The sequence below is a fragment of the Streptomyces sp. NPDC088812 genome, from assembly GCF_044750285.1.
GTDB lineage: Bacteria > Actinomycetota > Actinomycetes > Streptomycetales > Streptomycetaceae > Streptomyces.
Genome location: NZ_JBIVJP010000024.1, coordinates 56,803 through 111,017 on the forward strand (window position 1 = coordinate 56,803; position 54,215 = coordinate 111,017).

General features: G+C 70.8%; 63 protein-coding genes, 2 tRNA genes and 2 pseudogenes (2 of these 67 only partly in view). 24 read left to right on the forward strand and 43 right to left on the reverse strand.

What is annotated here, in order from left to right; all coding sequences use genetic code 11:
- The 12 genes and pseudogenes from ACIP67_RS34020 to ACIP67_RS34075 form a co-directional block, all read right to left on the reverse strand.
- Positions 1–322: pseudogene (locus tag ACIP67_RS34020) on the reverse strand (ComEC/Rec2 family competence protein) (its annotated part extends 458 nt beyond the left edge of the window); the annotation flags it as partial.
- A 50-nt stretch (positions 323–372) separates the two neighbouring features.
- A complete protein-coding gene (locus ACIP67_RS34025) occupies positions 373–1,581 on the reverse strand; it encodes a hypothetical protein (protein WP_401697027.1) in 1,209 nt (402 codons plus the stop codon).
- 107 nt (positions 1,582–1,688) lie between these two features.
- Entirely contained in the window at positions 1,689–2,228 is a 540-nt protein-coding gene (locus tag ACIP67_RS34030) for a hypothetical protein (protein WP_401697029.1), read from the reverse strand.
- Positions 2,225–2,704, reverse strand: coding sequence for an RNA polymerase sigma factor (locus tag ACIP67_RS34035; RefSeq protein ID WP_401697031.1), 480 nt, complete (start codon positions 2,702–2,704; stop codon positions 2,225–2,227). Before ACIP67_RS34035 ends, ACIP67_RS34030 begins: the two co-directional genes overlap by 4 nt.
- Before the next feature lie 45 nt (positions 2,705–2,749).
- Entirely contained in the window at positions 2,750–4,126 is a 1,377-nt protein-coding gene (locus ACIP67_RS34040) for an IS1380 family transposase (RefSeq protein ID WP_401697033.1), read from the reverse strand.
- Positions 4,127–4,211: 85 nt separating this feature from the next.
- Complete coding sequence (locus ACIP67_RS34045; protein ID WP_401697036.1) at positions 4,212–4,412, reverse strand: hypothetical protein; 201 nt, start codon at positions 4,410–4,412, stop codon at positions 4,212–4,214.
- Positions 4,413–4,417: 5 nt separating this feature from the next.
- Positions 4,418–4,801 carry a hypothetical protein gene (locus tag ACIP67_RS34050; protein WP_401697038.1) on the reverse strand — a complete coding sequence of 128 codons (384 nt, stop codon included), beginning with the start codon at positions 4,799–4,801 and terminating at the stop codon, positions 4,418–4,420.
- A 142-nt stretch (positions 4,802–4,943) separates the two neighbouring features.
- Positions 4,944–5,360, reverse strand: a complete 417-nt coding sequence (locus tag ACIP67_RS34055; protein ID WP_401697040.1) for a hypothetical protein — start codon at positions 5,358–5,360, stop codon at positions 4,944–4,946.
- A complete protein-coding gene (locus ACIP67_RS34060) occupies positions 5,357–7,459 on the reverse strand; it encodes an integrase (RefSeq protein ID WP_401697042.1) in 2,103 nt (700 codons plus the stop codon). Before ACIP67_RS34060 ends, ACIP67_RS34055 begins: the two co-directional genes overlap by 4 nt.
- The gene (locus tag ACIP67_RS34065) at positions 7,456–9,213 is read right to left on the reverse strand and encodes a hypothetical protein (protein ID WP_401697043.1); all 1,758 of its coding nucleotides are present in this window, start codon (positions 9,211–9,213) and stop codon (positions 7,456–7,458) included. Before ACIP67_RS34065 ends, ACIP67_RS34060 begins: the two co-directional genes overlap by 4 nt.
- The gene (locus ACIP67_RS34070) at positions 9,210–10,685 is read right to left on the reverse strand and encodes an integrase (RefSeq protein WP_401697044.1); all 1,476 of its coding nucleotides are present in this window, start codon (positions 10,683–10,685) and stop codon (positions 9,210–9,212) included. Before ACIP67_RS34070 ends, ACIP67_RS34065 begins: the two co-directional genes overlap by 4 nt.
- Before the next feature lie 119 nt (positions 10,686–10,804).
- Positions 10,805–12,727: pseudogene (locus tag ACIP67_RS34075) on the reverse strand (ComEC/Rec2 family competence protein); the annotation flags it as partial.
- Positions 12,728–12,976: 249 nt separating this feature from the next.
- Between ACIP67_RS34075 and ACIP67_RS34080 the strand changes: the two are divergent.
- The 15 genes from ACIP67_RS34080 (at position 12,977) to ACIP67_RS34150 (ending at position 20,901) form a co-directional block, all read left to right on the forward strand.
- The gene (locus tag ACIP67_RS34080; protein WP_401697046.1) at positions 12,977–13,372 is read left to right on the forward strand and encodes a hypothetical protein; all 396 of its coding nucleotides are present in this window, start codon (positions 12,977–12,979) and stop codon (positions 13,370–13,372) included.
- Entirely contained in the window at positions 13,369–13,800 is a 432-nt protein-coding gene (locus tag ACIP67_RS34085) for a hypothetical protein (protein WP_401697047.1), read from the forward strand. Before ACIP67_RS34080 ends, ACIP67_RS34085 begins: the two co-directional genes overlap by 4 nt.
- Positions 13,797–14,330, forward strand: coding sequence for a hypothetical protein (locus ACIP67_RS34090; RefSeq protein ID WP_401697049.1), 534 nt, complete (start codon positions 13,797–13,799; stop codon positions 14,328–14,330). The genes ACIP67_RS34085 and ACIP67_RS34090 overlap by 4 nt, the downstream gene beginning before the upstream one ends.
- The gene (locus tag ACIP67_RS34095; RefSeq protein ID WP_401697051.1) at positions 14,327–14,539 is read left to right on the forward strand and encodes a hypothetical protein; all 213 of its coding nucleotides are present in this window, start codon (positions 14,327–14,329) and stop codon (positions 14,537–14,539) included. The genes ACIP67_RS34090 and ACIP67_RS34095 overlap by 4 nt, the downstream gene beginning before the upstream one ends.
- Complete coding sequence (locus tag ACIP67_RS34100) at positions 14,536–14,910, forward strand: DUF6907 domain-containing protein (RefSeq protein ID WP_401697053.1); 375 nt, start codon at positions 14,536–14,538, stop codon at positions 14,908–14,910. Before ACIP67_RS34095 ends, ACIP67_RS34100 begins: the two co-directional genes overlap by 4 nt.
- Positions 14,907–15,107, forward strand: a complete 201-nt coding sequence (locus ACIP67_RS34105; RefSeq protein ID WP_401697055.1) for a hypothetical protein — start codon at positions 14,907–14,909, stop codon at positions 15,105–15,107. The genes ACIP67_RS34100 and ACIP67_RS34105 overlap by 4 nt, the downstream gene beginning before the upstream one ends.
- Positions 15,104–16,546 carry a hypothetical protein gene (locus tag ACIP67_RS34110; RefSeq protein ID WP_401697057.1) on the forward strand — a complete coding sequence of 481 codons (1,443 nt, stop codon included), beginning with the start codon at positions 15,104–15,106 and terminating at the stop codon, positions 16,544–16,546. Before ACIP67_RS34105 ends, ACIP67_RS34110 begins: the two co-directional genes overlap by 4 nt.
- Positions 16,543–16,716 (forward strand): hypothetical protein, encoded by a 174-nt coding sequence (locus ACIP67_RS34115; RefSeq protein WP_401697060.1) that lies wholly within the window; start codon positions 16,543–16,545, stop codon positions 16,714–16,716. Before ACIP67_RS34110 ends, ACIP67_RS34115 begins: the two co-directional genes overlap by 4 nt.
- Complete coding sequence (locus tag ACIP67_RS34120) at positions 16,713–17,033, forward strand: hypothetical protein (RefSeq protein ID WP_401697063.1); 321 nt, start codon at positions 16,713–16,715, stop codon at positions 17,031–17,033. Before ACIP67_RS34115 ends, ACIP67_RS34120 begins: the two co-directional genes overlap by 4 nt.
- Positions 17,033–17,245, forward strand: a complete 213-nt coding sequence (locus tag ACIP67_RS34125; RefSeq protein WP_401697064.1) for a hypothetical protein — start codon at positions 17,033–17,035, stop codon at positions 17,243–17,245. Before ACIP67_RS34120 ends, ACIP67_RS34125 begins: the two co-directional genes overlap by 1 nt.
- A gap of 29 nt (positions 17,246–17,274) precedes the next feature.
- On the forward strand, positions 17,275–17,478 hold the full coding sequence (locus tag ACIP67_RS34130; RefSeq protein WP_401697067.1) for a hypothetical protein: 204 nt from the start codon (positions 17,275–17,277) through the stop codon (positions 17,476–17,478).
- 94 nt (positions 17,479–17,572) lie between these two features.
- The gene (locus ACIP67_RS34135) at positions 17,573–17,812 is read left to right on the forward strand and encodes a hypothetical protein (RefSeq protein ID WP_401697069.1); all 240 of its coding nucleotides are present in this window, start codon (positions 17,573–17,575) and stop codon (positions 17,810–17,812) included.
- 23 nt (positions 17,813–17,835) lie between these two features.
- Positions 17,836–18,021, forward strand: coding sequence for a DUF6257 family protein (locus ACIP67_RS34140; RefSeq protein ID WP_401697072.1), 186 nt, complete (start codon positions 17,836–17,838; stop codon positions 18,019–18,021).
- Between the two features lie 83 nt (positions 18,022–18,104).
- Complete coding sequence (locus tag ACIP67_RS34145) at positions 18,105–20,192, forward strand: cell division protein FtsK (RefSeq protein ID WP_401697073.1); 2,088 nt, start codon at positions 18,105–18,107, stop codon at positions 20,190–20,192.
- A 481-nt stretch (positions 20,193–20,673) separates the two neighbouring features.
- Complete coding sequence (locus ACIP67_RS34150) at positions 20,674–20,901, forward strand: hypothetical protein (protein ID WP_401697076.1); 228 nt, start codon at positions 20,674–20,676, stop codon at positions 20,899–20,901.
- 54 nt (positions 20,902–20,955) lie between these two features.
- Here the strand turns inward: ACIP67_RS34150 and cyaB are convergent, their stop codons facing one another.
- Together cyaB and ACIP67_RS34160 are read right to left on the reverse strand one after the other, a co-directional pair.
- Positions 20,956–21,510: a class IV adenylate cyclase gene (cyaB, locus tag ACIP67_RS34155; RefSeq protein WP_401697077.1), complete on the reverse strand. Its 555-nt coding sequence runs from the start codon at positions 21,508–21,510 to the stop codon at positions 20,956–20,958.
- 18 nt (positions 21,511–21,528) lie between these two features.
- Positions 21,529–22,380 (reverse strand): helix-turn-helix domain-containing protein, encoded by an 852-nt coding sequence (locus ACIP67_RS34160; RefSeq protein ID WP_401697079.1) that lies wholly within the window; start codon positions 22,378–22,380, stop codon positions 21,529–21,531.
- Positions 22,381–22,480: 100 nt separating this feature from the next.
- Between ACIP67_RS34160 and ACIP67_RS34165 the strand changes: the two genes are divergently transcribed.
- The 3 genes from ACIP67_RS34165 (at position 22,481) to ACIP67_RS34175 (ending at position 24,194) form a co-directional block, all read left to right on the forward strand.
- Entirely contained in the window at positions 22,481–23,050 is a 570-nt protein-coding gene (locus ACIP67_RS34165; protein ID WP_401697080.1) for a hypothetical protein, read from the forward strand.
- A 50-nt stretch (positions 23,051–23,100) separates the two neighbouring features.
- Positions 23,101–23,511 carry a hypothetical protein gene (locus tag ACIP67_RS34170; RefSeq protein ID WP_401697081.1) on the forward strand — a complete coding sequence of 137 codons (411 nt, stop codon included), beginning with the start codon at positions 23,101–23,103 and terminating at the stop codon, positions 23,509–23,511.
- Between the two features lie 110 nt (positions 23,512–23,621).
- The gene (locus ACIP67_RS34175) at positions 23,622–24,194 is read left to right on the forward strand and encodes a hypothetical protein (protein WP_401697082.1); all 573 of its coding nucleotides are present in this window, start codon (positions 23,622–23,624) and stop codon (positions 24,192–24,194) included.
- Here ACIP67_RS34175 and ACIP67_RS34180 read toward each other — a convergent pair.
- From ACIP67_RS34180 to ACIP67_RS34195, 4 genes are all read right to left on the reverse strand, one after another.
- Positions 24,191–24,598 carry a hypothetical protein gene (locus ACIP67_RS34180; RefSeq protein WP_401697083.1) on the reverse strand — a complete coding sequence of 136 codons (408 nt, stop codon included), beginning with the start codon at positions 24,596–24,598 and terminating at the stop codon, positions 24,191–24,193. The two genes, ACIP67_RS34175 and ACIP67_RS34180, sit on opposite strands and share 4 nt — an antisense overlap.
- 95 nt (positions 24,599–24,693) lie before the next feature.
- Positions 24,694–24,984 (reverse strand): hypothetical protein, encoded by a 291-nt coding sequence (locus ACIP67_RS34185; protein WP_401697085.1) that lies wholly within the window; start codon positions 24,982–24,984, stop codon positions 24,694–24,696.
- Entirely contained in the window at positions 24,981–29,288 is a 4,308-nt protein-coding gene (locus ACIP67_RS34190; RefSeq protein WP_401697086.1) for a hypothetical protein, read from the reverse strand. Before ACIP67_RS34190 ends, ACIP67_RS34185 begins: the two co-directional genes overlap by 4 nt.
- 305 nt (positions 29,289–29,593) lie before the next feature.
- The gene (locus ACIP67_RS34195; protein WP_401697088.1) at positions 29,594–29,818 is read right to left on the reverse strand and encodes a helix-turn-helix domain-containing protein; all 225 of its coding nucleotides are present in this window, start codon (positions 29,816–29,818) and stop codon (positions 29,594–29,596) included.
- A 304-nt stretch (positions 29,819–30,122) separates the two neighbouring features.
- On the opposite strand from ACIP67_RS34195, the gene ACIP67_RS34200 reads away from it, so the two are divergent.
- Together ACIP67_RS34200 and ACIP67_RS34205 are read left to right on the forward strand one after the other, a co-directional pair.
- Positions 30,123–30,596 carry a helix-turn-helix domain-containing protein gene (locus ACIP67_RS34200; protein WP_401697090.1) on the forward strand — a complete coding sequence of 158 codons (474 nt, stop codon included), beginning with the start codon at positions 30,123–30,125 and terminating at the stop codon, positions 30,594–30,596.
- 5 nt (positions 30,597–30,601) lie between these two features.
- Positions 30,602–30,889, forward strand: a complete 288-nt coding sequence (locus ACIP67_RS34205) for a helix-turn-helix domain-containing protein (RefSeq protein WP_401697092.1) — start codon at positions 30,602–30,604, stop codon at positions 30,887–30,889.
- Between the two features lies 1 nt (position 30,890).
- On the opposite strand, the gene ACIP67_RS34210 is transcribed toward ACIP67_RS34205, so the two are convergent.
- Positions 30,891–31,973 (reverse strand): tyrosine-type recombinase/integrase, encoded by a 1,083-nt coding sequence (locus ACIP67_RS34210; protein ID WP_401697094.1) that lies wholly within the window; start codon positions 31,971–31,973, stop codon positions 30,891–30,893.
- Positions 31,974–32,109: 136 nt separating this feature from the next.
- Between ACIP67_RS34210 and ACIP67_RS34215 the strand changes: the two genes are divergently transcribed.
- Positions 32,110–32,604 carry a hypothetical protein gene (locus ACIP67_RS34215; protein ID WP_401697096.1) on the forward strand — a complete coding sequence of 165 codons (495 nt, stop codon included), beginning with the start codon at positions 32,110–32,112 and terminating at the stop codon, positions 32,602–32,604.
- Positions 32,605–32,667: 63 nt separating this feature from the next.
- Here the strand turns inward: ACIP67_RS34215 and ACIP67_RS34220 are convergent, their stop codons facing one another.
- The 12 genes from ACIP67_RS34220 to ACIP67_RS34275 form a co-directional block, all read right to left on the reverse strand.
- Entirely contained in the window at positions 32,668–33,021 is a 354-nt protein-coding gene (locus ACIP67_RS34220; RefSeq protein ID WP_401697098.1) for a hypothetical protein, read from the reverse strand.
- A gap of 55 nt (positions 33,022–33,076) precedes the next feature.
- Entirely contained in the window at positions 33,077–33,256 is a 180-nt protein-coding gene (locus ACIP67_RS34225) for a hypothetical protein (protein WP_401697100.1), read from the reverse strand.
- A complete protein-coding gene (locus tag ACIP67_RS34230) occupies positions 33,253–33,564 on the reverse strand; it encodes a hypothetical protein (protein WP_401697101.1) in 312 nt (103 codons plus the stop codon). Before ACIP67_RS34230 ends, ACIP67_RS34225 begins: the two co-directional genes overlap by 4 nt.
- Positions 33,561–33,785, reverse strand: coding sequence for a hypothetical protein (locus ACIP67_RS34235; protein ID WP_401697102.1), 225 nt, complete (start codon positions 33,783–33,785; stop codon positions 33,561–33,563). Before ACIP67_RS34235 ends, ACIP67_RS34230 begins: the two co-directional genes overlap by 4 nt.
- Positions 33,782–34,165, reverse strand: a complete 384-nt coding sequence (locus ACIP67_RS34240; protein ID WP_401697104.1) for a hypothetical protein — start codon at positions 34,163–34,165, stop codon at positions 33,782–33,784. The genes ACIP67_RS34235 and ACIP67_RS34240 overlap by 4 nt, the downstream gene beginning before the upstream one ends.
- A gap of 58 nt (positions 34,166–34,223) precedes the next feature.
- On the reverse strand, positions 34,224–34,427 hold the full coding sequence (locus ACIP67_RS34245; RefSeq protein WP_401697106.1) for a hypothetical protein: 204 nt from the start codon (positions 34,425–34,427) through the stop codon (positions 34,224–34,226).
- Positions 34,428–34,645: 218 nt separating this feature from the next.
- Complete coding sequence (locus ACIP67_RS34250; RefSeq protein ID WP_401697107.1) at positions 34,646–36,163, reverse strand: hypothetical protein; 1,518 nt, start codon at positions 36,161–36,163, stop codon at positions 34,646–34,648.
- Positions 36,160–36,576 (reverse strand): DUF2742 domain-containing protein, encoded by a 417-nt coding sequence (locus ACIP67_RS34255; RefSeq protein ID WP_401697109.1) that lies wholly within the window; start codon positions 36,574–36,576, stop codon positions 36,160–36,162. The genes ACIP67_RS34250 and ACIP67_RS34255 overlap by 4 nt, the downstream gene beginning before the upstream one ends.
- On the reverse strand, positions 36,573–36,806 hold the full coding sequence (locus ACIP67_RS34260) for a hypothetical protein (RefSeq protein WP_401697110.1): 234 nt from the start codon (positions 36,804–36,806) through the stop codon (positions 36,573–36,575). The genes ACIP67_RS34255 and ACIP67_RS34260 overlap by 4 nt, the downstream gene beginning before the upstream one ends.
- Before the next feature lie 160 nt (positions 36,807–36,966).
- A complete protein-coding gene (locus ACIP67_RS34265; protein ID WP_401697111.1) occupies positions 36,967–37,653 on the reverse strand; it encodes a hypothetical protein in 687 nt (228 codons plus the stop codon).
- Positions 37,654–37,704: 51 nt separating this feature from the next.
- Positions 37,705–37,902 (reverse strand): hypothetical protein, encoded by a 198-nt coding sequence (locus ACIP67_RS34270; RefSeq protein ID WP_401697112.1) that lies wholly within the window; start codon positions 37,900–37,902, stop codon positions 37,705–37,707.
- Positions 37,899–38,141, reverse strand: a complete 243-nt coding sequence (locus tag ACIP67_RS34275; RefSeq protein WP_401697113.1) for a helix-turn-helix domain-containing protein — start codon at positions 38,139–38,141, stop codon at positions 37,899–37,901. The genes ACIP67_RS34270 and ACIP67_RS34275 overlap by 4 nt, the downstream gene beginning before the upstream one ends.
- A gap of 122 nt (positions 38,142–38,263) precedes the next feature.
- On the opposite strand from ACIP67_RS34275, the gene ACIP67_RS34280 reads away from it, so the two are divergent.
- The gene (locus ACIP67_RS34280; protein ID WP_401697115.1) at positions 38,264–38,839 is read left to right on the forward strand and encodes a hypothetical protein; all 576 of its coding nucleotides are present in this window, start codon (positions 38,264–38,266) and stop codon (positions 38,837–38,839) included.
- 54 nt (positions 38,840–38,893) lie between these two features.
- On the opposite strand, the gene ACIP67_RS34285 is transcribed toward ACIP67_RS34280, so the two are convergent.
- From ACIP67_RS34285 to leuS, 5 genes are all read right to left on the reverse strand, one after another.
- The gene (locus tag ACIP67_RS34285) at positions 38,894–40,444 is read right to left on the reverse strand and encodes a recombinase family protein (RefSeq protein ID WP_401697117.1); all 1,551 of its coding nucleotides are present in this window, start codon (positions 40,442–40,444) and stop codon (positions 38,894–38,896) included.
- Between the two features lie 9 nt (positions 40,445–40,453).
- The gene (locus ACIP67_RS34290; protein WP_401697118.1) at positions 40,454–41,557 is read right to left on the reverse strand and encodes a helix-hairpin-helix domain-containing protein; all 1,104 of its coding nucleotides are present in this window, start codon (positions 41,555–41,557) and stop codon (positions 40,454–40,456) included.
- 145 nt (positions 41,558–41,702) lie between these two features.
- Complete coding sequence (locus ACIP67_RS34295) at positions 41,703–42,548, reverse strand: DegV family protein (RefSeq protein WP_401697119.1); 846 nt, start codon at positions 42,546–42,548, stop codon at positions 41,703–41,705.
- A 94-nt stretch (positions 42,549–42,642) separates the two neighbouring features.
- On the reverse strand, positions 42,643–43,395 hold the full coding sequence (locus tag ACIP67_RS34300; RefSeq protein WP_401697121.1) for a hypothetical protein: 753 nt from the start codon (positions 43,393–43,395) through the stop codon (positions 42,643–42,645).
- Positions 43,396–43,542: 147 nt separating this feature from the next.
- Positions 43,543–46,425: a leucine--tRNA ligase gene (gene leuS, locus ACIP67_RS34305; protein ID WP_401697122.1), complete on the reverse strand. Its 2,883-nt coding sequence runs from the start codon at positions 46,423–46,425 to the stop codon at positions 43,543–43,545.
- A 507-nt stretch (positions 46,426–46,932) separates the two neighbouring features.
- On the opposite strand from leuS, the gene ACIP67_RS34310 reads away from it, so the two are divergent.
- Positions 46,933–48,255 (forward strand): cytochrome b/b6 domain-containing protein, encoded by a 1,323-nt coding sequence (locus ACIP67_RS34310; RefSeq protein ID WP_401697123.1) that lies wholly within the window; start codon positions 46,933–46,935, stop codon positions 48,253–48,255.
- A complete protein-coding gene (locus ACIP67_RS34315; protein WP_401697124.1) occupies positions 48,252–49,862 on the forward strand; it encodes an NADH-ubiquinone oxidoreductase-F iron-sulfur binding region domain-containing protein in 1,611 nt (536 codons plus the stop codon). The genes ACIP67_RS34310 and ACIP67_RS34315 overlap by 4 nt, the downstream gene beginning before the upstream one ends.
- Positions 49,863–50,188: 326 nt before the next feature.
- On the opposite strand, the gene ACIP67_RS34320 is transcribed toward ACIP67_RS34315, so the two are convergent.
- The 7 genes from ACIP67_RS34320 to ACIP67_RS34350 all read right to left on the reverse strand — a co-directional run.
- Positions 50,189–50,261 (reverse strand) — tRNA-Ala (locus ACIP67_RS34320).
- A 173-nt stretch (positions 50,262–50,434) separates the two neighbouring features.
- Positions 50,435–50,668: a hypothetical protein gene (locus ACIP67_RS34325; RefSeq protein WP_356572862.1), complete on the reverse strand. Its 234-nt coding sequence runs from the start codon at positions 50,666–50,668 to the stop codon at positions 50,435–50,437.
- A 3-nt stretch (positions 50,669–50,671) separates the two neighbouring features.
- Positions 50,672–50,845 carry a hypothetical protein gene (locus ACIP67_RS34330; protein ID WP_385065153.1) on the reverse strand — a complete coding sequence of 58 codons (174 nt, stop codon included), beginning with the start codon at positions 50,843–50,845 and terminating at the stop codon, positions 50,672–50,674.
- Between the two features lie 393 nt (positions 50,846–51,238).
- Positions 51,239–51,311: transfer RNA gene (locus ACIP67_RS34335), tRNA-Ala, on the reverse strand.
- 238 nt (positions 51,312–51,549) lie between these two features.
- The gene (locus tag ACIP67_RS34340) at positions 51,550–52,224 is read right to left on the reverse strand and encodes a histidine phosphatase family protein (RefSeq protein ID WP_401697125.1); all 675 of its coding nucleotides are present in this window, start codon (positions 52,222–52,224) and stop codon (positions 51,550–51,552) included.
- Positions 52,221–52,667: a ribosome silencing factor gene (gene rsfS / locus ACIP67_RS34345; protein ID WP_401697127.1), complete on the reverse strand. Its 447-nt coding sequence runs from the start codon at positions 52,665–52,667 to the stop codon at positions 52,221–52,223. The genes ACIP67_RS34340 and rsfS overlap by 4 nt, the downstream gene beginning before the upstream one ends.
- Before the next feature lie 120 nt (positions 52,668–52,787).
- A protein-coding gene (locus tag ACIP67_RS34350; RefSeq protein ID WP_401697129.1) for an LCP family protein crosses the window boundary here: on the reverse strand, positions 52,788–54,215 show its 3' portion. Its footprint extends 465 nt past the window's final position; 1,428 of the gene's 1,893 nt are visible here — the last part of the coding sequence; the start codon falls outside the window, past its right edge; its stop codon occupies positions 52,788–52,790.

Below are 54,215 nucleotides of genomic sequence, written 5' to 3' on the forward strand. Positions count from 1 at the left end.
CGCCGAGACGCCGGCGCTCCCCGGCCGCCGCGCGCGCCAGCGGAATCCGCCGTTCCCGTGCCTCCCGCCGCACGGACTCCACCTGGTCCACCGGTTCCTCGAACCCCGTCGTCTCGATCGCGCCCACCGACCGTCCCCGCAGCACGCCCGGCAGTCCCGCGACGTGGTCGGCGTGGAAGTGGGTGAGCACGACGAGGGGGATTCGGGTGATGCCGAGCGTGCGCAGGCACCGGTCGACCCGTGCCGGATCGGGTCCGGCGTCCACCACCACGCCGGTTCCGGCGCCCGCCGCGAGGACCGTCGCGTCGCCCTGGCCCACGTCTTCCCTGTCAAGTTCTGCGTGTAGATCCTCCTGAGCTCCAGGGGCCCAGATCAGGTGGGGAGCACGAAGGGCAGGAACGCAAGTTTGATCTCGCGTGCGGTGTCACCGCTGGTGTGAAAGACGAAGTCGTAGCGTTCTTCCTCCGCATGCTCGCCGTCCCGCTTGTAGTTCGGGTGCTCACGGAACTTGGCGACGGCCTTCGGAAGGATGTCCGAGACCTGTCCTGTGCGGATGAAGAGAAGCAGCGCCGCTTTGGTGTCGCGCCAGGTCAGATAGCCGAGGAGCTGATCAAGGGTGGTCGTGATCGTTTTCGGGCCTCTCCAGATCTTGCACTCCCCGATGAAGACGTGTCGGTCTCCTGAGCGGATCAGGATGTCGGTCTTCCCGGTGTTGTTGAAGACCTCACCTGCCGCCTCGCCTTCGAAATGGCTGTTGAGGTTCACCAGAAGAAGATCGCGGATGAACTCTTCCCCGAGCCGCGCGGCGGCAGACGGGCTGCGCTCTAGCTGGTTGCGGGAATTTCGCAGGATGCGCAGCGCCTCTTCGTATTGCGCCTCAGCGAGTGCAGGTTCGGGCTTGAACGGGCTGCTTGGTGGCGCAGTGCGGACGGGGATGATCTTTTTGCGAGCGACGGGGATCGCGTAGGTCGCAGCGTCCGCCCGTTTGCGAACGGGGAACCCCAGTGATCCCTCCAGGTTCCGGTTCGCCAGTAGGGATGCCTTTCGGGCCTGCACTTCCTTCGTGGCCTGCTGCTCCGCCTGTCCGTTGTAGGCCCTGATCTGGACCGCAGCCCAGCCGAGCCACCTTTCGATGTCCGTGATTTGCAGGTCCAACCCCTGGCGGACCTGTTGGGGCGTCTGTCCGGTCGGGCCCGTCCAGTGGATCCGCAGTTCGTTGTTCAGCACTTCCCCTCGGGGCGGATTGAAGTTGAACTGATTCGGGCGGAGCGAAAAGACGTCGCGTAGGCCGGTAAACGGAACAGAGATCGTTACCACTCGCTGGGTGACACGCACATGCTCACCGAACTGGTGCTCGGCGATCAGCCTGTCTTCCGATCTTTCAAGGGTGATGCCGTCGCGGTCGATGGCCGGCGCTTCGATCCGGAACTCTTCGAGAAGCTCCTCGATGACATCGCGGTCAGGGGTGGCCAGCAGACGATCTTCGTTCCACCCCATGACCGCATTGGCGATCTTGCCGAGTTGGTGACGAAGGCTGTCGTCGAGGTCGCCGTTGCTGAACAACGCGCTTGTGGTGTTCATCCGATCAGTCTGACGCAGGGCACTGACAGTCCGAGTGGCTGAAAGGCGGGGCCGACGAAAGGCCGGAGGGCCGCAGTTGAACACTGCGGCCCTGGCAGGAACGGCGGCTAGTGGCGGTTCAGTTCTCGCGCTCTGTCCCCTTTTCGCACTAGTGACCCGCGCAGAGACCCTTGTCGCCGATCACGGTCTGAACGGGTGAAGGCGAAGGACAGAGCCGCCGCCGTGATCGAGAAGACTACGGACATGGCGGCCGACACCCACCCGGACGAGCGTCCGTCCTGCATAGAGAACACGACGACGAAGGCCATCAGAACAAGGGGGAAGCTCGCGGCCGTCGAGGCCGCCGTGAGGAAGGACCTCTTGGGCTCGGTGCGGCGTTCGGAAGGAACCGAAACCCCAGGCTCGGCAGACTTCGGTTCGACGACCTGCTGGGGGGCGGTGAAGTTGAGACGGCCTTCGTTGTGGATGTGGAAGACAAGTGGTTGACCGTCTCCGACTTCACGGGCATCAGGGCTCGCCTCCGCCTCCTCGATGATCAGCTCAATGCGTGCGGCCTCAGCCGGATCCTCATGCATCCTCTGAAGGGCCTGCATGAACGACGCGACTCGCTCGTCCTCCGAGGGGAATCCCTCCTGGTTGGTGTTCACTGCTCCTCCTCCCCAGTCTTGGTGATCTGGCCGTCGGCTTTCGCTCTCAGCTTCCGCAGGGCATCTCGCGTGTAGCCCTTGACCGTCCCCTCTGACACGCCCATAGCGGCGGCGGCCTCCTTGACGCTCATCTGCTTGATGAAGCGGTGGTGGAGGGTCTCGCGTTCCTTGGGTGACAGCTCCTGGAGAACCTGACCGAGGTAGATCCGATTGATGATCTCCTGGTATTCGTCTCGGTCGTCGGGGACGTCGATGTCGCCGTGGTGGCGGTGTTGCTCGTGTTCCCCGTCCTGTCTCCACCACCGCTTGCACTCGTTGGCCGCCACCCTGTAGGCGTAGGCCATGTAGTTCTCGTTCCTAACCTCGAAGTTTCGTGACGGTCCGCCGACGGAGTCGGTGGACCGTTTTCGTGCCGTGGGCTGAGGCTGTGCAGGCGGAGGGCCCGAGTGTCGCCTCGGGATGGCGCCGGATTCCACTGCTCTGGGTGTTGAGGTGCTGTCGAAGGGTCGGGAATCTGCTGGTCAGCCGGGGTCGGGTAGTTGGGTGATCCGGTCGAGGGCTGCGGTGATGTGAGATGTCCAGGGCCGGTGCCGGGCCAGGCGGAGGATCCGCCGACGGCCGGTGGTCACGAGCTGTCCGGCCGCGGTGAACAGGCGGAGCCGCAGTCGGCGGGGCTCCCAGAGCCTGGCCTTGCCCGTCAGCGCGAGCATCGGCATCCAGGCCAACAGGTCCAGTGCGATCTGCACGATCTCCAGCCAGACCCGGTTCTGAGCCGTGCGGTGCAGAGGGAGATTGCGCAGGCCGGTGGCCCGGGCGGCACGGATGCGGTCCTCGGCCCGTGCCCGCAGCCGGTGACGGAGCTCGAGCTCGGCGATCGGCCGGCCCGAGGTGTTGGTGGCGAAACAGGTCAGCCGCATTCCGTCCGCGTCCGTAAGCCGCAACTGTGCCCCGGGGTGCGGACGTTCCTTCCTGACGATCAGCCGCAGGCCCTTAGGCCAGCCGTCCAGGACGTCGCCGGTGAGTTCGGCGACCCAGGCGCCGTCGCGGATCTCGCCGCCGGTCTCGACGGCTGGCGTCCAGGCCGAGGCCGGAATCTTCAGCACGTGCTGGTGGACCTGCTCGGTGATCACCATGCCGACCGAGTAGGACAGCCACCGTCCCCGCTGAGCGAGCCAGGCGACGAAGTCGTGGGTGCCGCCCGCGGAGTCGGTGCGGATCAGGGTCCGGCGCCCGCACCGGTACTTCTTCGGCAACTGGTCCAGGGCCAGTCGGGCGGCGGTGATGTGGTCGGCCGCCGTGTTCGATCCCGCGTTGCCTGGGCGGAGGAGAGCTGCGACGGGCTCTCCGGTCCCTCCGGGGCCGTGGTCGACGAACCCCATGAGCGGGTGGTGGCCGTAGGTCTTCTTCCAGGTCGGGGCGGCGTCCTGCTTGTCGGAGTGCGCGACGACCAGGACCCCGTCCAGGTCCACGATCACCTGCCCGCCGGCATCTGGAGCCTGCTCGCCGGCCAACTCCCAGACTCTTTTGCGAACTTCGGAACGTGCGGCGCGGATCGCGGTCAGTGCCTTCTCGCCCGAGGCGGCGAGGGCGTCGATCAGCCGGGAGACTGTCGGGTCGGAAGCCACCGGGCCGAACACGTCCGGTTCGGCTCGCAGCATGCCGATGTCGGCCAGGCAGTCGCCGCCGAGTGCGACGGCCAGGGCCACATCCAGCAGGACCTTGCCCGGATCGTGCACGGCCCGCGGCTTGCGCCACGGTGTGAGTCCCGCCGATATCGCCGCGTCCAGGCCGGACTTGCGGACCGTCTCGACCAGCAGCACCGACCCGGCCTGCGAGACCACCCCACGGCCGCCGCCCTCGACACGGACACGCGGGTACGACCCGCTACTCTTCTTCACCTGGAGAGTGCTTCTTTCCTTGCAGCTGACAGGACCCTCGACAAGTCCCATCGTTGCAGGTCAGCAGCACTCTCCATTTATTTGATCAAGACCCGGACAGACCCACTCGCGAAAGCGCGAGGCTAAGGCGATGCCAGCGGATACGAAGTGCGGCGAAGACGTCGTTAACGATCTCCTCAGCAACCTGGCGTGGGATGCCTCGGCGAATGAGGGAGCCCAGCATCACGTGCGAGTGCTCGCGGAACAGGTCGATGACCTCGTTGTCGTACTGTTCCCTCTCGTTCACTGGGGCTACTCACCCACCAGGTGGCCGTCCTGGCCCTGGTGATTCGGCAGCACCACGGGGCTGGCGCTGATGCCCGGGCCGAGAGCGGGCGGCGACGCCGGAGAGCTGGTGTGGTCACTGTCTCGCGGCAGCGAAGCTCCCGTCGGCGCCGCGCTGTTGGGGTCGCCGTTCTGCAGGAGCGGAGCAACGCGGATGACCCGGGTGCGGCCGCCCTCCTCGGATTCCATGAAGTCGACGCCCGGCTTCAGCATCGGAATCACGTTCGCGGTGGCCGCGTTGCGCTCGCGCTCCAGCTCGATGGCCGTGCGGCTCTTGGTCCGCTCGGTCATGTATCCCCAGAAGCCTCCGTCACGACGGAAGAGGCGCATGGCGAAGGTCAACAGTCCCATCTGGTTCTCTCGCTCTCGTGGCCGACGTTTCACCAGTCACAAGTCGAGTCCGAGCAGATTGGTGGGGGGCATCTCCCTGATTTTTTTTGTGACAGGTCCCACGAACAACTCTCAGCCGAGCAGTGTGTGACGAACCAGCAGGTCAGATGCCGGGTCGGGGCTGGGAGGGCAGGAGACGGAGAATGCCTGGCCGCTCGGCCAGTTGTTGGCGGAGCTGGCGGTTCTCCATGACGGCCTGGTGCAGGGCTCCGACGAGAGCCTGATTGTCCGACCGGATCTGTCGCAGTTCCTCGGCGTCCGCCTCCCGAAGTTCCTTGAGCTTTCTGACCTGTTCACGGAGACGCTTCTCGCTGTCGGGGGTCTGTCCGCGGGCGCGCACCTTGCCGTAGAACTCGTTCTTGAGGTCCGGGTGGCGCTGGGTGAGAGCGTTTCGGGGAACTTGGGCTTCGGCGGCGAGGGCGACGATGGTCAGGGCGCCGTTGGAGTGTTCGGGGGTGCCGGCGAAGATGCGGTGCATGGCCGCGCGGATGCGGTCGCGTTCGTCGGGTGCGGGGCTCATGCGGGTTTCTCCTGGAGCGTGATCCGGGTCTGGTCGTGCTGTTCGGCGAGGTGGCGCAGGCCGGCGGCTTTGTTCTGGAGGCGGTCAGCGAGCGGTGCGGGGACCATCGGGGACACGGCCTGTTTCTCCAGCTCTTCCGCCTGGACGATGAGTTGCTCGGCCTGGAGGTCGGTGCGGGCGATGTTGGCGCAGGCCGAGACGCACCGGTCGAGACGTGGTGTGTCGTGGGGGCCGATGCGGTGGCAGAGGGCCTTGTCCCGGTTGTAGACGCAGAGCAGAAGGGCGTGAGGGTTGTCGTGGACTGCGAGGGCGGGGTTGCGCAGGAGGTCACGGGCCTGGCGGACGGTGATGGCGGTGCCGGCGAAGGCCGGTGCCTGGGTCGCGGCGTGGAGGGCCCGGCGGGCGGCGGGTCCGGAGAGTCCGCTGCCAGTGGCGAGGTCTTCGTGGAGGTCGGCGAGGGTGTCCGCGGTGGCAAAGGCGGTCTCGATGTCGAGGAGTTCGTGGATGCCGTCGCGGCTGCGGGAGGCATAGCCGCCGCTGATGGTGGTGCGCATGTGGCCGTACTGGATGGCGAGGGCGACCAGTCCTCCGGGGCGGCGGGCTATGTGCCAGGCCAGGGTGCGTCTAAAGCGTAAGGACACGACGGCACCGTGCCGGTCCTCGGGGACGGCTTCGTGCGGCCGGCCCAGCTTCTTCGCGAGCTCGTTCACCCAGGAGACGAAGTCACCGATGCGCTGGCCGAAGGAGATGGCCGTCAGGGAGCCGTTCTTCTTGCGCTGGGTAGCGAAGTCGTGGGTCGTCGCATCGAAGAGCAGGGCCCCGTCGGGGACGATGCGTTCGAGGACGCGGATTGCTTTGACCACGGGGGTGATCGCGACCCAGGGGACCTCTCGTTCCATGCCGCTGGAGAGGTGGTTGCCATCTTCGCCGCGGGCGGTCTTGAAGACGTGCCCGTAGATCAGGTGGCGGCCGGAGGCCACCGGCGGGCAGCAGCCGGAGCGGAGCCCGAGCACCTCGCCGGTCCTCATCCCGGTGAGGTAGCCCAGGACGATGAACGCGGCCGTGCCCAGGTGGCGCATCAGCGTGTGGGTGTCGGAGTAGTTGATGTGTTCGGTCCAGGGCCGTCCGGCGACCGTGCCCGTGATCTGTGTCGGCAGGGGGCAGCGGATGTCCGGTGATCGGGCGAGGTGTTCCTTGCGTCCCGCGCGGCGCATGGCGTTTTGGACTTGCAGGGTCGCGGCTCCGGTAACTGCGGCGATGTAGGTGGTGGCCAGTGCGCGGCCGCGTGCGTGGTGGACGGTCGGGAAGGGGAGGCCGTGGGCCATGAGGCCGTCGAGGTAGGCCTTGGCGGCGGCCAGTCCCTCGGCGGTGGAGGGGTTGTTCTCGCCCGTCTCTTTCAGCTTCTGGTAGTCGCGCCAGGAGGCGAGGATGTCCTCGGAGAAGTCCTCGACCACGCGCAGGGCCCAGACGAGCAGCGGGCCCATGGTCGCTTCACTGATCGGCTCGGTGGCGTTCTCGCCGCCGCCGCTCGCTGCGGGCAGGTAGTCGTCGACGCCTTCCCGCAGCCAGGGCGGCTCTCCGATGCCGAGAGGATCGGGGCCGTCGGCATCGAAGGCCCAGAGCCGCAGCAGCGCGCTGAGCCGGTACTGGACTGAGGAGCGGCTCAGTTCTCCTCCATCAAGCAGGCCATGGCTGTAGTCGAGGAACGTCTCGGTCGTGCAGGCCGCGAGCGTCGTGATGCCCCGGCCGGTGAGCCAGGAGGCGAACTGCCGCCAGATGAGCACGGTCTGGTAGATGCCGGTCGGGGACTGGCGAGTGCGCCAGGCTCCGATCCGGCCGGTCACGAATGTCTCGGGGAGGCTCCTGTTGATCAGCTGCCAGGCCAGATGACGGAGTTCCTCCCGCAGAGCCGGCGGGAAGGGCTCCCAAAGGATCGTGTGGCGGTCCGCGCTGGGGTTGTCGATGAGCGGCAGCAGCGGCCAGCGGTCGTCGCCGAAGCGGGCGATGGGCCCGGGCTCGGCCGCGACCACCAGGTGGCCGGGGATGACCGACGTGTCCGGGCCGGGCAGCAGCACAAGGTCGTGGGCGGGGGAGGTCACAGGTCGAAGGTTCCGTTCAGGAGCTGGTCGATCATCTCGCGGTCCGTGTCGGTGGCGGCGGTCAGGGCCGCGTCCCAGACCGCGGGCCCGAGCCGGTGGCGGAGGTCTTCGAGCCGGGCGTGGGCTTCGGACCAGTCCGCCGTCCAGACATCGGTGTCCAGGACGCCCCGGAGGTTCTCCAGCGCGGCATGCAGGTGGGTGAGACGGGGGTGATGGGCCGGGGCGACCCGGGCGTTCGGGCAGGCGGTGCAGAGCAGGAACGAGGCCCGGCAGTTCGTTCCGCCCGGGGTGAAGGGGCTGCCGGTGTAGTCGTGGCAGCCGGCCGTCGCGGTCTCCTCATCGTCTGGGTGCGGAGCGTCCACCAGCTCGGCGCGGAAGACCGTGCGGCGGGCCGTTTCCACTGCGGCCTCGGCTCCGGCGGCGATCACCGGGATCGCGGCCTGGTGGGCCTGGGGGTCAGGGAGCACGTAGATGCTGTCGTGGGTGTCCTGGCTGTTCTGGGCGGGTCCGCGGCGGTGGACCACGTTGACTGTTTTGCGGCTGCGGCGCATCACCGAGCCCGGCAGGCCCAGGCGGGATGACCATTGCGACACGTTGTGCGTGCTCAGGCCCAGGGTGAATGGCCCGATCTTCGAACCTGCGAGGTCACCGAGCGGCCGGTGCTGGCCTGCGTGCTCGTGCCAGACGATCAGGCGGTCCCGACTCGCTCCGGCCTGCGTGGTGAATGCGCGCGCGTGCGTGGTGGCCTCCAGCGCTTCTGTGATCAGCCGGCCCGATGAGGCGGCGCCGAAGTCGGCGAGGTTGCGGGTCTCGTGGTGCAGGTTGCCACCGCGGCGTCGTTTCTCCAGCTCGACGCGATAGATCAGCGTCCCGTTCGCCTCCGAGTCCGGGGTCGCGCGGGGCGCGGGCATCTCGCAGACCGTCGTCGCGTTCACCCCGTACTCGGTCACCAGCAGCACGGCCAGCGCGCAGGCCTCCCCCCGGCCCAGATAGAGCCGCATCCAGGTATGCTCGGCGCCTTCGCCGCCCAGCACCCGTGCGACGCGGGTGACCGGGCGCCACCGACTGTGGCCTGAGGGGAAGTTCTCCTGCAACGGAACGTTGCCTGTGCGCGCCAGAGTGTCCAGTGCCTCGCCGGTCATCCATTCCGGGCTCCCGGGCGGCAAGCGGCCCTCGCGCCACCCGGTGAGCATGCGGGTGTTCTCGCGGATCCGCAGCAGCGCGGTCCGGAAGACCCTCCGTGCGGTGCGGCGGACCTCGTCGAACTCCTCCGGTGTGTAGGCCTTCTCCTGCGTCTTCACCCGGCGCATCCGCTTGGCCATAGCCTCGCGTGTGGCCGCGCTGAGCCGGGGATCGCCCCGCAGCAGGCTCGCGATCTCGCGATAGCTCTTGTAGCCGGTCACCGCGGCTGGGCGGCTCAGCCGCCAGGCGTTCCAATGGGCCGGTGTCAGATCAGGTATGTCGTCGGGCATGCGTTGCTCGCCGACGAGGAACTTGCTGAAGGCGCGGATGGAGTACCAGTTGCCGCGGCTGGTCTGGTAGGAGTCCCAGCCTCCGCCGGGAGCACAGCGCGCGGCGAACAGCGCGGCCAGCGAGCGCTGCATCGCCGCTGATACGGGCAGCTCGGCGAAGTCGAAGGTGGCGGTGTCCCCCTGGCGGTCGCGGTGGTGGACGACAAGTGTGGTGGGCGCCAGGACCGCGGGCCGGTGGTGGGGACCATCCGGCAGAGCGGCCTTGCGGCCGCGGCGGCTCATGCCGGCTCCAGGAGGGTGTCGACGTCCTGGATGCCTTCACTCTCCTGAGCGATGCGGGCCAGCAGCGAGGTCACCCAAGCGTCGGAGCGTGCCCCTCCCGAATGGTCGTCCGGCGGTGTGGGGTCCGCAAGCAAGGCCCGCAGCTGAAGGTCCGCGACCGGGGCGAGATAGATGTTCCGGGTCGTCTCGACCTGCGCGTGGCCCAGCAAATCCTGGACCATCCGCCAGGGATCGCCGTAGAGAAGCCGGAAGTCTCTGCGTTCCTCTGGTGTCAGGCCTAGGCGCTGGTCCATCACGAAGTGCAGCACCACGAGCATGTGCAGGGCCATGCTGTGCCGGCACATGTGCGGCGTGCAAAACGGCGGCTCGGCCATCACCTCGCCGAGGACCTCCCGGCAACGCTCCGACGCGGAGCGGAAGACGTTCTCCCACGACAGAGGGTGAAACGGCAGCCCCTGCTCGTTCAGCCACAACCACAAGGGCTCCGGCCCCTCCGGGCCCTCGGTAAACAGCGTCATCCGCTCCGCAACAGTCGCCTCCGTCAACGGCGTCTGGCCCGCCACCCCGTCCTGGTCGACCCAGTGCAGCAACCGCCGGGCGAAGCCCGTCTGGTGTGTGACGACCCGCCGGACGAGAAGGCCGTCGTACCGGCCCTTCTCTTGAGCGCGTCGCACCGCCGCCGCCCGCGTCGACTCCACGTAACCCTCCACCGCGCCGACCACGGGGGCCGCGACGTAGAAGGTCCGCGCCCGCTTCGACTTCGTGACGGTCCTGGCCAGCCTGCCCGTGTAGTAGCGGCCGCTGCCCAGCTCCGTGCGGGGCATCTCGAAGGTCAGCAACGACGCGGCCTCCGTCAGTCGCATCCCCGACGACATCAGCACCTCGGCGAAGCTTGTGTTGCGGTCCTCCAGACGCCCCCGCCAGCTCGGCGACGGCACCCCGGACGCGGTGTGCCCACGTAGCCCCACATCGGCCCACCTTCGAAAGGCCCGCGGCGTCAGCCAACGCACGTTGCTGGCCTTGGCGTTCTTCGCGCGCGCCTCAGGAATCGCGATCACCTCGCCGTGCCGGCCGACCGCCGATCGCATGACCACCGGACTCACCGCGATGTGCCCGTGTGCGGCCGCCCACCCGTAGAGGCGGGTGATCGCCGCAAGGCCCCGGTTCCACCGGTCCGGGCCCACCTTGTTCGGGTTCCTCGGAGACCGCGTCCGCCAGTCCTCGAAATCCCAGAGATCGTCTGCCGTGGCCTGGGTCCAGACCACGCCCCGGCTCCATAAGAAGTCGAAGAACACGCAGTAGTCCAAGGTGTAGTTGCGCTTCGTCTCCGGCTCCAGCCGCGCGAACGACGACCGGCACAAGTACGCGCCCAGCAACTCGTCGATCCGGCAGTCCGGCGACAACAGGATCGGGTCTCCCGGATGGATCCCTGTGCGCTCTTCCCGTTCCGACAGGTCCGTCCAGTCCGCCAACTCAGGTACACGATCGGGTACAACGACCCGCTTCTCCGGTACCCAGTACACACGCCAACCAGGCACGTACCACCCCCACAAGATCCGCTTCAACACGTAGATCCAACAGGGAAAAGGCAGCACAGCGCCAGCCGCCAGCCGGGAGGCGGCCACCCGGTGATCACCCGGGTCAGGGGTGGCGGCTGCGTCACCACGAGCAGGAGCAGCACCCCGCAGGCCGCGCACCACCCCGGATGCCGCAGCATCCGCCGGCCGAGTGGCACCGCGCCGGCCGTGACGAGGGCCAGCAGCAGCGCCCCGGCCCAGCCGTCCGGCCAGTCCACCCCCGCTCCGGGCAGTGCCGCCCCGGTCCGTGCGACGCCCGCGATCCACTCGGCGGGCCAGCTCGCGCACCAGGCCAGTGCCTCGGCCACCGGCAGGGCCACCGGTGCCGCCGCCAGTGCCGCGAATCCCAGCACGGTGGCCGGTGCCACCGCGAACTCCACGAGGAGGTTGCACGGCACCGCGACCAGGCTCACCCGTGCCGACAGCACCACCACGACCGGCGCGCACACGACGTGCGCGGCACCCGCGGCCGCCAGCGCCTCCGCGAGCCGTGGCGGAACCCGGCGCCGCCGCAGCGCGGCGCTCCAGCGCGGCGCCAGCGTCAGCAGCGCTCCGGTGGCCAGCACCGACAGCAGGAACCCGTAACTCCTGGCCAGCCACGGGTCGTACAGCACCAGCAGCAGTACCGCCGTCGCCAGCGCCGGGACCAGGGACCTGCGGCGGCCGGTCGCGAGGGCGAGCAGCACCACGGCTCCGCAGGCCGCCGCCCGCAGCACGCTCGGATCGGGCCGGCACACCACGACGAATCCGAGGGTGAGTGCTCCGCCGAGCAGCGCGGTCGTGCGCAGCGGGATCCCGAGCCGGGGCGCCAGGCCGCGGCGCTCGACGTGCTGGGCCAGGCCGGGCGGTCCGAGGAGCAGCGCCAGCATGATCGTGAGGTTGCTGCCGGACACGGCGAGCGTGTGGGCCAGGTCCGTCTCCTTGAACGCCTCGTCCAGTTCGGGGGTGATCCGTGAGGTGTCGCCGACGACCAGCCCCGGCAGCAGCGCCCGCGCGTCGGCCGGCAGTCCGTCGGTGGCCGATCGCAGGCCGGCCCGCAACCGTCCCGCGAACCGCTGCGCCGCGGTGGGCTCGCGCACGACCACCGGCCCGGCCCGGTCCCGTACCCGCAGCACGGCCGCGATCCGGTCCCCACCGGTCGGCGGCGCCAGCCGTCCGCCGACCCGCACCCGGGTGGACGGCAACAGTGCGAGCCACGACGCTCGCGTCGCTCCGGGCGGACGGTGTGCCGGAGCTCGCCGGCTGTCTCCGGCGCCGTCCCCGACGTCCACGACCATCAGCACCGGTGTCCGCGTCACCACCGCCGCTCCGGCCTGCTCCTCGACCCCGCGGACCTCCGCGTCGATGAGGACGGAGTCCGGGCTCATGCGATCTCCCCGCACCCGTGGCCGGGCGAGCCGTGGGTCGGAGGTGAGCTCCACCTCGGCGGTGACACCTGCGTACACCCGCGCCAGCGCCGGCACGGGTCCGCGGTGCAGATCGGCTCCGTGCAGACCGGCCGACGCGGCGGCCGCCGCCGCGCAGAGCAGCACCGCGGCCACGGTCGCCCGGGGTCGGCCGGCCCGTCCCTCCGGCGGTCGGCCGTCCCTCTCCCCTCGCCGTGTCTGCCGCTGCCTCCGTTCCTGCTTCCGTTTCGGTCGCCGCCCCGGCGTGAGGAGGACTCCGGCGGCGATCGCGCAGGCGAGCGCGACGCCGGTCACCGTCCACGGTGACGCGTCCAGCGTCGACGCCGCGGTCGCCCAGGCCGCGAGCGCGGGCGGCACGAGCCGCAGATCCACCGGTCCTTCCTGGCGCGGGTGAGCGGCCCCCAGCCGTTTCCCGGACGCGACGTGTACGGCCTTGCGAGAGCGAGGACCGTCCTCCGTGCGGCCTGCGCCGCTTGTGTCACCGGCGCCGCCCGTGTGGGCAGTGCCACCCGTGTGAGCCTTGTGGGCCATGTGATCCGTGTGGGCCTTGTGGGACATGTGATCCGTGTGGGCCGGTGGGACGTCGTGCTCTCCGCCGGGGGGCAGGCCCCCGGGTGGCCGGGCGTTCACGGCCGCACCAGGTCCCGCAGATCGGCGAAGCGCCGCTCTCCGAGAGTTAGATGGGTATCTAGCAAATCGCAAAGAAGCGGCCCCCGGCCGGTGTTAGCGCACCGATCCGAGGGCCTGACGGACCTACCTGACTCAACCAGGAGACCGCTGATGCAGAAGTCTGCCATCCGCCGTGCCCGACGGACCACCCGCCGTACCCTGCGCTCCGAGCTGCGCCGCCGCTCCGCGGCCACCCGCCTCGCCGCCTCGTGCCACCGCCGCCCCCGCTCCCTCGCCACCGTGGCCGTCGCCGCGGGCGTCGCGAAGGACACCGCCGCCGGCATCGCCAACGGCCTCCGCAGCGTGGCGAAGCGCCTCAGCCTCGCCCCCGCCGCGACCGCCCGTACGAAGCGGACCGTCGCCGGCGGCCGCGCCCGCCGCACCCACAACGTGACCCGCTGGACGCTCCGCCAGATCTGCACCCTGCTCGCCGCGTACAAGCCGCGGAAGCCGGAGTTCAAGGCCGCCGTCGTTCTGATCGCCGCGTTCGCCGGCGGTGCCCGGTGACCGAGTCCACCGAGGCGGCCCGCACCGAGCGGGCCGCCCCCGGCCCCCAGGCCACCGTGACCCACGCCTCCGGCCTGACCTTCAAGGTCATCAACGGCGACAGCCACCACGCCCGCACCGCCCGCGGCGTCCGCCGACTCACCATGGCCGACGGCACGGTGTGGACGGTCGGTACCCCGATCGGCTGGCGCGGCATGGATGCCGCCTGGCAGGACACCGAGACCCCGCAGGAACGCGAGGCCCGCCTCGCCGCCTACGGCGCCTCCCTCGCCCGCCGCGACCGGATCCAGCTCGGTCTGAGGATCGCCACCGGCCGGCGCCTGGTCGCCGCCGGATTCATCCGCCGGGCCACCGGCCGCACCCTCACCATCGACGCCACCGGAACCCGCGTGACCGCCCGCATCCACAAGACGGGAGCGAGCCGGTGAAGACCTGCCCCAGCATCAGCGCCCTCGCCGCCCAGAACTCCGAGCTTCAGGCCGCGGTCCGTACCGCGCGGAAGATGCTCGCCGCGTACGGCGACAGCAGCGGCTTCTCCGAGTTCGGCTACGCCCAGGCGCACGGCGCGCTCGCCGAGAGTCTGAGGATCCTGCTCCGCGCCCTCGACGCCGAGCCCGAGAGTGTCCCGGTCGTAACTTCCTCCAGATCTGGAGGAAGTGAGCGCTGCCCGGCCGCGCACCCCGAGGACCCCACCGGCTGCAACGGCCCGGCCGTCGTCACCGTCCTCGACGCCACCAACGCCGGCGCGAAGGGCTGCGAGCACCACGCCGCCCGGCTCCTCGCCTCCCTCACCGGCGGCCGCGTCTACCCGCTGCCCGACGCCCCGGGCGAGGCCGCGATCCGCGTCTTCAAGGCCGCCGACCGCACCCGCCCCTTCCCGTGGCTGACCGACGCCCCGCGTACCCGCGACGACCAGCTCAGCCGCGCCGAGGTCCGTGAGCGGGGTGAGCACCGGTGAGTACCAGCCCTCTGCACACCTACGACGGCGGCGCCCCGAACCCCCAGAGCGTGGCCGCCGAGCTGCGCATGACCGCCAGGGTCCTCGAAGAGACGGCCACCGCCAGCATCCACAACCACGAGGACACGATCAGGGCCGCCGTGGTCCTGCGGATCCGTCTGCGCGGGCTCGCCGCCGCCGTCCTTGACGAGCGGGGTGAGCGCCCGTGAGCAGCGAGCAGCCCCGCACGGTCACCCTCGCCACCTCCGACCACGGCCCGGTCACCCTCCCGGAACCGTCCTGGTGCCGCGGACACGCCGACCACTCGCCCACCGTGCACCGCGCGGACCTCTGCCACTACGGCACCGAGACCGTCCTCGCCTTCCAGGGTGCGGAGTTGTTCCGGGTCATGGTCACCGAGTCGCCGTTCGTCACCCGGCCCGAGCAGCGCGGCGTGGTCGCCTACCTCGAGCAGGCCGACTACACCGGCGACCTCACCCCGGCCGGCCTGTACGACCTGGCCGCCGCCCTCGAAGGGCACGCGGACCGGCTGCGGGACTTCGCCGACCAGCTCGACCGTCTCCTCGGAGGCGCCCGGTGAGCCGCCCCTCCTACATCCGCCGCCCGACCGAGGTGGCCGCCATCCGCGCGGCCGCCCGGTCGGCCCGGCCCCTCCCTCCCGTCCCCGCCTTGATGGCCGCGCTCCTCGTCGCACACGAGCGCGCCGACCGTGAAGGCGTAACCCTGTGCGCGCACCGTGTGGTGCGCGCCTCCGAGCCCGAGGTGGGCGAACCGTGAACTCCGTACTGACCTGGGCACAAGCCCACCCCCTGCCCGCTACGGCCGTCGTCGTGCTGCTGCTGGCCGCACTGGCGTGGCTGGCCCGCGGTATCGGCAAGGCCGCCGACTGGCCGCCGGCCGCCGTCGCCGTCGCCGCCCTCGCCGCCATGGCGTGCACCGCGTACAGCGCCGACACGTCCTGGCGGTTCGCCGAACACAACCTCGGCATGGCCTCCACCGGCGAGCGCGCGGCGATGTTCGCCGCGGCCGAGCTCGGCCTGTTCGCCTGCGCCCTGATGGCCCGGCAGAACCTCCGCACCCTGGGCGCGCCCGGCACCCCGGGCATGCTCGTCTGGGTCATCACCGGCGTGCAGGTCATCCCCGCCTACGCCGAGTCCGGGATCGTCGGCGGCACCGTCCGCGCCGTCGTCGGCCCGGTCCTCGCCGCCCTGCTCTGGCACCTCGCCATGGGCATCGAGCTCCGGCACGCCCAGCCAGACACCGAGTCGTCCAGCCTGCCCGCCCTCCTCGCCCGCGAACTGCGGGAGCGGCTGCTGTCCCGGCTCGGGCTCGCCGTCCGCGACCGCAGCGCCGAACAGATCACCCGCGACCGCGCCACGGTCAAGGCCGTCGCCCTGGCCGCCAAGCTCGCCGAGATGAAGCCCGGCGCCCGCGGCCGGGCCCGGATCGCCCGCCGCCTGTCCGTCGCCGTCGGCAAGGCACAGGCCGGAGCGAGCGAGGAACAGCGGGCCCGGCTCCTCGACCTGCTCGCCGCCCGCCGGCACGCCGCCTCCCTCGCCACGATCGACCTGCCGTCCCCGTGGCAGGACACCGAGGAGATCACGGTCGAACGAGTCGTCGAGGAGTTGCCGGCGCTCCCGCCTGCCCGCCCCCAGGTGGTCCCGGCCGGCGCCCGCTTGCTGCCGATCGTCGCCCGGCCCGAGCCTGTCGAGGAGCGGCCGCACATGCCGCCCGCGCCCCGCCCCGAAGTGGTCCCGGCTGGTGTCCGGCTGCTGCCGCTTGTGGCCCGCCCCGCCCCGCAGAAGACCTACGTGTTCGACCACTCTCGGCAGAGCTGGATGCCGTCCGGCAGTACCAACGGCTACATCGACTGGCCTGCTTTCGAGAACCCGGAGATGGTCACCGGGGCAGACGGGAAGCGGTCACCCGACGCCGAGCCGGAAGAGCAGACGCACGACCAGAATCGGGCTGCCGAGGTGACCACCGCAGTACCCGCTGACACCCCCCGTGAAGTGGTCACCGAGGTCATTGCCCTCACCCCGTCCGAGCTGCGCCGCAGGGCCTCCAAGCTGAACCGCGAGCTGGTCGCCTCGACGAACCGGCCGGTGACCATCGAACGACTCCGTGAGGAGTACGGCCTCAGCCGCCGCGAAGCGGCCGAGCTGCGCCGAGAAGTGGTCACCGTGGCCCTCGTGTCTGGGGAGGTCCGGCCGTGAAGCCGCTCATCCTCGGTGCCCTGCTCGCCCTGCTCTGGCTGACCATTGGCCTGCCGCTCACGGTGCCATCCACGGTCGTCATGGCCGTGGTTGCCCAGCCGGTCATCCTCGCGTTCGCCGCCGGCATCCTCGCCCGCCCGTACCTGCCCCGTCGGAGGTGGTCGAGGTGACCGAGGAGAACCCGCTCGCCAAGGCCGAGCAGGCGGTCCGCGCCGCCGAGACGGACACGGACATGGTCCGTATCGTCGCCGCCGTCCTCGCCGCCCAGCAGATCACCCAGCCCCAGCCGCAGGCGCCCGCGCCCCGCGTCCAGCGCCCGGTGGGCCTGTACGTCGCGGCCGGCATCGGCGGCGCGGTCGCCCTCTCGTTCCTCGCCATGGCCGCCGCGCTCCTCGCGGTCGCCGTCGCGGTCGGCGCGGTCTGCGCAACCGTCTGCGTCCTGGTCCTCCGCTCCGTGTGGCAGGACATGCAGAAGGGCCGCGGCTGATGGGCATCTTCCGGCGCCGTGAGACCGCGGCCGACGACCAAGCCCGTACCGGGCGTCTCCTCGACGGCGTCGACACCGCCTATGCCACCCGGACCGGCGACCCCGTCGACGGTGGCCCGCTCACCGCATTCGAGGAGACCGTCCTGGGCGCCGCCGCCCCCGAGCCCGGCGCCACCTACCCGCCGCCCGGCCACGGCTACCCCCGCCGCTGACCGGCCCTTCCGTCCCGCAGACCTTCACCGTGAGGGTCTGTCGGGCGGTGGGGCCGGACAGCCCGGCCCGCAACCCGAAGGAGACCCACATCGCCTCCGCCCGCGGCGCCCAGCGCGACCTCCAGCAGGCCGGCCAGTACGGCGTGGCCGCCCGCATGGGCGAGGCCGTCGACGAGCACCTCGACGAGCTCACCGACGCCAACCGCGGCACCTGGAAGCCCAAGCACGCCTGACCGGCTGACCGGCTGCCCGCCGGGCCCGTCTCGCACGGGCCCGGTCGAGGGGAACCGCGCCAGCGCTTCCATCCCGATCCGAGAGGACACCGCCATGGCATCCCTGAACGACCGCCTCACCCCCGGCGTCACGTACCGCTGGTGGATCACCGTCGACGGGCCGATCGGCGACGGCCGCAACGCCCAGGGGCGGCGCACCGGCACCTACCGCGTCCCCAACGGCAAGGCACCGACCAATGGCGACGTCATGGAGCGCCTGCGCCTGAAGTACGCCCGCGAGCTGGGCATCCCCGACCACGCCGCAGTCGTCCTCGACTTCCGCATCGCCAGGTGACCGACGCCCGAGAGGAGTCCCACATGGCCGACGACCTGACGTTCGCCGACTTCACCACCGTCGAGAAGGTGCGCATCGCCGCCCTCACCGCGCGCATCGCCAAGCGCGGCCTCGCCGACGACGGCACCGACCGCATCGACACCAGCGACCTGAAGCAGCGCATCGAGCGCATCGAGGACACGGCCCGCCGCCGCAAGCGCAAGAAGTAGCTCAACCCCGGGGACGGCGCACCACGACCAGGCAGGGCCGTCCCCGGGCCTCCGTACCCCAGCAAGAGGCAGGAAGCCACAGCATGACCGAGATCGCCGAGCGCCCGCTACCCGGCGCGCCCGCCGCACCGCCCGCCCCCGAACCGGCGGAAGCCCCGCCCGCGGCACCGGTCCCCGTCGACAACCCCAACTTGCCCGCCCCCGGCGTCACCAGCGAGAAGCGGCGCCCGATCATCGCCCCGTGGCTCCGTTCCCGCCGTGACCTGCGCGCCACCGCCCAGCGCGCCGCCGGGCACGCCGGATACGCCACGGCCTACCACGGGCTGCGTGCCCCCTGGTACGCCACCCAGCTCGGTCTCATGGCCCCCCGCGGCGCCGCCCGCCTGGTCGCCTCCACCGGCCGGTGGGTGTGGGACCGCGAGGCCGCGCCTCTGCGGGACTACGCCGTCCGCGCCGAGGACGTCGAGGAGTACATGCGCCTCTCCCGCCTGCGCGCGGGCCGCGTCCGGCTGCGCGGCCTGGTCACGGTTGTCGCCGCGGTGTTCGGCCTCGGCTTCGCCCTCTGGCTGTATGTCCTCGCCCCCGCCTACCTGTGGGCGTTCGCGGCCGGCGGCGTGCTGACGCTCGGCTACTTCGGGCAGCAGCCCGACGCCCCGGTCATCGGCCCCGCGGTGATGCGCACCGAGCTGCAGAAGCTCACCGGCACCATCGTCCTCCGGGCCCTCGACTCCATCGGCAACCCGAAGGTCTCCGCCGCCATCAAAAAGGGCGGCGACATGAACGGCATGCGCTTCACCAGCGAGATCACCCGCGACGGGCCCGGCTACCGCGCCGACCTCGACCTGCCGTATGGCGTGGTGCCCGAGGACATCATGGAGCAGCGGCAGGCCCTCGCCTCCGGCCTGCGCCGCAAGCTCGGCTGCGTGTGGCCGTCCGGTGACCCGGAGGAGCACGAGGGCCGGCTGATCCTGTGGGTGGGTGACAAACCAATGAACGAGACGACGAAGCCGGCGTGGCCGCTGCTCAAGGAGGGCGAGGTCGACCTTTTCAAGCCGGTCGTGTTCGGCAACGACCAGCGCATGCGGGACATCCGCGTCACCCTGATGTTCGCCTCGATCGTGATCGGCTCCATCCCCCGCATGGGCAAGACGTTCCTGCTCAGGCTGCTGCTGCTCATCGCCGCCCTCGACCCGCGCGCCGCGCTGTACGCGTTCGACTTCAAGGGCACCGGCGACCTCGGCCCCCTCGAACCGGTATGCCACCGCTACCGGTCCGGCGAGGACGACGAGGACCTGGAGTACGTCCTGCACGCCATGCGCGAGCTGAAGGAGGAGCTGCGCCGCCGCGCGAAGGTCATTCGCAGCCTGCCCAAGTCCCGCTGCCCGGAGTCGAAGGTCACCCCGGCCCTGGCCAGCGACAAGAGCCTCGGTCTGCACCCGATCGTTGTCGGCTTCGACGAGTGCCAGGTGCCGTTCGAGCACGAGAAGTACGGCGCCGAGCTGGAGTCCATCTGCACCGACGTCGCCAAGCGCGGCCCCGCGTTGGGCATCGTCGGCATGTTCGCCACCCAGCGGCCCGACGCGAAGTCCCTACCCCCGGGCATTTCCGCGAACGCGGTCCTGCGGTTCTGCCTGAAGGTGATGGGCCACACCGCCAATGACATGGTCCTCGGTACCGGCGCCTACAAGGCCGGCATCCGGGCGACGATGTTCTCCCGCTCCGACCGCGGTATCTGCTGGATGTCGGGCGAGGGTGACGACCCGCTCATCGTCGCTTCCGCGTTCGTCGACGGGCCGGCCGCCGAGGGCGTCGTCGCCCGCGCCCGCCAGCTGCGCGAGGATTACGGCAACGTCACCGGGCACGCCCTCGGTGAGGGCCCGGCCGCGACCGTCGGCATGGACATCCTCGGTGACGTCCTCAAGGTCGTCGCGGCCCGCGAGGAGCAGGTGTGGAACGAGCGTGTTGCCGCCCGGCTCGCCGAACTCCACCCGGACATGTACGGCGGCTGGACGGCCGCCAACGTTACCGCCGCGCTGAAGCCGTGGAGCGTCACCATCCGGGACGTGTGGGGTGAGACCGACGAAGGTGAGAAGGCCACCCGTCGCGGCTTCCGACGTGCGGACGTCGTCGCCGCAGTCACCCGCCGTGAGGCCGATCGGCTCGCCGCGTAGGGCCTGAACGGCTGCTAGGCCTAGCACCCCGCCCTGCTAGGCCTAGCAGCCCCGCTAGCAGCGAAACACGCCCCTGACCTGTTACCTAGCGTCTAGCAGCAGGGGCCTGGGAAACGGGAAACACCCAGGATCCGAAGGGGAGAGACACTCATGTGGGTTGCTATGGCCGGCCTGCTGCTCTGGCTCGGCGGCTACGCAGTGTTGTGCGCGGTGAAGCCGTTCGCGCCGTGCCGCCGATGCCGGGGAAGGGGTGAGATCCTGCGGTTCGGGAAGCTGCGGACGTGCCCGCGCTGCCGCGGAAAGCTGCTCCGGCTCCGAGTCGGCCGGCGGGCGCACAACGCGTGGCGGCGGACGCACGAGGCCGGGAGCCGGTGACTGGATAGACGCTCGTCCCTCGACTGGGGGACGTGTTCTGGAAACCCCTCACGTGTCGCCTGCGGTCGCGGCACACTCGCCCCTCACACCACGTCTGGGGAGATCCGTGCACCATCAGCCACCGCCGACCGTCGTCACCACCCGCCGCGGCGCCAACCACAGTTTCCACGTCATCATGAGCATCCTCACGTGCGGGATGTGGGCCATCTTCGTCTGGCCGATCGCCGCGATCATGGGCCGTAAGACGAAGGTCGTCACCCAGCCGCAGGCCTACTACCCGCCGCCCCCGCCGGGGCAGGGCCCGTACCCGCCCCAGCAGCCACCGCACCAGTAGAAGCACGAGCGCCCCGCCGCTCACAGAGGGAGGCGGGGCGCCGGCGTATGGGCGTCAGCGGCGTTGCGCGGCGACCGCCCCGGTGTACGTCTCGCGGGTCAGATCCTGCGGCCCGATACCGAGGTCGGCGAGGACCGCCCGCACGTCGTCCAGCGCTGCGGCGACCTCGTCCTCGTCGACGAGGGTCTCGACTTCCAGGAATGTCCCGTCCAGCTCGGGGACCCGTACGAGCGTTGCGAGGAACCGGCGGCCGCGGTCCTCGAAGTCGTAGTTCCGGCACCGCTTTTCGAACGCGATGGCCTCAATGTGTCCGAGGCCGCGCAGGATCGCGTGCGCCGCCTCCGTGTCCTCGACGGCCGTCTCATGCTCCGGCTTCGAACCGGACTCCTCGTCGACGGCCGCACCCTTGTAGGTCAGGACCGTGCGGGTGCCGTCCGCGCCGTGGACCGTGCGCACCCGCAGCTCCTCGCCCGCCTTCTCCAGCGATCCGTCCGGCCGGTCGTAGTACGTGTCCCGGTACACCTCGACCCGTGCCGTCGCACGCTCGTCGAGCATCCGCATCACGGCTTCTGGCGCGTGCACACGGGCTTTCAGCTCGGCCTCAATCACGGCCGTCTCCCCTCATCTTCAGACGGTGCGCTGCGCCCCGTCGATGACCGCCTCGAACATCCTCGTGAACCCGCGGAACAGCGGGCCGTGCGGCGTCTCCATGACCTTGTACAGGGCCGACTCGTGCCCCTCCCACCCCGCGTCGAAAGCGCCGACGAACATCGTTCCGTCGGTGCGGATGACACGCCAGGTGGGCACCATCCGATACCGCCACACCCCGACATCCCCGGCACCGGCCAACTCCCGCAGCCGCGCCTCCGCCAGCCGCACCCCGCCCGCGAGAGACTCGGTCGACTCGCCGATCTCGGCCGCGCGCTGCGCCAGGGCGTCGCTGTCGGGGTCGAGGAGAGCAACCCGGACACGAAGCCCCTTGCCGCCCTGATCGCGCGGCAGACAGGCACGCAGAAGGCTGTCGTTCAACCCGATCAGCCCGAGCCCCCGCACCGCCAGGACGTCCAGCTCCTGCGCCGCCCGCGCGTGCTGCTGGATCTCGGCGGCCGCAGAACTCTGCGCGGCGTACACCCGCACCACTTCGGGGAACGCGGCCAGGTCGAAGGCGGCGCCGCCCGTGCGCTTCTCACGGCTGGCAGCAAGCCCGAGGAGGTGACGGGCGTCGTCGGGCATGTGCAGGCCGTCCGCGATCCGCTCGTACACGTCGAGCCGGGCGACTTCCCGCCGCCCGTTGATGATCTCGTTGACGCGGGCCTGCGCCATCCCCGTGGCCACACCGATGCGGGCCTGACTCGCCCCGCCGTATTGCTGCACGTAGCGGAAGACAGCGCCGACGTCCCGCGCGCGTAGGGCCTGGCGGACTTCGGCACGCTCCCATGCCCAGTCGGGCAGGGTGATCGGGTCGAGTGCGGACGACACGTTACGGCCCCCGGTATCGCGTGCGGGTTCGCTGGCTATCTCACCGTGAGATTACCGATCGGGGATCGAATCAGCCCGGCTGTCACCCGATGGTGAAAGCATGGAATCCGCCTCCCTCACCGCTACGGGCCGCCCACTGCACTGGCTGCCCGCCGGCCGCACCGTGGCGATGCGCCCCGCAGGCCAGTGGTGGGACGCCGTGCGGGCCCCGCGCGCCATAGCGCTGGAAGCCCTCGGCAGGCTCGGCAACCGGACCGGAGCCGTCATCGAGGACCCCGGCGGCGCACTCCTGTACTGGCTCGTCCCGACCGGCCGCGCCGACGGCTGGAAGATGCCGGACGACGCCCGCATCCGCGTCCTCGGTCAGGCGTCCAGCGTCGCGGTGCCCGGCCCGCAGTGCACGGCCGGCCCGCACTGGCGCATCCCGCCCACCCGCGGCCGCGCTCTCACCAACCCGGTGCACCTTCACAACGCGCTCGCGCGGGCCGCCGCGGTCACGGCCGGGCATTCCGCATCCGATGCCTACAACGCCCTGTGCGCGCACTACTTCGACTGCTCCGGCTGCGCCCACGGCGGCCGCGTCTGCGGCGACTGGTGTGCCCACGACATCGAGCCGTGCGGCAAGGGCGACCGGCTACGGCAGGCATGGGTGGCGGTGCGCTGGACGTGATCGGCCCCAACCCCCGACAACGACCCGTTCCTGCCCTCGGAGACCCTTCCATGACGACAACCCACCCCGAAGCCGCCGCCACGTCCAGCGACGACCAGGACCTCGTCGAGCTCGCCGCCGGCCTCGTCCGCTCCTCGAAGCGCCCGCGGCACCGCGTCGCCGCGCAGGCCCTGGCCGACGAGGGAACCATCCTCGCCCTGCCGCAGGTACGCGCCGCCCTCGTCATCGACAGGCGCGGCCGCCCGGTGGCGCACTGGGAGGGGCTGATGGGGAAGCTGTACACCCTGCCGCTCGACTCGCAGCAACGGGCGTTCCTGGGTCTGGTGCTGTCCATGGTCAGCATCGGCAGCACACCTCTCGCCGCGGCCGCCGACCTGGACGAGGCGCGGCTGCGCATCCTCACGCAGGCGATCCTGCGGCTGGCCGGCGACGACAGCATCGCGATCGGCACCCGCCTGTAAGCCCTCGCTGACGGCCGCACCCCTCAAGCCCCGGCGCCTCCCCGGTGCACACTCCCGCGGAGGCGCCGGCCAGCACCACCCGCCCACTCCAGCCCATCGAGAGGAACCCCATGTCCCACACGAAGCTGCCCGCGGCGAGCACCGTCGCGGACGCCGCGAAGCGGATCCTGGACAACATCAAGGGCGACCGCGAGTTCGACGCCTTCAAGGCCGCCTCCCTGGAGTACAGCGAGGACTGGCAGTGCTTCACCGGCTTCCCCGTGGTGCAGCGGTGGAACCTCGAAGCGGACGCGCCCGCCCTGTTCGAGGAAGGCCTGCGCGCCCTGGCGCTCAAGGCCGCGGTGTACGACCTCACCGCCGACGACCGGGCCGCAGAGATTCCCATCGCCGTGCCCGTCGACGAGATGACGCACGCGATGCTCGCCCAGGCGCAGCTGTTCGGGCGGATCGCCCAGGCGTGCGGGATCAGCATCATCCACCAGACCGACCAGGAGCACACCGACTACCGTGCGGGCGGCTACACCCACGACTGCTACCGCCTCGCCTGGGGTGAGCCGCCGGCCCGGTACTGGCTGGACCACGAGGAAGTCGCGCGGCGCCGCGACGTGCTGGCCGGCCTGTACGAGACCATCGGCATGGGCCGCTCCGGCCGGGAACACGCCCTCGACTTCGCCGCGGCCTAGCCGAGAGCTGTGCGCAGCACCGCAGTGACGTCCGTGGCGGGGTCGGCGGCCAGCAGGATCGCAGTGGCCTGCTCGATCACCTCGTCGCAGGCGTCCGGCGGTGCCGCGTCCAGCACTGCACGCACCCACGTGGGGACTTCGCCGGCCTCGGCGGGCGGCGGGGTCTCCCACGGCAGGGGCAGGCTCTGGCTGGCGTACGGGGCGGCGGGAAGCCCGACACGTTCGGGGTGGACGCACACGGGGACGCCGGCCGCGGTGAACCGGTGGCCCGTCGCCGGGTCGAAGGGGCAGTCCCGGGAGGGGCGTGCCACGACGTCGAACTCCCCGCCCCGGTGTCGTAGGGACGGGCAGATGCCGCAGACCGGCCGGCCGTCCCCCGCGAACACGTCACTCCGCTCCGTCATCTTCACCACCTCGCTGTGATGCGCAGCAACGTAGCCGATCCGGGACACCGATCAGGGGTACACCCTGACGGGTACCCCTGGCGGTGACCGGCGGGTCATCCGTTCCCGTAGATCTCCCGGAGTTCGTCGAGCCGCCCGTACAGGCCTGGATCGGATTCCAGGATCTCGGCCAGCAGCAACGCCCCCAGACGGCGCGGGATGGCCGCCTCAGGCCACGTGTGCCCGCCCGGACAGGTGAGGTACGACGGCTCGTCGCTGTGGTCGTCCAGGTCCATAGCAAGGATCAGGCGCACCATCAGGCCGCACTCCGGACAGGCCGCCACCCGGCCGCCCGCCCCACGGATCGGGGCGGGCATCTGCCACCGCAGGACTACGGGCTCGCTCACCGCTGCCTGCCCCTGTCGAGCTTGCGCAGGGCTTCCTTGACGGGATCGGCAATCGCCGTCGCGAACCGCTTCGCCTCGGCCGGGGTCGGGATCGTCATCGACCTGATTTCAACCGACACGTTGACGGTGTTGCCCTCGCCGAGACTGGCTGTGCTCAGCCCGGAGACCAGGCTGCGGAATGCCTCGTGTTCCTCGGCAGTGAGGACGGCCTCCGGCTTCCTGGTGCCGTTCAGCACCATCGTCGCGCCGGGCTGCAGCAGACCGCCGGAGTCGTACTTCGCGGCCGGCGCGAAACCCCACCGGCTGGTGAACAGCGAGTCCTTGTAGGAGCGGGCGCCCTTGCCGATGATCACACCGTCGCCGCCGCGGGACTCCACGTTCACCCCGGCCAGGGTTCCGGCGGTGTGCCCGACGCCCGCGTTGGTGATGCCGATCATGAAGGGGCTGTTGAGGTTGCGGACCCACCCGGCCGGGCCACTGTTCCCGACGAACGAACCCGTAGCCCACCTGCGGTGCGGACGCTCGCCCCGGATCACGGACTCGATCGCGCTCATGAGACCGCTGCAGTCCCAGCTGGGGTTCCCGTTCCCGCCCCACTGGTAAGGCAGGCCGTTCTGTGTCCGCGCCCACGAGAGGGCGTTCTGGACCGCCGGGCCGCCCACCGCCTTCTTATCCTCGGCACCCAGGAAGCCCAGCATGCTGTCGAGAGCCTTGTTGCTCAGGCCCTTCATCAGGCTGCCGAGGCTGGACGCGGGAATCCGGTCGACCAGCGGCCGCACGAGCGCACCGATCGCCTTCTGCGCCGCCGACTTCAGCCCGCCGATCACCAGATCCTTCGCCCACGACGCGGCCGACGACACGGCCCCGCCGATCGCCGACGTGACACTGCCGATGATCCCGCCCTCTGCGTAGCCGGGCACCGGCTGATGCTGCTTGCGTTCCTGCTGCGGGGTCGGGTTCCCGCCCGTCTTCGTCGGCCGGTCCGTGCCGAGCATGGCGTCGATCGCCTTGTGGCCGCCCAGCTTCGCGACCTGCTTGTTGGACAGGATCCGCTCGCCCGGGGTCAGCATCGCCGGCACTGTGTCCCGGTTCCCCGACCCCGGCACGACGCCGCCGGAGTTGAAGCCCAGGGCGATCGTCGGCAGTGTCAGCTTGGAGCTGACCTTGCCCGCAATCGTGTTCCACATCTTGCGAATGCCCTGGTTGTAGACCTTGTCGATCACCCATTTGATCGGGGACGAGATCTTCGATTTGACGCCGTCCCAGATCGTGCCGAGTTCGGTCTTGAGGTTCGAGAACGCGGTCTTCATCCCGCCCTTGAAGCTGGAGATCTTCTCGTTGACCGTCTTGAAGATCGTCGACACCTTCGTACTGAGCCCGTTCCACATGGTGTTCCACGTGTTCGTGATGCTCGTCTTCAGCCCCGACGCCCAGTTCTTGACCCCCGTCGCCCCGTTACTGATCGCCGTCTTCAGCCCAGACCAGAACGTGTCCCACTTCGTCCTGGCCGCATTCCAGATCCCGTTCCACGTGTCCCGGACCCAGTTCTTCAGCCCAGTGAAGATCTCCTTCGTCTTCGTCCACAGAGTCCCGAACCAACCGATGATCCCGTTCACGAGGTCCGGGATGATCGAGTGACCGACCAGCTTGTCGTAGAGCATCTGGAACTTGTCGACGATCCAGTGCACGACCTCGGTGGCCTTGTCGGCGAACTTGCCGAACCAGCCGATCACCGTCGTGATCTTCGGAACCAGGAAGTTGATCGCCCCCGCCAGCACCGTGGACAGCACCCCGGCGAGCTTCACCACCAGCGGCAGCAACGGCCCGATCACCGACATAGCCAGATTGATCAGCTTCGACGCCATCTCACCGAGCACCGGGATCAACGGCACGACCGCCTGATACACCGGCATCAGCTTCGGCACGAGCTGAGCGATGAACTGGCCGAACGTCTGCACCGCAGGGATCAGCGCGGCGATCACCGGCTGAAGCCCCTTCACGAGCGCCCCGACCAGCATCACGAGGATGTCGCCGACGACGTCGATCACGGGCGCCAGGGCGGTGATGACGACCCCGAGAAGGTCACCGATCGGTTGGAGCAACGGCATGACCGAGCGGACGACACGGTCGAGGATGTCCCCGAGCGTGCCCACCACGGGCAGCAGCGCGTCAATGATCGGCGCCAGGGCTTTGCCGAGGACGTCCGCGAGCGTGACCAGGAGCGGGGCGAACCTGCGCGCCAGGTCGGAGACGACCGGGGCGAGCGACGCGAGCAGCGGCAGCACGGCCTGGAGGACGGCCCCGAGGGTGCCCGCGAGGAGCTTCCCGACGTCGCTCAAGGCGCGGAAGATCGTCGTGAGCGCCTTCTGTACCTCAGGCATGGCCGTGATCCGGCGCAGCTCCGCGAAGACCGCGCCGAGCCCGCCGAGGGCATCACCGCCGGCCTTCGATGCGGCGCCCATCAGGTTGCCGAGGGTCCCGAAGACGTCGCCGATGACCTTGCCGAATGCGATCGCCAAGTCGAGGGCTTTGTTGATCGTCTTTTCGAGCTTGCCCGACTTGAAGGCCTCGTCGAGCTTTCCGCCCACGCGGGTGAACGCGTTGCCGATCGCCGTCGTGATCCGCGTCATCGCGGGCTGCGCGGCGATGGACAGCTTGACGAACATCTCCGAGAACTGGCCCGGAACCTTGTTCAGCGGAGCGATGCCCTTGTTGAAGCCCTCGAACATCCGCGTCAGCAGACCCTCGTTGCCGAGCCGGGTGAAGGTGTCGAGGACGCCGCGGCCCATCGCGTTCAGGTTGTCGGCCATCCCGCCGAGCCCGACCCGCAGCGCGGGCAGCGAGGCAGTCGCCATCTGCGTGAAGCTCTGCCCGAGCCCCTTGAAGAGGCGGTCTTGGACTTCGAGGCGCAGCGCTGAGAAGGCCGGCATCATGTCGCGGACGGCGTTGACGAACGAGCGGGCGTTCGGCGACAGCTTCGCCATCGCGTCGTTGAACTTGCTGGCGGACGTGGCGCCCTGCTCCTGCGCCGCGGCGACGGCCCGCTGCGCGTCGGCGAGGGCTTCCTGCGCGGAGCGGACCTGCCGGGAGGCCGCAACCTGCGCGTCAGCCACACCCTGCTGTGCCTGCGCGAGCCGCTCCTGGGCGTCGCGTACGGAATCGGCGCCGTCCCGGGCCGTCTGCGCCGCCTCTGCCTGCGCATCGCGTACCGCCTGGACGCCGTCCCCCACGGTGCGCTGCGCGTCCGCTACACGCTCCTGTGCGGCCCTGACGGTCTCGGAGCCCGCCACACCCGCCGCGTTCGCGGCCGCCGTCTCCTCCTGCAACCGGACGGTCTCCGTGCGCTGCTCGCTGAGACGCTGCACCGCGCGGTCGTAGGCAAGCTGCGCCTCTTCCATGTCCCTCGCCGACGCCGTGGCGCCTTGCGCCTTGACCGCGGCGAGCTCCTGCTCGGCTTCCTGCACGTCGAGGACGGCCTGCCGCTGGTCGAGCTGGGCGGTGGCGAGCCGGTTGTTGAGGTCTTCGAGCTGGTCGGCAGCGGTCTCGCGGGCCTCGTTGAGGTCTTCCTGGGCGCGCTGGGCGTCGCGCTGGGCGTCGGCGAGATCGCGTTCGGCGTCGGCGACGCGGCGCAGTGCGGCTTGCCGGTCGGCGGCGGCCCGTACTTCGGCGTCGCGGACGCCCTCGGCTGCGTCCGCTACCTGTGCTTGGGCGTCGGCGATCTGCCGGGCCGCGTCCTGCTGTGCTTCTTTGAGGGCGCGGGCGGAGCGGGCCACGTTCTGGTTGGCCTGCTGCACCGCGCGGGCGGCGGACGCGACTTCCGACGACCCTTGCGACGAGGCGTCAGAGGCGGCTTGGAAGGCGCTGCCGACGCCCCGCAGGCCGACGGCGAGGGCGCCGCCCATCGTCACCAGGGAGCCCAGCGCGGGTGCGGCTACGGCGGCCGCGGGACCCATCTGCGCGATGCTGGTGCCGAGGGCGGCGACGGCGGGCAGCGCGGTGAGGGCGGCGCCGGCGAGAGCGGCGAACCGGCTGCCGAGCATGCCGATACTGCCGGCCGCGCCGCCGGCGTTGGAGGCCAGGCTGGTGAGTCCGGCGAGCCCGGTCATGTTGGCCCGGATGTCGACGGTGCGGTCCCGGGTCAGAAATCGCAGACTGTTCGCCGCGTCCGTGGTGTCGGCGCGGGCCTGCACCGTCATCATGCGGCGCCGGGTCAGGTTCGCGATGGAGTCCGCCGCGACCCGGGTGTCGACGTCGATACCGATCCGCACCTGTCGGCGCTGAGTCAGGTTGCGGATCTCGGCCACGCCCACCCGCGTGTCTACGCTGGCGCGGATGTTGACGACCCGGTCGGCGGTGAGGCGGTCGAGTCGTGCGGTGACGTTCCTGACGGACCGCTCGGACAGGTCCGCGTCGATGACAGCCCGGAGGGTCGTGCGGGCGTGCTGCTCGGCGAAGCGGCGAAGCTTCGCCAGCGCGGGCGCGTCGTCGACGTCGAGGGTGACGGTGGCCTTGTTCTTCGCCTGCCGCAGCCGCTGCATCGCGCGGTCGTAACCGGACTCGTCGGCCGTGACCTCGACGTATCCCTCTGCGATGCGGAACTGGCCGGCCATCAGGCAGCCACCGCCTGGCGGTCGTCGGCGAGGAACCGGTCGAGGGGGAGACCGAGGGCGTCGGCGATGGCGTCCGCGACCGGGATCGGCGGGACGGCCTGGCCGCGCTCGTACGCGTACACGCTCCAGCAGGAGCGGCCGATGCGGGCGGCGACGTCGTGGACGGAGAGGCCGGCGCGGCGGCGCTGGTCGCGTAGGCGTGGGCCGGAGAAGGTGCGTGCCACGGGGAGTCCCAGGGGGCGTGAAGGATCGCGGAGGTGGACGCCCCACGCGGGCCCGAGGTGGCCCGCTCGTCCTGCTCGGCGCTCGCATCCGCTGTTGGCCTCGCGGCTCCCCACCGGGCCGCTCTTTCGCCACGCCGTGCACCGCTGCCTATGTCGCGGGCATCACGCCCCAGCCCCATCACGGTCGCTGACTGGCATCGGCTGTACTCGGTCGTCCTACTTGGAAGGATACTCCAGCCTGCCTACGATTCGAAGGTGCCAGGCTTATCTTGCCTTTGGTTCGAAGCCGTGGAGGTTTTCAGGGATGCCGACACCCTCGTCTCCCCGCTGGTCGCCCTTGCCGTGCGGGCTGGGCTCGATGCTGCGCCGGGCGCGCCGCCGGGCCGGCTTCTCGCGGGAGGGACTCGCCGCCGTCGTGCGGGTGTCGTGCGGCCAGCTGCAGGCCATCGAGGAGGAGCAGCGGCCGCCGTCGGTCGAGGTGGCCGAACGGGTCTCGGAGGCTCTGCGGCTCGATCCGTGGGAGGACGCCGTGCTCCTGGCCGTGGCCGTCGACACCGGCCGGCTCAGGACGCGCAGGGGCGTGCGGCATGTTCACCGCCGCGGGGCACCGTTGCCGCCCTGGGTGCGGGACCGGATCGCGGTGGAGCGGGAGGCCGGCCGGAGTTGGCGGGCCATCGCCGACGGGCTGAATGCGACGGGGACGCCGACCTTGCAGGGCGGCTCGTGGTGGGCGTCCTCCGTGCGCAACGCCGCCGACCAGCAGACACCGAAGGGATGACGACCATGACAGCAGGACTGATACGCGAACGCCGAACGCCACCGGAGGGGCTCGGGCCACTGCTGCGGGAGGCGCGTGAGACGGCGCGCCTGACACCTGCGGAGACGGCCCGGCGGGTGGGTGTGACGGCCTCGTACCTGGCGAAGCTGGAGCGGGCCACGCGTTGCCCGTCGGTGACCGTGGCGCAGCGCCTGGCGGCCGTCCTCGACCTCGACGCCGTGCAGCGGGCCGTGGTGCTCGCGGGGGCGGTCGACGACGCCGGCGCCGACCACCCCATGCGGCAGCACACCTAGCTCACGACGCGTCTCCGGCCGTGGCCTCCAGCCGTTCGGCCATGGCGGCGGCCACCTTGTATGCCGGGTGGTTGTCGAGCCTGCCGCGCCGCCGGTTGTAGCGCTGTGTCGTACGTGGGTCGCGGTGGCCGGCCGCGTCCTGCATCTCGTGCAAGGGCACCCCGGCGTCCAGGCCGTCGGTGATGAACCCGTGGCGCAGGGCGTGCGGCTTGATGGTGTCGGCCTGCGGCAGGTCGGCGCGGCGGGCGAGCACCCGCAGGTGCTTCCAGACTTCCGGTTCGCTCCAACGACGGCCGGTGCCGGTGGTGAAGAGCGGACCGGTGTCGCGGCCGTCGAGGTAGACCATGAGGGCGTCGAGGGCGAGTGGCGGCACGGGTACTGCCTGGACGCGGCCGCCTTTCCTCCGGAGCGGGAGTGTGCGGTGTCCGCGGTCGTAGCCGAGCTGGTCGGCGTTGAGGGCGAGGACCTCGTCGACGCGGGGGCCGAGCAGGTACAGCAGGGCCACCAGGGCGTAGGAGCGCGGCGACCACGAGCGTGCGGTCTCCAGCAGTCGGGCGGTCTCGTCGGGGGTGAGTCCTTCGGTGCTGGAGTGGTCGGGGTCGATGTCCGGGCGGGCGACGGCGGCGAACGGGTCGGCGGGGACCGCGCCGAGTCGGGCCGCGTAGGTGTAGAAGCTTCCGGCGGCCGAGAGTGCTTGGGCCCGCCCGGACGGAGAGAGCGGCTTCCCCGTGGGCGCCATCTCGCCGCGGCGACCGCCCTTGACGCGCACGAGGGTGGGCGCGGTCTCCAGATGCCGGGAGTAGGCATCGGCGAGCGGCAGCGTGGCTTTGAGCGGATGGACGTTGGCGGATCGGGCGTACGCCTCCCAGGTACGGAACTTGCGCCCATACGCCTTGCGGGTGTTGGCGGACCGCTGTCGTGCGACCCATGCGCCGGCGAGGTCGGGGAGCGGATCGCCGTCGCCGTAGTGGTCGAGGAGTTCGGTACGGAGCGCGCGGGCTTCCTCGGGCCAGTCGTCGCGCGGGTCGTGACGGGCCGTCGAGAGTTCGGCCCCGGTGGCGGTTCGGGGTGCGGGCAGGGTCACGGTTCAACTCCCCCGTAGCTATTGGATAACCGAGATTATTCTATACATCCGTGGCGTCCCTAGGGACGGTTGTCACGCATCCATTCCGTTACGGCTACGCGTGACAGACGTCGGGCGCGCGGGTAGCGTTACGGCTATGGGTGAAGAAATGAGTCCGTCCGTCTGCCCGATGTGCGACGGCGAGATCGCCGGACCCGGCTTCCTCGTCGACGCCTTCCGATCCAAGGGGCGCCGTCGCTGGGGTGTGCGCGAACTGATCTGCGAGCCCTGCTATCGAACTGGCTGGCTGACCGTGGACGGCAAGTCCGTGACGGCCGCGGCGGCGACCCGACAGCGCCCCGGCTTCGTGTGGTACGCCCTCGTCGGCCGCGGCGCCGAGCAGCCGGCGGAACCGTGCGCGGCCTGCGGGCGCCAGGTCGTCCGCAACGCCGATCCCCTGCTGAAGCGGGTGACGTGCTCCCACTCGTGCAGCACGTCTCTTACGCGTAGCCGTAACGGAGGGAAGGGGAGCGGCCGGCCGTGCGAGACCTGCGGCAAGGCGGTCACGACCGGGCGGGCCGACTCCCGCTACTGCTCGCCCGCCTGTCGACAGAAGGCGTACCGGCAGCGCGCCAAGAAATCTCACGCTTAGCCGTAACGCGACTGTGCCCGGCCGCCGTGGTGACGACCGGGCACAAATCTTGCGGGCGGTGGCTCAGAACGCCAGGTAGCCACCCGTCGAGGCGCTCCGCCAGGCGGCACGCGCGGAACGCCGCTCCGGGTTGTCGAGCGGGTCCGTGGACGCCTGCGGCTCCTGCTCGCCCTCGTCGTCCGTCTCCTCCCCCGTCGGCACCCACGTGCCGCGCGCCCGCAGCTCACCGAGCCGGGCCGCCTCCCGCAGCTCCTCGTCGCGCTGGTATCCGGGCAGGATCCGCGCCGCGTACAGCTCGGCAGTCGACTTCGAAGTCGGCGCGCTGTCCTGCTCGGCGACACGCTTCGCGTCGCGCGCCCGGATCCGGTCGGCGTGCCGGACCGCGGACGGGTTCACGGGCCTCATGTGGTCGGTCATGTCTGTCTCCCTTGTGAGTCAGTCAGAAGGGTGGGCACTGTTGCCCATCCCTGGGTCAGGCGCCGGATGCGGCGAAGCTGAGGTTGTCGGCGGCCTCTGCGAGCCGGCGCAGCTTGGCCGCGTGCCTTCGGGCGAGCCCGGCTCGACGGGCGGCGGCCAGCTCGGCGCGGCGGCGCTTCTCCTGCTCCGCCCGCCACTTCGCGGCGGCTATCCGCGCGGCAACGATGTCGTTCACGTCCACGGGACACCTGCCTTCAGGGCGACTTCCTCGGCGGCGACGCGGGCCTGTGTCTCCGCCAGGAGCTCGGCGAACTCCGCCGCGTCCTGGGCCCGCTCCGCCGGGGTCATGGGCCGGTGCTCGTCGAGCGGCGGCACCGGCAGCCCCGCTCGCTGTCGTGCCTCGACGATCAGCACATACAGGTCGGATAGCGGCTCGGCGCCCATGGCGCACGCGTCCCGGTGGTGGGCGCACATCGGCGTGTCCGCGGGCTTCGGCGCGGCTTCCTCCAGCCGGGCGAGCCGGGCACCGAGGCGGCGGTTCACCGGAGGTCTCCGAGCGCCATGCCTGCGAGCTCGTAGACGACGCCCCCATGCGGGCCGACGACGGCGAGGCGGGCGCCGGCCGGGGCGTCGTGGCCGTAGGCGCGGACGCCGGCCGTGGACCAGATACAGGTGCCGTACCGCTCGGCCTCTCCAGCGAGGTCGGGGCTGGCACCGATGTGCTGTTCGAGGCGCTCCAGGCGGGCGCTGATCTTCCTGGTCATGCGGCTGTCCTTCCGTCGTTGAGTTCGAGGGCGGCTTCCAGGCGGGCGAGTCGATCATTGAGTTCGGCGTGCTCGGAGAGGCCAGGCAAGGCGGAGATGATGCCCAGGGCTGCGCGGACGCGGATGCTCGGCGAGTCCTCGGTGAGCGCGGCGCGGAGGGTGTCCACGGCATCCCGAGCGGCAGCACCGAGGGCAGCGACGGCTTCGGAGAGGATTGCCCGCCGGGCGTCCTGGATTTGGGCTTCGAAGACGGGGTCTTCGCGCCACCTTCGGACGGTTCGCCCGGATACGCCCGCAGCCTCTCCCGCCTTGTCGGTGGTGTGCCCTTGGGCGAGCAGCAGGGCGACGCCGGTTTTCGCGTCCAGGTCACTTACGGCCATCGGTGGTCATCTCCTTCATGTAGTGCAGGGCTGGCCGGTCACCGGTTGCGGCCGGTGGTCAGTGGTCGCCGGAGACGGGCCAGCGGGCGGCGAGGATCTCGGCCATGTGGCGGGCGTTGTCGACGTCGTCCTGTGTGGGGGCGACGTAGAGGACAAGGCCGGTGTCCAGTTCTTCGATGGGGTGGCCAGCGCGGAGGTGGGCCAGGCTCTTGGCGATGTAGCCGACGGGGCCGAATACTTCGGCCTCGGTGAGGTCGTTCATGTTCGCTTTCCTCAGGTTGTGACTCTGTGTGGTGTCGGAACCGGGGTTGTCGGAACCGAAGTTCCGACAGTGGTTCGCGGGGTGACCTGGGAGTTCGCGCGCTACGCGATTCCCCCCCTGGAGGTTTTGTCTATTAATGTCCGAATTAAGGGCGAGAGGCTGTCGGAACTCTGGTTCCGACGGTTCCGACGTTCCGACAGCACTCCCCGTGATCACAGCTACTCCGGCGCCACGGAGCCAGCAGCCAGCAGACCGCCCTGTAGCGGAACCAGCCAGCCCTGTTCGCAACCGTGCTGGAGTGCCGCCGCCCACAGCGAGCCGTCTTCTCCGGACGATCGGTACTTGTCGCGGTCCTTCGTCGCCACGCAAGCCCGGTTGACGTCACGTACCGGGATCTCGCCGCCTTGGCGGATGAGGTAGCGGTGGGCGCGCTTGGCGACGTTCACGACGGACGGGTGCACTCCGTTCATAACCTCGTACACCGCCGCCTGGGACTCCACGGCCGTCTGGACGGCCTCGGCCCGGCGCGCGTCCTGCTCTGCCTGCATGCGCCGCCTGGCGGCTTCCTGAACGCTGTCACGGACCTTCCTGGACGTCTGCCACATCACAGTGGCCATGTCCCAGTCCTCTGCCGTAACCGACGTACGCCCGTGCAGCAGGGCAAGCAGTGCGGAGCCCTTCACCCGCCACAGAGGCTCATGCGTGTCCAGGGGGGCTTCCTGGCCGCGACCAAAGGAGATCTCCAGCCCGAGGTCGTCGAGCTCTTGCGTGACGTGCTCAGGCACCGGGATGACGATGTTGCGGAGCGATGCCACCCAGAAGGTGACCGGGGTGTCCTCGCCGTTCTTGGTGGTGACGGCAACTGGCCCTGTCCTGGCCGGCCTCTTCTTCGGGGTGTCGGGACCGAGTGTCGCGTGTGCCCAGGCCAGGCGCTGCGGGAGGCCGATGGATCCCATCTCCAGCAGCTTCGCCGCGGGCTCCTCCTGCACACCGAGCGACATGGACAGCGTGTAGGCACCCTTGGGCAGGGCACGACGCCGTTCGACCTCGGCGTTGCTGGTGCCCTGCCGCTCGCTCATCCAGGCCTTGCAGAGCACGCCGTTGAGTGTCGCGGCGGCGGACATCTGCGCCATCTGTTCGAGGATGCTGCCCTCGGTAGCGAGGGCGTAGCCGCGGGTTCTCCTCTGAACGAGGATCTTCTTCTTCCCGTCGTCGCCGTCGGGGTCGATGTCGAGGTCGAGGTAGGCGGCGATCAGGCCCTGCCCGGTGGAAATGTCAATGTAGGCAAGATCAATGTTCGGGAAGGGTGCAAGTTCCTCGGCGGTGTTCTCCGCCTGGCCTTTGCCGCTGCCGGACGGGCCGAACAGTCCGCAGTACCAGCCGAGGGTGGCGGGCTGGTGGATGCCGTTGTCGACGCGGACTGTGGGGTCTGCCATGGCTGCGGTGCGGGCGAGGACGGCATGAAATACGGCGTCGGGTGAGGTGCGGCGGGCATGGGACATCTGCCGGATCTGCTGGAGGGTAGGCGTGGCGTTCCAGAAGGTGTCGGGCAGTCGGTCCTCGGGTGCGTCGTCCGCAACCTCCCCGCTCGGCATCCAGTCGGCGTCGCCTTCCACCGAGGGCTCGCGTTCCTCACTGCGGCACTGCATGTGCTGGCACGGGAGGTACTGGCCGTGCTGCTCGCACAGCGCGGGAACGCCCAGGAGGTTCGCGGCCAGGTCGAAGGTGTCGGTCACGCGTCTGCCTCCCCGCGGGGAAGGTCGACCTGGCGGCCGTCGACGAGGTGCCGCCGCCATCCGGGCCGGCCGGGAATGCGGACAGGCGGCCAGCCGTCGGCGGCCTGCACCGGGATGGCAGGCGTCGCCCTGGCGGCGGCGTCCAGCTCGGCGAGCGTCTTGCGGGTGGCCAGGGGTTCCCGATTGCGGGACGCGTCACGGAGCCAGGCCACCAGGTTTTCCTCGTCTCCGAACTTCCGCCACATCTCTGCGGCCGCGATCATGGCGGCGGCCTTGCGGGGGTCGCCGTTGGGGAGTTGCTGCCACTCGGGGGCGCCGTAGCGGGGCGGTTCGTCGTGTCCGTCGAGGAGGTCGCCGACTCGGGCGGACGCCCACAGGGAGACCGGGTCGTCGGCGCGGGAGATCTGCGTCATGACCGTGCCTCCCGCTCGTCGATGACGGTGTCGGCGGTCATCTGGACTTCCGCGGAGATCCGGCGGGCGGTGGTGCGGACGAGGTGCGGCGAGGGCTGCTCGTCGAGGATCTGTCGTACGGCCTCGCGGAGTTGCGCCCAGGGTGCGCGGGCGGCGGCGAGGGCGGAGCTGGGGGTGTCGGTACCCGCGGGGGTGCCGGCGGTGGGGGCCGTCGGCTGGTGGTTCGTCACTGGTGCGTCCTTGCGTCGCGAGCGAGGCCGGTGCGGGTTGTGGTTCTTCTCGGCTTCGCGAAGTGGTCTGGACGGGTGCGGGTTGGGGGGTGTCCGGCCGCCGTACCCCGCCACACCACGAGCGGGCGGCGGGTGCGGCGACCGGACGGTGGGTCATGTCTCAGGCGCGGCCGGCGCGGCGGGCCCGCGCCTCCTCGTCGAGACGGGCGATCTCCGGATCACCGTCGAAGTCGTCGGCGGCGACCCGCTCGGCGAACTCGATGACGTCCGCCAGCTGCACCGTGAACGTGCGCAGATCGTTCAGCGCCTTGCGGGCCTTGGCGGGGCTGATCTCGGCCAGGTGCAGCCCGTAGCCCAGCCAGACGCTCGTCTCTCGCCCGAAGGCCTGCGGCTGGTCGTTGGTGACGACGGTCTGCGCGGTCAGCCACGGCAGGTTGTCGGTGCCGTCGGAGTAGCCGGAGCATTCGAGGTCGGCGGTGCGGAGGCTGGTCTCGACGGGCGCGGTGGAGTGGGAGTCCAGCGCCTGGGGGTGTCCGTGCTCGACGACGCAGAATCCGGGGCAGCCCCAGCGGAGCATCCACTCGGTGCCGCGTTCGGCGGCGGTGAGCGGGCGGGTGTTGGCCTGGGAGAGTTCGGCGATCATCGTGTTGGCGAAGTTGGCCGCGAACTCCGGGGTGTAGTGCTGCGGCAGGGCCTTCTGCATGGCCGCCGCGACGGCTCCGCGGATGGCGTCGCTGATGTTGTCGGGGTTGCTGACGGGCTCGGCGGGCGCCGCCTCGCTACGCGGGCGTCCCTTCATGGCGGGAACTGCGCTGGTGCTGGGGCGAGCCATCGTCGTACGCTTCATTTGAGACTCCGTTTCTGCGCCGGCCGGGTTGCCCCCCGGCCGTTCGCGTTTTCAGCTAGCGCACTGGTAGGGGTTCTCGATTGACGGCGTCGCGGTTGCCCCCGCGGCGCTGTCGTCGTTGTGGGGCCGCTGCGCGGCGAGGCCGAGGAGGGCTACGAGACGGCGTGCCTGCGCGGGGGTGAGGTCGCGTTCCGCGTACAGGTCCGAAAGCGTCCGGCGGGGCGTCTTAGCCGGGCTACTGGCACTCATGCGACCCGGTCCTGGTGGTGACCTGCGGTAATTCCGAGGATGTCCGCCAGCTTGAGGGCGGCCTGCGCCCTCGGCTGCACGTCTCCGGTCTCCCAGCGGGAGAGCGTCCCGGGCGCCTTTCCCATCGCCGCGGCGACTTCCCGAAGAGACATGTGCAGGCTCTTGCGGCGTTCGCGTGCCTGGCCGGAAGCGAGCATGCGACGCACCTCGGAAACCCTTCGAAGGGCTTCGATGTCCATGGGTCAAGTGAAACACTTGCGCCCTTCGCTTGCAACACTTCTGGCGAGTGTTCACATCGAGTGCAACGCGCACTTACGGGTAGGTGTTGCACACGGCTGAGCCTGTCGACGACGATGACCCCATGCCCGCACACACCCCCACCCTCGACGTCGACCCACAGGACCCCCAGGCCTGGGGGATCACCGGCGCCGATGCTCGCACCGTCGAAGTCCACGTCAAAGACGCAGGTCACGACGTGTTCGTGATCTTCAAGTTCGGTCTGATTGCCGGGCGCCCCCTGGTGACTCTCGGCTTCAACGTGTGGTCCGAGTGGGGCATCCAAGGAGCCCTCAGCAACCTGCCGATCACGCGTTGGGAGAAGGCCGCGAGAGGTGCGGCAGAGCGTCGTCTAGTGGTAGACGGCCCATACGGGCAGGGCGTTTCCCCAGACGACTTGGCCGAGATCCTGGTGAACGAGAGATTCCCAGAGCTGGCAGACGCCACAGGCGGGAACGCGCTCCGCCGGCGCAACAGCCTCCTGAACCTGGCGAAGATGGCAGCCGAATACGCCGAGATCATGGAGTCAGGCGCGAAGAACCCAGCTCAGGTCCTCGGCGACCGCTACCACGTGTCTGCTGCAACGGTGCGCAGCTGGCTCCATCGAGCTCGAAGGGAAGGACTTGCGCTCGGAAGCGCTCACCCGAACGCAGTCCCGTAGACACGCATGACGAGGGCCCCGTACCTGGTTGGTACGGGGTCTGTTGTTTGCTTGCTAGTCGTTGGGCCTCGGCCAGTCCATCGGCACCAGCCGGGCCGGATTGAACTTGTTTCCCCAGCTCCGCTCGTGCGGGAGGACCTCGTACCCAGGCATCAGCGACAGCAAGACTTCACGCTTGTCCGCTGGGGCCAGCGCGCGCCACCCCGCCTCGACGTCTCCGGCCAGAAGTTTGCGTAGCACCCGCGGCGCCCGGGATACCAGCAGGGCCCGGGACTCCTTGATCCGCTTCTCGATGATGCTTCGGGCTTCCTTATATTCGGCGAACGTGACCTCACGGCGAGCGTAAGCGCCGGCCAGTTCTTTCATCTGTGCCTCGTCGGCGGCCAGCTCGGCACGGGCCTCGTCGCTGACCTCGGTGTCGGCGGCGGTCCGCAGCTGCTCGAGGATGCGTGGCTTGCCGAGCAACTCGAGGACCTGGCGCTCCACCTCGTCCTCGACGAACGACGCCTTGACCGCCATCTTGCCGCAGCCTCCACGATGGGTGGCGCACCAGTAGCGCGGGCCGCCGTTGCCGTGGCCGCCCTCCAGCAGGCGCCCGCACCTTGAGCACTTCAGTGCGCCGTTGAGCCACCGCTGAAGGGCGAGGTCTGTGCCGCCGGCGCGCATCGCCAGCCGCTCCCGAATTCGCTCCCACTTCTCGGGTTGAATGATGGGCTTCCATACGGCCTTGCCGACGACCTCGCCCTTGTGTGCGCGCAGGCCTGCGACGGAAGCCTTGGAGATGATGGATCCCACGCTGCGGCCTGACCACTTCACTCCCATGGCGGTGGGCACCTTTCGGTGCTGCAGGTCTGCGGCGATCGAATGCAGCGACTCCCCGTTTTCAAGATCGATCTTCGCTCGCTGCTCTGGTGTCCAGCCGTCCCACTCTCCGAGGATGCGGTCACCGATCTCCCGGAGGATCTCGGCCTCTTCTTCGACGATCTCGTGCTCAGTGCTGTATCCGTATCCGCGGAACCCGCCCCCGCCCGGTTTGCCTTCGGCGGCCAGCTCCTCGTGCTTACGTGCGACTCGGCGGGCGGTGTCGCGGCTGGACTTGTTGGCGACGGCGACCATGACCCGCGCCATGGTGACGTCCGCGTCGTTGTTCAGCCGGAGTGACCCGGTGACGGACTGGACGGGGATGCGCGGCCGGCGGGACTCCACAACGTCGATGAGGTCCTCGAGGTCGCGCGGGTCGCGGGCGACGCGGTCGAGGTCGTCGGCGATCAGCCCGTCAAACTCGCCGGCCGCGAGCCCGTCGAGGGCGGCCCGGAATCCTGGCCGCACGGTGCGGAGTGCGATCGATCCGTCGGGAAGTTTGATCTTCCGGCGCTTGAAGGCAGAGGTGTCGTCCTCTGGGATCACCTTGACGATCTTCCAGCCAAGCTGTGCGGCGAGGGCACGGCCGTCTTCCTCCTGTCGGCCGATCCCTTTACTGACGGCCCGCATCCGGCGGATCGTCGCTGGTGTGTCGTCGCTCTGCTCGGCGGCGGCTTCCTCGGCTTCTTCTTCCGCCTTGCGGTAACTGATCCGTAGGAGGAGAACAGCACGCTGTGGGGTCATGTCCGTAGATTAGCATTGACAAGTCGGATCGCCGATGCCGTTCACCTCGCGCAACTCGTCCACGGAGCGGAACCCGCCGTGTCGCGTCCGGTGGTCGACGATGTGCTGCGCCAGCACGGGCCCGACGCCCGGAAGTGTGTCGAGCTGGGCGACGGTGGCCGTGTTGAGGGAGACCGGGCCCGCCGGCGCTCCTCCCGTCGCGCCGCTCGCCGCCCCCGCGCCCGCCGCCCCCGGGACTGCGCCGGCCGCGGGGCCTCCGACGACCACCTGCTCGCCGTCCACGAGGAAGCGGGCCCGGTTGAGGCCGCCGGTGTCGGTCCCCGGGCGGACGCCACCCGCCGCGGTCAGTGCGTCGACCACGCGTGAACCGGCGGGCAGTCGATGGATCCCGGGGTGGCGCACCTTCCCGCTGACGTCCACCACGATCTCGGGCGCGGTCCGGGCGGCGGTGCTCCCGCTGTCCGGCGCTCCCGCCGAAGCGGCGGGCTCGGCCAGTCCGCTCGGTTCCTGCGCGCCGTAGGGCGCCGCCGCCCGCACCACCTCGGGCGCCCGCACGGGCTGGGTCCGGCCGGTCCAGAAGTGCTGTACGGCGAAGGCCGCCACGGCGACGACCAGCACGGCGAGCGCGAGCACACCCCCGCGTTCCAGTCCGCACCGCGCCTGGACCCACACGGGCGTCCGCTCCCGCAGCGCGAGCCCGGCCCGCCGCCACCGGTCCCCCGGACCGCGAACGGGCCTCGTGCCCTCCTCACCCTCCTCGGTCTCCACCGGGGCAGGCGGCTCCCCCACCCGGGCGCGCGGCCGATCCACGATGCCGGCCGGAGCCGCGCCCGCCCGGGAACGCTCTTCCCGGTCCTCGGCCGCACGGAGGTGTTCACCGAGGCCTTCGCCGCTCCCCGCAGGCGGCGGCCCGGTCCCCGCTTGGTCCCGTTCCTCGTCCCGGTCCCCGAACAGCAGCTCCGCCCGCCGGCGCAGTTCCTCCGCCGGGGCATGACGGTTCCTCACCCGGCCGTGTGCGGGCGGTCGTCGGAGCCGGGAGCGTCCGTCGGAGCCGGGGTCGCGCCCGGGTCCGCTGGTCGGGTGCGTCGTACGTGAGCGTGATCGAAGTGCCATGCGTCGAGGATCGGGCACTGCGCGACATCCCGGTGATCTTGCTCATTTTCCGTGGAGGACGGACCGGTTGTGGATAACCCGGCCACCCGTACGAGTGACGATCAGACAGTCTTGCCCCGCAGTACCCACCGCGGGAGGGGCTGCGTCATCGCGTCGAGACCACGGCCCCCAGCAGTCCGGGCCCGGTGTGTGCCCCGATCACCGCGCCGACCTCGCTCACATGCAGCTCGCCGAGGTCCGGCACCCGCGCGCGCAGCCGTTCCGCCAGGGCCGACGCCCGGTCAGGTGCGGCAAGGTGGTGCACGGCGATGTCGACGCGTGCGCCGCCGGCCCGGTCGGCGACCAGCTCCTCGAGGCGGGCGATGGCCTTCGACGCCGTCCGCACCTTCTCCAGGGGCTCGATGCGCCCTCCGTCGAGCTGGAGCAGCGGCTTCACCGCGAGCGCCGAGCCCAGCAGGGCCTGGGCGGCGCCGATGCGGCCACCGCGCCGCAGATAGTCGAGGGTGTCGACGTAGAAGTAGGCGGAGGTGCCGGAGGCCCGTTTCTCCGCGGCCGTGACCGCCTCGTCGACCGTGCCGCCCGTCTCGGCGGTCTCGGCCGCGGCCAGCGCGCAGAATCCCAGGGCCATCGCGACCATGCCGGTGTCCACCACACGCACCGGCACCGGTGCCTCGCGTGCCGCCATGACCGCCGCGTCGTAGGTGCCCGACAGTTCGGCGGACAGGTGGAGGGAGACGATGCCGGTGGCGCCGGCCTCGGCGGCCTTGCGGTAGGTCTCCGCGAAGAGCTGGGGGCTGGGGCGCGAGGTGGTGACGGAGCGTCGCTTCTGCAGTGCCTGGGCGAGGGACCGGGTCGAGATCTCGGTGCCCTCGTCGAGCGCCTGGTCGCCGAGGACGACGGTCAGCGGCACCGCGGTGATGCCGTGGCGCTCCATCGTCCGCCGCGGCAGGTAGGCCGTTGAATCCGTGACGATCGCGACATGGCGGGACATGAGCTGGAGGTTACCTGCCGTAGCGTGCGCGCGGCAGCCCGGCCCCCGCACGGCTTCGCCGGCGCCCGGGCCGCGGCGGCGTCACGCCCCGGGGTCAGGTGGTGCTCTCCGGCCGGGGCTTCTTCTGCCAGGGGTAGGTGGGGCGCGGTCCGGGCGGGGTGATGGCGGGCCGGGCCGGCTGCTCCGCCGTGGGCGAGTCGGCGGTGCCGGGCCAGGTCGGCTGTCCGGCCGGGCTCTCGGCGGCCGGTGCGGGGCTCTCGGCGGCCGGTGCCCCGGGCCACGTCGAGGTGGGTGCGGGCTCCGGGGTGGTCCAGTGGCGCAGGGCGCCGGCCTCGACGTCGATCTGGGCGCTGAGGGTGTCGAGGTCGTCGTCCGCGAAACGGCGGGCCCGGTCCCGGGCCGCCCAGCGCAACGAGTCCGCCGAGGCCGTGATCCGCTCGGTGCGCTCCCGCAGCGACGGCAGCCGCTCGGCGAGAGCGGCGCGGTCGGGCTCGGATTCCAGCCGCTTGAGTTCGCCGTCCAGCTCCGCTCCGTGCGCGCTGAGCCGCTGGAAGAGACCGAGGGACTCCTTGAGGGACGCGTCCTCCGCCACGCCCGCGCGCAGCGCGTCCTGGGTGGCCCGCATCGAGGTGCGCAGGGTGAGCCGGAGCTGGGCGATCTCGCCGGCCGGCCCGGGCTGCGCGAAGGACTTGGCCCGCAGCGTGTGGTCCTCGACCGTGCGTCGGGCGGTGGTGAGGGTGCGGTCCACGCCGCGCTTGGCTGCGCCGACGACCTTGACCGTGGCGTAGGCGCCGAGCGCCAGGAACAGCACGAAGAGCAGGGCGACGACTGCGATCACTGCTTCCACCAGCTCCTCCTTCGGCCACCGCCTCCGGCGCGCCACGCGCCGCTCTTCAACGGTAAACGCAACGGGCAGGCCCCGAGTTCCTGAAGAACCCCGAACCTGCCCGTAGGGGACTACCCCGACCTCCTACCCCGCCTCACACGGGGCGCGTCACGCCGGAACGATGTTCACCAGCTTGGGCGCCCGCACGATGACCTTGCGGATGCCCGCGCCGCCCAGCGCGCTGACGACGTGCTCGTCGGCCAGCGCCGTCTTCTCCAGTTCCTCGTCGGAGATGGCCGGCGACACCTCCAGGCGCGCCTTGACCTTGCCCTTGATCTGCACCACGCAGGTCACGGTCTCGTCGACGACGTACGCCGGGTCGGCCACGGGGAAGTCCCGGTGGACGACCGAGTCGGTGTGGCCCAGCCGGTGCCACAGTTCCTCGGCGACGTGCGGGGCCAGCGGGGCGACCAGCAGCACCAGCGCCTCGGCGACCGGCCGCGGCACCGGGCCGCCGGCCTTGGTCAGGTGGTTGTTCAGCTCGGTGATCTTGGCGATGGCGGTGTTGAACCGCATGCCCTCCAGATCGCCGCGCACACCGTCGATCGCCTTGTGCAGCGCCCGCAGCGTCTCCTCACCGGGTTCGCCGTCGGTGACGGTGACCTCACCGGTGTTCTCGTCGACGACGTTGCGCCACAGCCGCTGCAGCAGGCGGAACTGGCCGACCACCGCGCGCGTGTCCCACGGCCGGGAGACGTCCAGGGGGCCCATGGCCATCTCGTACAGGCGCAGCGTGTCGGCGCCGTACTCGGCGCAGATCTCGTCGGGGGTGACGGCGTTCTTCAGGGACTTGCCCATCTTGCCCAGCAGCCGGGAGACCTTCTCGCCCTGGTAGTAGTACGCGCCGTCGCGCTCCTCCACCTCGGCGGCCGGCACCGCGATGCCGCGGCTGTCGCGGTAGACGTAGGCCTGGATCATGCCCTGGTTGAACAGCTTGTGGAACGGCTCCGCGGAGGAGACGTGTCCCAGGTCGTACAGGACCTTGGACCAGAAGCGGGCGTACAGCAGGTGCAGCACGGCGTGCTCGGCGCCGCCGACGTACAGGTCGACACCGCCGTGCGGCCGGCCCTCGCGCGGGCCCATCCAGTAGCGCTCGATCTCCGGGTCGACCAGCCGCTCGCTGTTGTGCGGGTCCAGGTAGCGCAGCTCGTACCAGCAGGAACCGGCCCAGTTGGGCATGGTGTTGGTCTCGCGGCGGTACCGCTTCGGGCCGTCACCCAGGTCCAGGGTGACGTTGACCCACTCCTCGTTGCGCGACAGCGGCGTCTCGGGCTGGGTGTCGGCGTCGTCCGGGTCGAAGGTGCGCGGCGAGTAGTCCTCGACCTCGGGCAGTTCCAGCGGCAGCATCGACTCGGGCAGCGCGTGGGCGACACCGTCCTCGTCGTAGACGATCGGGAAGGGCTCGCCCCAGTAGCGCTGGCGGCTGAACAGCCAGTCGCGCAGGCGGAAGTTGACGGTGCCCTCGCCGACGCCCCGGCGCTGCATCCACTCCGTGATGCGCGCCTTGGCGTCGACGACGCCCAGGCCGTCCAGGGAGACCTCGGCGTTCGACGAGTTCACGATCTTCGCGTCGTACGAGGCGAAGGCGTCCTCCCACGTCGAGGTGTCCGTGCCGCGGCCGTCGGACGGCTCGACGACGCAGCGGATCGGCAGTTCGAAGGCGCGGGCGAACTCGAAGTCGCGGGTGTCGTGCGCCGGAACGGCCATGATCGCGCCGGTGCCGTAGCCCATCAGGACGTAGTCGGCGATGAAGACCGGGACCTGCTCGCCGTTGATCGGGTTGGTCGCGTACGCGCCGATGAAGACACCGGTCTTGTCCTTGGCCTCGGCCTGCCGCTCGACGTCGGACTTGGCGGCGGCCTGCGCGCGGTAGGCGGCGACGGCTTCGGCGGGCGACGCGTGGCCGCCCGTCCACACCTCGTGCGTGCCCTCGGGCCAGGCGTCCGGGGTGAACTTCTCGACCAGCGGGTGCTCGGGCGCCAGCACCATGTAGGTGGCGCCGAACAGGGTGTCCTGACGGGTGGTGAAGACGGTGATGCGCTCGCCGTCGATGGGGAAGTCGACGCGGGCGCCCTCGGAGCGGCCGATCCAGTTGCGCTGCTGCAGCTTGATGGCCTCGGGCCAGTCCAGCCCGTCCAGGTCGTCCAGCAGCCGGTCGGCGTAGGCGGTGATGCGCATGTTCCACTGGCGCAGCTTGGCCTTGAAGACCGGGTAGTTGCCGCGCTCGGAGCGGCCCTCGGCGGTGACCTCCTCGTTGGCCAGCACGGTGCCCAGGCCGGGGCACCAGTTGACGGGCGCCTCGGAGGCGTACGCCAGGCGGTACTCGCCCAGGACGTCGGCGCGCTCGCCGGCGCTCAGGTCGCTCCACGCGCGCGTGGAGCCGTCGGCGGCCGGCACGGGACGCTCACCGGAGTCGAACTGGGCGATCAGCTCGGAGATCGGGCGGGCCCTGTCCGCCTCCCGGTCGTACCAGGAGTTGAAGATCTGCAGGAAGATCCACTGGGTCCACTTGTAGTAGTCCGGGTCGATCGTGGCGAACGACCGGCGCTTGTCGTGGCCCAGGCCCAGCCGGCGCAGCTGGGCCTTCATGTTCTCGATGTTGGCCTCGGTGGAGACGCGCGGGTGCGTGCCGGTCTGCACGGCGTACTGCTCGGCGGGCAGGCCGAAGGCGTCGAAGCCCAGGGTGTGCAGGACGTTGTGGCCGGTCATGCGCTGGAAGCGTGCGGTGACGTCGGTGGCGATGTAGCCCAGCGGGTGCCCGACGTGCAGGCCGGCGCCCGAGGGGTACGGGAACATGTCCATGATGAACTTTTCGGGCCGGGCGACCTCCGCGGGGTCCCCCGCCAGGTCACCCTTGGGGTTCGGCGCCGCGTAGGTGCCCTGGTCGTCCCAGACGTCCTGCCAGCGTGCCTCGATCTCGGCTGCCACGGCGGCCGTGTAGCGGTGCGGCGCGGCTGCCTCGGCGGCGGCAGCGGGGTTCGTCTCGCTCATGATCCTCAAAGCTCCATCGATCGTCTCTGCCAGCGGCTGTCACACTCAGGAAACGAAAAATCCCCTCGCACAGGAGGGGATGCCGCGCCGATTCCGAACCGTCCGGTCACCGGCGGTCGGGACTGATCAGCGCGGCTCGCTAAGCAGAAGGCGTACGGCACGCATGGCCTCAGGGTACCGCAGCCCCTCAGCACGCCGCGACGGGCTTGACCCGGACCCTCCGCTACCACGGCCGGCACCGGCTTCCCTCGAGCACGACTGAGCACGGCGCGACGCGCTTGCGTATGCCAGGTGGACACGGTGCCGACCGGCACCGGCATGAGCGAAACCGAGCCCGTTGTGCATGCAAGCCGAGGATTACTTCGCGTAACAACCACTAAGGGACATCACAAGAGTCACCTTGTCCTTTGATAACAACGCAATAACTCAAACCTCCTACCCATCGGTATGGCGCCACTTAGAGTGCGGCGGCGGGACCGCTTTCCCGAACTGCTCGGAGTTGCCCCCATGAACCCTCGTCGTAGTAACAGCTCGCTACCCCAGCCGGGCCGGTCGGCCTACGGGGTGGCGACCGCTGTCGTCCTCGTCCTGATACCCGTGGTCGTGCTGGTCGGAGGCGACCGGTTCCGCGAGTTCCTGAACTTCGGCGCGGGCGTGCTGTCCCTCGTCTCGCTCAGCTGTTCGGTGATCTGGGGCCTGGTCGCGCAGGACCGGATCCTCCTCAACACGCGCCAGCGGATCATCGGCCAGGCGGTGCACCGGACGACGGCGGTCGCCTCGATCGCGTTCCTGCTGCTGCACATCACCACGAAGATCGCGCTCGAGCACACCCAGCTCATCGCCGCGATCATCCCGTTCTCGCTCGGCCTCACCGGAAGCGCCGGTCTGATCGGCCTCGGCTCCCTGGCCGGTCTGCTGATGATCTTCGTGGGCTTCACCGGCGCGCTGCGCAGCAGGTTCGCCTCCCCCGCCCCGGTCGCGGCGCGCTGGCGTGCCATGCACATGCTCGCCTATCCGGCGTGGTGCGCCGCGCTCGTCCACGGACTCTACGCGGGTCGCCAGGCCAAGCCGATCTTCGTCATCCTGTACGGCCTCTCCCTGCTGGGCGTCATGGCGGCCCTCGCGCTGCGCGCCGCCCCGCGCCCGGTCAAGCGCGAGGTGGCCGACCGGATCGCCGCCGTCCTGGGCAGCGACGAACCGGCGGGCCGCGACGCCCTGGACGCGAGCCGCGCGCGCGTGGCGGAGGCGTCCTCGCTGCCGGGCTACGAGAGCCTCCCGGGCCGCTCGCCGGCGGCCGACCCGGCGGGCTCGGCCCGCAGGACGGCGCCGTCGTCGGCACCCCTGTACGACACACCGTCGCCCCTGTACGACACGGCCGCGCAGGAGCCCGCGGGCGGCTTCGCGGCCGCCTACCGCGCCGTCTCCACGCCCCCGCGCGCGCAGCGGCCGTTCGAGGCCGACCGGACCGCGCGCATGGACGTGCCGTTCGCCATGCGGCCCACGGAGGCGATGCCCCGGGCCGACAGCGGCGGCAGCACGTCGGGCAGCTGGCCGATCCCGTCGCCGCCGCCGCTCGGCGAGGCGCCCCCGTCGGCCTACGACCCGCTCCAGGACACGGGATTCAACATCCCGGTCTATGGCAATCCGGGCGCCGGGGGATACGGCGGGAGTGATGTGTACGACACCGGTGAGACGAACACCCGGTACGACACGTACAACCCGAACGACACGTACAACAGCGGTCCCGCCGATGAACCATCACCCGGCGCGTCGTTCGACGCACCGGGTTCGGGCGAACCTTGGAACACGCCTTCCGGAGGCCATAGGTGAACGAGGCCCTGCCCGACGTCCCAGAAGTCCGCGTGGTCGGCCTTCCGCAGCTCACGTCGGGCTTCGACCTTGTCGAAAGGCTCGACCTGCCCATGCACCTGAAGGTGCACGGGCCGCTGGAGCCCATGGGCGGGGAGAAGCTCGCGCAGCTCTCCGAACGCATCAGCCTCAAGGGCCGCGGCGGCGCCGGCTTCCCCTTCCACAAGAAGCTGCGCTCCGTCGCCGACGCGGCGATCAAGCGCGGTGTACGGCCGGTCGTCGTCGTCAACGGCAGCGAGGACGAACCGGCCTGCCGCAAGGACACGGTGCTCATCAACCGTGCCCCGCACCTCATCCTCGACGGCGCGCTGCTGGTCGCGGAGGCGCTGGGTGCCCGCACGCTCGTGGTGGGGGTCACCCGCGAGTCCACCCAGCGGTCCATGGAGGCCGCGCTCGCCGAACGCGGCCTGAGCAACGGCCGCCGCTCGGCGCTGAAGGCGTTCGTGCAGCGCAACCCGATCCGCATGGTCACCGGCGCCGCCGCGTCGCTGATCCGTTCCATCGACGGCGGACCGGCGATCCCGCCCGGCCGCAAGGTGAGCGCCTCGCAGAACGGCGTGGGCGGCGCCCCGACCCTGCTGTCCAACGCCGAGACGTTCGCACAGCTGGCCATCGCCGCCCGCATCGGCCCGGAGCGCTACGGCAACACCGGGCTGTACGACGAGCCCGGCACCGTGATGCTGACGGTCTCCGGCGCGGTCGCCCGCCCGATGGTGATCGAGGTCCCCACGGGCGTCCCGCTGCGCTACGTCCTCCAGCTGGCCGGCGCGCCGCCGGTCCCGCAGGGCGTGCTGACCGGCGGCTACCACGGCAAGTGGATCGACGCGGCCACGGTCGACGAGGCGGTCGTCTCCCGCAACTCCCTGGACGCCGTGGGCGGTTCGCTGGGCGCCGGCGCGATCCTGCCGATCAGCCAGGAGACCTGCCCGTTGGGCGAGTCGCTGCGGGTGGCGCAGTGGCTGGCGGAGGAGAGCGCGGGCCAGTGCGGCCCCTGCTACCTCGGTCTGCCGGCCGCGGCCCGCGGTATGGAGGACATCCTGGGCGGCGGCGGCCCGGCCGCTCTGGAAGCGCTCAAGCAGGTCGCCAAGAACGTCAAGCGACGCGGCGCCTGCTCGCATCCGGACGGTTCCGCGATGTTCCTGGAGTCGACCGTCAAGGCGTTCACCGACGACCTGGCGGCGCATGTCCTCGGCAACGGCTGCGGCAGGCCCGTGGAGGGCGTTCTGCCGCTCTTCGAGGGCGGCAGGGCCCCGACGGGCATCCCGGGCGGCGGAGAGCCCGCGGAGTCCGGCGACAGCCGTCAGAAGATCTTCGTGGACTGGACGCTGTGCCGTGGCCACGGCCTGTGCGCCGACATCCTCCCGGAGGTCTTCCAGCTCGGCGCCGACGGCTTCCCGACCGTCGCCCAGGCGAAGGTGCCCCGCTACGCGGAGGCGAAGGCGCTGCGCGCGGTGCGCCGCTGTCCGGCACTGGCCCTGCGCATCGAGGAGGACACCCGCGCGAAGGAGCCCTCCCGCAACCTCCCGGCCCTCTCCCAGGGCCGCGGCCGCCGCGCCCTCGGCCGCTGAGCCGACGGGCCACCGGGGCGGCCGGGAGACGGGCGGCCCCTCCGGACTTCCGGGCTTCCGGGCCTCCCCGCCTCACCGCCTCCCCGCCTCCCCGCCTCCCCGCCTCCCCGCCTCCCCGCCTCCCCGCCTCCCCGCCTCCCCGCCTCCCCGCCTCCGGCGTGAACGGGTGGCCCGGCCACGGGAGTTCATCGGCCACGGGAGCCTCGGCCACGGGCGGACACCACGGACCGCACCCCAGGGCTCACACGGGCATCGCGCGCACGCGCGCGCGTGGGGGAACGAAAAAGATCCCGCCGGATCATTTCTGATCCGGCGGGATCTGCTTGTGGAGCTAAGGAGAATTGAACTCCTGACCTCCTGCATGCCATGCAGGCGCTCTACCAACTGAGCTATAGCCCCTTGTGGCCCTGCGGCGAAGCCGCATCTCGACCGTGTCGCCCGGTTTCCCCGGCGGCGACGCCAACATTACACGGTCCAGGGGGTGAACCACCAAATCGTTTCCGTTGCGTCCGGATTCGGGCGGGATGTCACGCGAGGTCAGCTCGGGACCGGTGGGATGCGATGGGGTCCGGTCACGCGGTGACGAACGAATAGAACCGCTTCAGCGTGCAGTGCTCCTCGAGGAGCCGGCCGTAGATCGGCTCACCCTCGAGTTCGCGGTACGTCTCGATCGGGTCGCCTTTTATGATCAGCGCCCGCGCGCATTCCTCGCACCAGTACTGGTAGTCGGAGTTGACCGGTTCCATGTCGCGGACGATCGGGGTGCCGCTGCCGCACCAGTCGCACTTCCGCCTGTGTGCACCCATCGATCAGCTCCAGCTGTGGCCGCAGGCCGTGCACACGTAGGAGATCCCGCCGTTGTCCCCGAGGACCTGGGCGACGAACGCGGAACCGCAGGAAGGGCAGCTGAGCCGGGTGGCCGTCCCCCGTGTCGACGCTGCTTCGAAGAGGTGGCCGACCTCTCCGAGGATGCTCGTAGGCATCGCTGCTCCCTCCCGTCGGGCCGCGCCCCCTTCCGGCCGTTTGATTCTGCCACGGCCGGGCCAATACGGTCAGCGACGCCTCAGTACCAGTCCGGACACGGCACCGGGCGGCTGTCGCGGCGAGCGCGAACATGCATGTGAGAAGCGCTTTCACAGAGGTATACGCCCGCGGGGCCCGAGTGACTCAGCCGCCGCGGGAACAGTCTGCCGAAATCGGCCGTGCGAGGGGGAACCGGATCTCGGCGTGGACGTCACCCGGTGGACGCGGCCGGCGGAGGGAGCAGGAGTCCCGTACGGCCCGGGCGCTGTTGCTCGGGCAATGAGAAATCCCGCCCCCTGAGGGGCGGGATCTTCTTCTACCGATCTTTGACGACTCCGCAGAGTGTCGATCAGTGGAGCTAAGGAGAATTGAACTCCTGACCTCCTGCATGCCATGCAGGCGCTCTACCAACTGAGCTATAGCCCCTTGCGTTCTTCCCGCTCGGCGGGGCGAACAAGAAGAACTTTAGCCTGCGACCTGCCGGAAAGTGAAATCCGGGTCCCGGGCCGGTCCGGTCGGCGCCCGGTCGACGGCCGGTCGGACACCGCCGGCGCCGGGTCCGTACCGGCCGTCCGTCGGCCTTGATCGGCCCGGCCGTCCGGCCGACGCCGGCCACCGTCGCCCGGCCACCGTCGCCCGGCTACCGCCACCCGGCCGCCGGCGCTCAGTCGTCGTCGCCGAGCACCGGCTCCGGCAGGGTGCCGGCGTTGTGCTCGAGGAGGCGCCAGCCGCGTGCGCCCTCGCCGAGGACGGACCAGCAGCAGTTGGACAGGCCGCCGAGGCTCTCCCAGTTGTGGGCCTCCAGGCCGAGGAGACGGCCGATGGTGGTGCGGATCGTGCCGCCGTGGCTGACGACGACGAGGGTGCCGTCCTCGGGCAGTTTCTCGGCGTGCCGCAGCACGACGGGAGCGGCGCGGTCGGCGACCTCGGTCTCCAGTTCGCCGCCGCCGCGCCGGACCGGCTCGCCGCGCTTCCACGCGGCGTACTCGTCGCCGAACCGGGCGACTATCTCCTCGTGCGTCAGCCCCTGCCACACGCCCGCGTACGTCTCGCGCAGCCCCTCGTCGTGAGTGATCTCCAGGCCGGTGAGCGCGGCGAGCTCGGCGGCCGTGGACGCCGCCCGGGACAGGTCCGAGGCGACGATCGCGTCGGGCCCCAGGGAGGCGAGCAGCCGGGCGGCGCGACGGGCCTGGGCGACGCCGGTCTCGGTCAGCCGGACGTCCGTCGTGCCCTGGAAGCGGCGCTCCACGTTCCACGCGGTCTGGCCGTGCCGCCAGAGGATGACGCGGCGGCCGCGGCCCGGCGTGCGGCCGGCCGCGGCCTGCGGGCCGGCGCTCACCGCAGGTCCCCGAAGCCGCTGGTCTCCTCCTCGGCCTCCTGCAGCCGGGCGTGCTCGGCGGCCTTGCCGCGGGTCGCCTTGGCGTCCTCGGGCAGGTCCAGCTCGGGGCAGTCCTTCCACAGCCGCTCGAGGGCGTAGAAGACACGCTCCTCGCTGTGCTGGACGTGCACGACGATGTCGACGTAGTCGAGCAGGACCCAGCGGGCCTCGCGGTCGCCCTCGCGGCGCACCGGCTTGGCGCCGAGATCCTTCAGGAGGCGCTCCTCGATCTCGTCGACGATGGACTTGACCTGGCGGTCGTTGGGGGCGGAGGCCAGCAGGAAGGCGTCCGTGATCGACAGCACGTCGCTGACGTCGTAGGCGATGATGTCGTGCGCGAGCTTGTCGGCGGCCGCCTGGGCGGCGGCGGTGATGAGCTCGAGGGAGCGGTCGGTGGCGGTCACTACACGGCTTTCCGTCGGCGGTCGTTTGACCTCAAGGGTCTCACGGACCGCCGACGGGACCCGGGCGACGGAGGTGACCGCACCGCGGTGGCGGCCTCCGCCGGCCCGTCGGCGGAGGGGCTAGGACGACGCGGGCTCGTAGTCCTGGCCCAGGACGACGGAGACGTCGGCGTTGGCGGCGACCGTGCCCTTCTTCACGGCGCTGGTGGACAGGCCCAGGGTCTTGGCGACCTCGGTGGCGTTCTCCTTCTGGGCGGCGTCCGCGTAGAGCACCTCGGAGGCGGACTCGGTGCCGGACGGCGTGCCGCCCTCCAGGAAGGTGAAGCCGCCGTTGAGGAGCACCACGCGCGCGTCCTCGGTGTTGGCCTTGGTGCCGCTGGCGTTCTGTACGGAGACGCTGACGGCGGCGTCCTGGTCGGGGCTCTTGGCGGTGCCGCCGAGGACGTCCTTGACGACGCTCGCGCTGGCCTCGGCGTCGAGCGTGCCGTCGGCCTGCACGGGCAGCAGGGCGGTCTTGTGGTCGCCGCCCTTGGCGAGGTCGGCGAGGCCGGCGAGGAACGCGCCGAGGTCCTTGTCGGTGAGCGAGGGGTCGAGGATCTGGGCCAGCGTCTGGACGGTGACCGTGGCGGCCTGGGCGTCGGAGGACACCTTGCGCAGCACGCCCTGCATGACCTGGCCGAACCGCTCCAGCTGGGCGTTCTGGGCCTCGCCCTCGGCGCGGTAGGTGGCGTAGGCGACGGCCATCTTGCCGCTGAGGGTCTGGTCCTCGCCCTTGTTGACCAGGGGGGCCTGGCCCTTCTCGGCGTCCGGGTCGGGGACGTCGGTGTCGGTGTCGACCTCGATGTTGCCGACCAGGTCGACGAGGTTCTGCAGGTAGGGGGTGTCCAGCCGCCAGGTGCCCTCGATGTCGGTGCCGAGGACGGTGTCCAGCGCCTCGCGGGTGCCTGCCGAGCCGTCCTCGTCGACCGACTTGGCGAGGGTGGTCGTGGTGCCGTCGTCGGTGGTGACGACGAGGGAGTTGGGCAGCAGGACGGTGGTGCCGTGCCCGGTGGTGGTGTTGTCGACGAGCAGCACCGTGGAGGTGCCGCCCTGGGCGGTGTCGTGCAGGTGGACGACGACGACGTCGCGCTTCTGGGCGGAGGCCGCGGTGGTGGTGCCGGTCGCCTTGTCGTCGGAGGAGGACAGGCCGGGCAGCTTCCCCGCGGACCAGAGGTAGCCGACGCCGCCGACCGCGGCCAGGGCGAGCACCACGGCCAGGGCGACGAGGCGGCTGCGGGCGCGGCGTTTGGCCTCCTCGCGGCGCTCGGTGCGGTTCTCGGTGAAGTTCAGCCAGTCGATGACGTCCTCGGAGTCGCCGTCGGGCTCCTCGACGAAGGCGAACTGCTCGGTCTGGTAGTCCCGTTGGCGGGGGACGGAGGCTTCCTGGTCCGGCGCGGCCGCCGTCTCCTGCGCGGCCGGTGCGGCCTGCTGGGGGATGTAGGCGGTCTGCTCGGCGACGCGCGGCTGCTGCCCGCCGGCGGCGGTCTGCCCGTAGGGGTCGTAGGGCGC

Excerpts from the sequence above, each read along its gene's own strand:
- ACIP67_RS34280 (WP_401697115.1), top strand. The coding sequence starts at position 38,264 with ATGCCCGCACACACCCCCACCCTCGACGTCGACCCACAGGACCCCCAG.
- ACIP67_RS34290 (WP_401697118.1), bottom strand. The coding sequence starts at position 41,557 with ATGGCACTTCGATCACGCTCACGTACGACGCACCCGACCAGCGGACCC.
- ACIP67_RS34170 (WP_401697081.1), top strand. The coding sequence starts at position 23,101 with ATGACGACAACCCACCCCGAAGCCGCCGCCACGTCCAGCGACGACCAG.
- ACIP67_RS34125 (WP_401697064.1), top strand. The coding sequence starts at position 17,033 with ATGGGCATCTTCCGGCGCCGTGAGACCGCGGCCGACGACCAAGCCCGT.
- ACIP67_RS34180 (WP_401697083.1), bottom strand. The coding sequence starts at position 24,598 with ATGACGGAGCGGAGTGACGTGTTCGCGGGGGACGGCCGGCCGGTCTGC.
- ACIP67_RS34055 (WP_401697040.1), bottom strand. The coding sequence starts at position 5,360 with ATGAGCCCCGCACCCGACGAACGCGACCGCATCCGCGCGGCCATGCAC.
- ACIP67_RS34140 (WP_401697072.1), top strand. The coding sequence starts at position 17,836 with ATGGCCGACGACCTGACGTTCGCCGACTTCACCACCGTCGAGAAGGTG.
- ACIP67_RS34200 (WP_401697090.1), top strand. The coding sequence starts at position 30,123 with ATGCCGACACCCTCGTCTCCCCGCTGGTCGCCCTTGCCGTGCGGGCTG.
- ACIP67_RS34325 (WP_356572862.1), bottom strand. The coding sequence starts at position 50,668 with ATGGGTGCACACAGGCGGAAGTGCGACTGGTGCGGCAGCGGCACCCCG.
- ACIP67_RS34295 (WP_401697119.1), bottom strand. The coding sequence starts at position 42,548 with ATGTCCCGCCATGTCGCGATCGTCACGGATTCAACGGCCTACCTGCCG.
- ACIP67_RS34265 (WP_401697111.1), bottom strand. The coding sequence starts at position 37,653 with ATGAAGCGTACGACGATGGCTCGCCCCAGCACCAGCGCAGTTCCCGCC.
- ACIP67_RS34050 (WP_401697038.1), bottom strand. The coding sequence starts at position 4,801 with ATGGGACTGTTGACCTTCGCCATGCGCCTCTTCCGTCGTGACGGAGGC.
- ACIP67_RS34215 (WP_401697096.1), top strand. The coding sequence starts at position 32,110 with ATGGGTGAAGAAATGAGTCCGTCCGTCTGCCCGATGTGCGACGGCGAG.
- ACIP67_RS34065 (WP_401697043.1), bottom strand. The coding sequence starts at position 9,213 with ATGAGCCGCCGCGGCCGCAAGGCCGCTCTGCCGGATGGTCCCCACCAC.
- ACIP67_RS34330 (WP_385065153.1), bottom strand. The coding sequence starts at position 50,845 with ATGCCTACGAGCATCCTCGGAGAGGTCGGCCACCTCTTCGAAGCAGCG.
- ACIP67_RS34135 (WP_401697069.1), top strand. The coding sequence starts at position 17,573 with ATGGCATCCCTGAACGACCGCCTCACCCCCGGCGTCACGTACCGCTGG.
- ACIP67_RS34255 (WP_401697109.1), bottom strand. The coding sequence starts at position 36,576 with ATGACGCAGATCTCCCGCGCCGACGACCCGGTCTCCCTGTGGGCGTCC.
- ACIP67_RS34240 (WP_401697104.1), bottom strand. The coding sequence starts at position 34,165 with ATGGCCGTAAGTGACCTGGACGCGAAAACCGGCGTCGCCCTGCTGCTC.
- ACIP67_RS34270 (WP_401697112.1), bottom strand. The coding sequence starts at position 37,902 with ATGAGTGCCAGTAGCCCGGCTAAGACGCCCCGCCGGACGCTTTCGGAC.
- ACIP67_RS34025 (WP_401697027.1), bottom strand. The coding sequence starts at position 1,581 with ATGAACACCACAAGCGCGTTGTTCAGCAACGGCGACCTCGACGACAGC.
- ACIP67_RS34175 (WP_401697082.1), top strand. The coding sequence starts at position 23,622 with ATGTCCCACACGAAGCTGCCCGCGGCGAGCACCGTCGCGGACGCCGCG.
- ACIP67_RS34165 (WP_401697080.1), top strand. The coding sequence starts at position 22,481 with ATGGAATCCGCCTCCCTCACCGCTACGGGCCGCCCACTGCACTGGCTG.
- ACIP67_RS34245 (WP_401697106.1), bottom strand. The coding sequence starts at position 34,427 with ATGAACGACCTCACCGAGGCCGAAGTATTCGGCCCCGTCGGCTACATC.
- ACIP67_RS34310 (WP_401697123.1), top strand. The coding sequence starts at position 46,933 with ATGAACCCTCGTCGTAGTAACAGCTCGCTACCCCAGCCGGGCCGGTCG.
- ACIP67_RS34220 (WP_401697098.1), bottom strand. The coding sequence starts at position 33,021 with ATGACCGACCACATGAGGCCCGTGAACCCGTCCGCGGTCCGGCACGCC.
- ACIP67_RS34285 (WP_401697117.1), bottom strand. The coding sequence starts at position 40,444 with ATGACCCCACAGCGTGCTGTTCTCCTCCTACGGATCAGTTACCGCAAG.
- leuS (WP_401697122.1), bottom strand. The coding sequence starts at position 46,425 with ATGAGCGAGACGAACCCCGCTGCCGCCGCCGAGGCAGCCGCGCCGCAC.
- ACIP67_RS34080 (WP_401697046.1), top strand. The coding sequence starts at position 12,977 with ATGCAGAAGTCTGCCATCCGCCGTGCCCGACGGACCACCCGCCGTACC.
- ACIP67_RS34275 (WP_401697113.1), bottom strand. The coding sequence starts at position 38,141 with ATGGACATCGAAGCCCTTCGAAGGGTTTCCGAGGTGCGTCGCATGCTC.
- ACIP67_RS34145 (WP_401697073.1), top strand. The coding sequence starts at position 18,105 with ATGACCGAGATCGCCGAGCGCCCGCTACCCGGCGCGCCCGCCGCACCG.
- ACIP67_RS34205 (WP_401697092.1), top strand. The coding sequence starts at position 30,602 with ATGACAGCAGGACTGATACGCGAACGCCGAACGCCACCGGAGGGGCTC.
- ACIP67_RS34235 (WP_401697102.1), bottom strand. The coding sequence starts at position 33,785 with ATGACCAGGAAGATCAGCGCCCGCCTGGAGCGCCTCGAACAGCACATC.